This is a genomic window from Roseobacter sp. HKCCA0434 (assembly GCF_032464675.1).
Classification (GTDB): Bacteria; Pseudomonadota; Alphaproteobacteria; order Rhodobacterales; family Rhodobacteraceae; genus Pontivivens.
Window position 1 is genome coordinate 1 of the sequence record NZ_JAWDKL010000005.1, and the last position, 53,319, is coordinate 53,319.

The 53,319-nt window shown below is 68.1% G+C and carries 59 protein-coding genes, 1 tRNA gene and 2 pseudogenes (1 of these 62 only partly in view); 31 read left to right on the forward strand and 31 right to left on the reverse strand.

The features are described from left to right. The 9 genes from RX333_RS04650 to folD all read left to right on the forward strand — a co-directional run. The coding region (locus tag RX333_RS04650; protein ID WP_316013756.1) for a hypothetical protein at positions 1 to 195 on the forward strand (195 nt) is incomplete at its 5' end. Positions 196 to 270: 75 nt separating this feature from the next. Then, complete coding sequence (gene ftsH, locus RX333_RS04655; RefSeq protein ID WP_316013757.1) at positions 271 to 2,193, forward strand: ATP-dependent zinc metalloprotease FtsH; 1,923 nt, start codon at positions 271 to 273, stop codon at positions 2,191 to 2,193. Positions 2,194 to 2,198: 5 nt separating this feature from the next. Then, positions 2,199 to 2,981 (forward strand): methyltransferase domain-containing protein, encoded by a 783-nt coding sequence (locus RX333_RS04660; RefSeq protein WP_316013758.1) that lies wholly within the window; start codon positions 2,199 to 2,201, stop codon positions 2,979 to 2,981. A 55-nt stretch (positions 2,982 to 3,036) separates the two neighbouring features. Beyond that, positions 3,037 to 3,660, forward strand: coding sequence for a hypothetical protein (locus tag RX333_RS04665; protein ID WP_316013759.1), 624 nt, complete (start codon positions 3,037 to 3,039; stop codon positions 3,658 to 3,660). Further along, positions 3,660 to 4,247: an MOSC domain-containing protein gene (locus RX333_RS04670; RefSeq protein WP_316013760.1), complete on the forward strand. Its 588-nt coding sequence runs from the start codon at positions 3,660 to 3,662 to the stop codon at positions 4,245 to 4,247. Before RX333_RS04665 ends, RX333_RS04670 begins: the two co-directional genes overlap by 1 nt. A 148-nt stretch (positions 4,248 to 4,395) precedes the next feature. After that, positions 4,396 to 6,072 carry a formate--tetrahydrofolate ligase gene (locus RX333_RS04675; protein ID WP_316013761.1) on the forward strand — a complete coding sequence of 559 codons (1,677 nt, stop codon included), beginning with the start codon at positions 4,396 to 4,398 and terminating at the stop codon, positions 6,070 to 6,072. A 287-nt stretch (positions 6,073 to 6,359) separates the two neighbouring features. Beyond that, the gene (locus RX333_RS04680) at positions 6,360 to 6,653 is read left to right on the forward strand and encodes a chorismate mutase (protein ID WP_316013762.1); all 294 of its coding nucleotides are present in this window, start codon (positions 6,360 to 6,362) and stop codon (positions 6,651 to 6,653) included. 11 nt (positions 6,654 to 6,664) lie between these two features. Then, on the forward strand, positions 6,665 to 7,561 hold the full coding sequence (locus tag RX333_RS04685) for a bifunctional 5,10-methylenetetrahydrofolate dehydrogenase/5,10-methenyltetrahydrofolate cyclohydrolase (RefSeq protein WP_316013763.1): 897 nt from the start codon (positions 6,665 to 6,667) through the stop codon (positions 7,559 to 7,561). Between the two features lie 17 nt (positions 7,562 to 7,578). Then, positions 7,579 to 8,469 carry a bifunctional methylenetetrahydrofolate dehydrogenase/methenyltetrahydrofolate cyclohydrolase FolD gene (gene folD / locus RX333_RS04690; RefSeq protein ID WP_316013764.1) on the forward strand — a complete coding sequence of 297 codons (891 nt, stop codon included), beginning with the start codon at positions 7,579 to 7,581 and terminating at the stop codon, positions 8,467 to 8,469. Here the strand turns inward: folD and RX333_RS04695 are convergent. The 5 genes from RX333_RS04695 to RX333_RS04715 all read right to left on the reverse strand — a co-directional run bounded on the left by RX333_RS04695 (position 8,466) and on the right by RX333_RS04715 (position 12,396). Next, the gene (locus RX333_RS04695; RefSeq protein ID WP_316013765.1) at positions 8,466 to 9,023 is read right to left on the reverse strand and encodes a GNAT family N-acetyltransferase; all 558 of its coding nucleotides are present in this window, start codon (positions 9,021 to 9,023) and stop codon (positions 8,466 to 8,468) included. The two genes, folD and RX333_RS04695, sit on opposite strands and share 4 nt — an antisense overlap. After that, on the reverse strand, positions 9,020 to 9,688 hold the full coding sequence (pdeM, locus tag RX333_RS04700) for a ligase-associated DNA damage response endonuclease PdeM (RefSeq protein WP_316013766.1): 669 nt from the start codon (positions 9,686 to 9,688) through the stop codon (positions 9,020 to 9,022). The genes RX333_RS04695 and pdeM overlap by 4 nt, the downstream gene beginning before the upstream one ends. Before the next feature lie 40 nt (positions 9,689 to 9,728). After that, a complete protein-coding gene (locus RX333_RS04705; RefSeq protein ID WP_316013767.1) occupies positions 9,729 to 10,571 on the reverse strand; it encodes an NlpC/P60 family protein in 843 nt (280 codons plus the stop codon). Next, positions 10,568 to 11,950, reverse strand: a complete 1,383-nt coding sequence (locus RX333_RS04710) for a leucyl aminopeptidase family protein (RefSeq protein ID WP_316013768.1) — start codon at positions 11,948 to 11,950, stop codon at positions 10,568 to 10,570. Before RX333_RS04710 ends, RX333_RS04705 begins: the two co-directional genes overlap by 4 nt. Before the next feature lie 74 nt (positions 11,951 to 12,024). Continuing rightward, positions 12,025 to 12,396: a hypothetical protein gene (locus RX333_RS04715; protein WP_316013769.1), complete on the reverse strand. Its 372-nt coding sequence runs from the start codon at positions 12,394 to 12,396 to the stop codon at positions 12,025 to 12,027. Between the two features lie 163 nt (positions 12,397 to 12,559). On the opposite strand from RX333_RS04715, the gene RX333_RS04720 reads away from it, so the two are divergent. After that, positions 12,560 to 13,210, forward strand: coding sequence for a carbonic anhydrase (locus RX333_RS04720; RefSeq protein ID WP_316013770.1), 651 nt, complete (start codon positions 12,560 to 12,562; stop codon positions 13,208 to 13,210). A gap of 125 nt (positions 13,211 to 13,335) precedes the next feature. On the opposite strand, the gene RX333_RS04725 is transcribed toward RX333_RS04720, so the two are convergent. The 4 genes from RX333_RS04725 to RX333_RS04740 form a co-directional block, all read right to left on the reverse strand. Continuing rightward, positions 13,336 to 14,214, reverse strand: a complete 879-nt coding sequence (locus RX333_RS04725; protein ID WP_316013771.1) for a hypothetical protein — start codon at positions 14,212 to 14,214, stop codon at positions 13,336 to 13,338. 74 nt (positions 14,215 to 14,288) lie between these two features. Beyond that, the gene (locus tag RX333_RS04730; protein ID WP_316013772.1) at positions 14,289 to 14,759 is read right to left on the reverse strand and encodes a hypothetical protein; all 471 of its coding nucleotides are present in this window, start codon (positions 14,757 to 14,759) and stop codon (positions 14,289 to 14,291) included. A 194-nt stretch (positions 14,760 to 14,953) separates the two neighbouring features. Further along, the gene (locus RX333_RS04735; RefSeq protein ID WP_316013773.1) at positions 14,954 to 15,976 is read right to left on the reverse strand and encodes an aspartate-semialdehyde dehydrogenase; all 1,023 of its coding nucleotides are present in this window, start codon (positions 15,974 to 15,976) and stop codon (positions 14,954 to 14,956) included. A gap of 68 nt (positions 15,977 to 16,044) precedes the next feature. Then, complete coding sequence (locus RX333_RS04740; protein ID WP_316013774.1) at positions 16,045 to 16,629, reverse strand: GNAT family N-acetyltransferase; 585 nt, start codon at positions 16,627 to 16,629, stop codon at positions 16,045 to 16,047. Positions 16,630 to 16,856: 227 nt separating this feature from the next. On the opposite strand from RX333_RS04740, the gene RX333_RS04745 reads away from it, so the two are divergent. Next, the gene (locus RX333_RS04745; RefSeq protein WP_316013775.1) at positions 16,857 to 17,207 is read left to right on the forward strand and encodes a hypothetical protein; all 351 of its coding nucleotides are present in this window, start codon (positions 16,857 to 16,859) and stop codon (positions 17,205 to 17,207) included. A 267-nt stretch (positions 17,208 to 17,474) separates the two neighbouring features. Here RX333_RS04745 and RX333_RS04750 read toward each other — a convergent pair. From RX333_RS04750 to RX333_RS04765, 4 genes are all read right to left on the reverse strand, one after another. Beyond that, a tRNA-Pro gene (locus RX333_RS04750) sits at positions 17,475 to 17,551 on the reverse strand. 20 nt (positions 17,552 to 17,571) lie between these two features. Beyond that, a complete protein-coding gene (locus RX333_RS04755; RefSeq protein ID WP_316013776.1) occupies positions 17,572 to 18,555 on the reverse strand; it encodes a DMT family transporter in 984 nt (327 codons plus the stop codon). A 241-nt stretch (positions 18,556 to 18,796) separates the two neighbouring features. After that, on the reverse strand, positions 18,797 to 19,903 hold the full coding sequence (gene leuB, locus RX333_RS04760; RefSeq protein WP_316013777.1) for a 3-isopropylmalate dehydrogenase: 1,107 nt from the start codon (positions 19,901 to 19,903) through the stop codon (positions 18,797 to 18,799). Between the two features lie 78 nt (positions 19,904 to 19,981). Next, entirely contained in the window at positions 19,982 to 20,842 is an 861-nt protein-coding gene (locus RX333_RS04765; protein WP_316013778.1) for a LysR family transcriptional regulator, read from the reverse strand. A 90-nt stretch (positions 20,843 to 20,932) separates the two neighbouring features. Here RX333_RS04765 and RX333_RS17225 point away from each other — a divergent pair, with 90 nt between their 5' ends. Beyond that, positions 20,933 to 21,946: an epimerase gene (locus RX333_RS17225; protein WP_410056047.1), complete on the forward strand. Its 1,014-nt coding sequence runs from the start codon at positions 20,933 to 20,935 to the stop codon at positions 21,944 to 21,946. Here the strand turns inward: RX333_RS17225 and RX333_RS04770 are convergent. The 9 genes and pseudogenes from RX333_RS04770 to polA all read right to left on the reverse strand — a co-directional run. Further along, positions 21,907 to 22,914 (reverse strand): annotated as a pseudogene (locus RX333_RS04770) (endonuclease/exonuclease/phosphatase family protein); the annotation flags it as partial. The gene RX333_RS17225 and the pseudogene RX333_RS04770 sit on opposite strands and share 40 nt — an antisense overlap. Beyond that, on the reverse strand, positions 22,884 to 23,714 hold the full coding sequence (locus RX333_RS04775; RefSeq protein ID WP_316013780.1) for a hypothetical protein: 831 nt from the start codon (positions 23,712 to 23,714) through the stop codon (positions 22,884 to 22,886). The pseudogene RX333_RS04770 and the gene RX333_RS04775, both read right to left, overlap by 31 nt. Before the next feature lie 10 nt (positions 23,715 to 23,724). Beyond that, positions 23,725 to 24,330 (reverse strand): 3-isopropylmalate dehydratase small subunit, encoded by a 606-nt coding sequence (gene leuD / locus RX333_RS04780; protein WP_316013781.1) that lies wholly within the window; start codon positions 24,328 to 24,330, stop codon positions 23,725 to 23,727. Between the two features lie 2 nt (positions 24,331 to 24,332). Next, positions 24,333 to 25,529 carry an ATP-binding protein gene (locus RX333_RS04785; RefSeq protein WP_316013782.1) on the reverse strand — a complete coding sequence of 399 codons (1,197 nt, stop codon included), beginning with the start codon at positions 25,527 to 25,529 and terminating at the stop codon, positions 24,333 to 24,335. A gap of 61 nt (positions 25,530 to 25,590) precedes the next feature. Then, the gene (gene leuC, locus RX333_RS04790; RefSeq protein ID WP_316013783.1) at positions 25,591 to 26,988 is read right to left on the reverse strand and encodes a 3-isopropylmalate dehydratase large subunit; all 1,398 of its coding nucleotides are present in this window, start codon (positions 26,986 to 26,988) and stop codon (positions 25,591 to 25,593) included. Positions 26,989 to 27,208: 220 nt separating this feature from the next. Beyond that, a complete protein-coding gene (locus RX333_RS04795) occupies positions 27,209 to 28,267 on the reverse strand; it encodes a hypothetical protein (protein WP_316013784.1) in 1,059 nt (352 codons plus the stop codon). An 86-nt stretch (positions 28,268 to 28,353) separates the two neighbouring features. Beyond that, the gene (locus tag RX333_RS04800; RefSeq protein ID WP_316013785.1) at positions 28,354 to 29,166 is read right to left on the reverse strand and encodes an alpha/beta hydrolase family esterase; all 813 of its coding nucleotides are present in this window, start codon (positions 29,164 to 29,166) and stop codon (positions 28,354 to 28,356) included. A gap of 69 nt (positions 29,167 to 29,235) precedes the next feature. Continuing rightward, entirely contained in the window at positions 29,236 to 29,646 is a 411-nt protein-coding gene (locus tag RX333_RS04805; protein WP_316013786.1) for a hypothetical protein, read from the reverse strand. Between the two features lie 139 nt (positions 29,647 to 29,785). Beyond that, positions 29,786 to 32,587, reverse strand: a complete 2,802-nt coding sequence (gene polA / locus RX333_RS04810) for a DNA polymerase I (protein WP_316013787.1) — start codon at positions 32,585 to 32,587, stop codon at positions 29,786 to 29,788. Positions 32,588 to 32,792: 205 nt separating this feature from the next. On the opposite strand from polA, the gene RX333_RS04815 reads away from it, so the two are divergent. Then, positions 32,793 to 33,857, forward strand: a complete 1,065-nt coding sequence (locus RX333_RS04815; protein ID WP_316013788.1) for a Hint domain-containing protein — start codon at positions 32,793 to 32,795, stop codon at positions 33,855 to 33,857. A gap of 326 nt (positions 33,858 to 34,183) precedes the next feature. Further along, positions 34,184 to 34,438 carry a hypothetical protein gene (locus tag RX333_RS04820; protein WP_316013789.1) on the forward strand — a complete coding sequence of 85 codons (255 nt, stop codon included), beginning with the start codon at positions 34,184 to 34,186 and terminating at the stop codon, positions 34,436 to 34,438. Between the two features lie 13 nt (positions 34,439 to 34,451). Here RX333_RS04820 and RX333_RS04825 read toward each other — a convergent pair whose 3' ends face one another. The 3 genes from RX333_RS04825 to RX333_RS04835 all read right to left on the reverse strand — a co-directional run bounded on the left by RX333_RS04825 (position 34,452) and on the right by RX333_RS04835 (position 35,890). After that, the gene (locus tag RX333_RS04825; RefSeq protein ID WP_316013790.1) at positions 34,452 to 35,171 is read right to left on the reverse strand and encodes a YafY family protein; all 720 of its coding nucleotides are present in this window, start codon (positions 35,169 to 35,171) and stop codon (positions 34,452 to 34,454) included. Between the two features lie 4 nt (positions 35,172 to 35,175). Further along, positions 35,176 to 35,550 carry a VOC family protein gene (locus tag RX333_RS04830; protein WP_316013791.1) on the reverse strand — a complete coding sequence of 125 codons (375 nt, stop codon included), beginning with the start codon at positions 35,548 to 35,550 and terminating at the stop codon, positions 35,176 to 35,178. Between the two features lie 79 nt (positions 35,551 to 35,629). Continuing rightward, a complete protein-coding gene (locus RX333_RS04835; RefSeq protein WP_316013792.1) occupies positions 35,630 to 35,890 on the reverse strand; it encodes a zinc-finger domain-containing protein in 261 nt (86 codons plus the stop codon). 127 nt (positions 35,891 to 36,017) lie between these two features. On the opposite strand from RX333_RS04835, the gene RX333_RS04840 reads away from it, so the two are divergent. The 3 genes and pseudogenes from RX333_RS04840 (at position 36,018) to RX333_RS04845 (ending at position 37,974) form a co-directional block, all read left to right on the forward strand. After that, entirely contained in the window at positions 36,018 to 36,947 is a 930-nt protein-coding gene (locus RX333_RS04840) for an ABC transporter ATP-binding protein (RefSeq protein WP_316013793.1), read from the forward strand. 40 nt (positions 36,948 to 36,987) lie between these two features. Continuing rightward, positions 36,988 to 37,143, forward strand: a pseudogene (locus tag RX333_RS17230) (HNH endonuclease); the annotation flags it as partial. Between the two features lie 27 nt (positions 37,144 to 37,170). Next, entirely contained in the window at positions 37,171 to 37,974 is an 804-nt protein-coding gene (locus tag RX333_RS04845) for a hypothetical protein (protein ID WP_316013794.1), read from the forward strand. A 3-nt stretch (positions 37,975 to 37,977) separates the two neighbouring features. On the opposite strand, the gene RX333_RS04850 is transcribed toward RX333_RS04845, so the two are convergent. The 3 genes from RX333_RS04850 to hisF are packed head-to-tail and all read right to left on the reverse strand — an operon-like array spanning position 37,978 to position 39,575. Continuing rightward, a complete protein-coding gene (locus RX333_RS04850) occupies positions 37,978 to 38,508 on the reverse strand; it encodes a pseudouridine synthase (protein WP_316013795.1) in 531 nt (176 codons plus the stop codon). Next, positions 38,509 to 38,817, reverse strand: coding sequence for a phosphoribosyl-ATP diphosphatase (locus tag RX333_RS04855; RefSeq protein ID WP_316013796.1), 309 nt, complete (start codon positions 38,815 to 38,817; stop codon positions 38,509 to 38,511). Next, positions 38,814 to 39,575: an imidazole glycerol phosphate synthase subunit HisF gene (gene hisF, locus RX333_RS04860; RefSeq protein ID WP_316013797.1), complete on the reverse strand. Its 762-nt coding sequence runs from the start codon at positions 39,573 to 39,575 to the stop codon at positions 38,814 to 38,816. Before hisF ends, RX333_RS04855 begins: the two co-directional genes overlap by 4 nt. 237 nt (positions 39,576 to 39,812) lie before the next feature. On the opposite strand from hisF, the gene RX333_RS04865 reads away from it, so the two are divergent. Continuing rightward, entirely contained in the window at positions 39,813 to 40,277 is a 465-nt protein-coding gene (locus RX333_RS04865) for a DUF302 domain-containing protein (RefSeq protein WP_316013798.1), read from the forward strand. Positions 40,278 to 40,288: 11 nt separating this feature from the next. Here RX333_RS04865 and hisA read toward each other — a convergent pair whose 3' ends face one another. Continuing rightward, positions 40,289 to 41,011, reverse strand: coding sequence for a 1-(5-phosphoribosyl)-5-[(5-phosphoribosylamino)methylideneamino]imidazole-4-carboxamide isomerase (gene hisA, locus RX333_RS04870; protein WP_316013799.1), 723 nt, complete (start codon positions 41,009 to 41,011; stop codon positions 40,289 to 40,291). Positions 41,012 to 41,156: 145 nt separating this feature from the next. Between hisA and RX333_RS04875 the strand changes: the two genes are divergently transcribed. After that, the gene (locus tag RX333_RS04875; RefSeq protein ID WP_316013800.1) at positions 41,157 to 41,546 is read left to right on the forward strand and encodes a DUF2147 domain-containing protein; all 390 of its coding nucleotides are present in this window, start codon (positions 41,157 to 41,159) and stop codon (positions 41,544 to 41,546) included. 125 nt (positions 41,547 to 41,671) lie between these two features. Here RX333_RS04875 and hisH read toward each other — a convergent pair whose 3' ends face one another. Both hisH and hisB read right to left on the reverse strand, forming a co-directional pair. Further along, entirely contained in the window at positions 41,672 to 42,307 is a 636-nt protein-coding gene (hisH, locus tag RX333_RS04880; protein WP_316013801.1) for an imidazole glycerol phosphate synthase subunit HisH, read from the reverse strand. Continuing rightward, positions 42,304 to 42,891 carry an imidazoleglycerol-phosphate dehydratase HisB gene (gene hisB / locus RX333_RS04885; RefSeq protein ID WP_316013802.1) on the reverse strand — a complete coding sequence of 196 codons (588 nt, stop codon included), beginning with the start codon at positions 42,889 to 42,891 and terminating at the stop codon, positions 42,304 to 42,306. Before hisB ends, hisH begins: the two co-directional genes overlap by 4 nt. 122 nt (positions 42,892 to 43,013) lie before the next feature. Here hisB and RX333_RS04890 point away from each other — a divergent pair, with 122 nt between their 5' ends. The 12 genes from RX333_RS04890 to RX333_RS04945 all read left to right on the forward strand — a co-directional run. Then, the gene (locus tag RX333_RS04890; protein WP_316013803.1) at positions 43,014 to 43,631 is read left to right on the forward strand and encodes a DUF998 domain-containing protein; all 618 of its coding nucleotides are present in this window, start codon (positions 43,014 to 43,016) and stop codon (positions 43,629 to 43,631) included. A gap of 41 nt (positions 43,632 to 43,672) precedes the next feature. Next, positions 43,673 to 44,836, forward strand: a complete 1,164-nt coding sequence (locus tag RX333_RS04895; RefSeq protein WP_316013804.1) for an isovaleryl-CoA dehydrogenase — start codon at positions 43,673 to 43,675, stop codon at positions 44,834 to 44,836. 18 nt (positions 44,837 to 44,854) lie between these two features. Next, on the forward strand, positions 44,855 to 45,247 hold the full coding sequence (locus RX333_RS04900) for a DUF1622 domain-containing protein (RefSeq protein ID WP_316013805.1): 393 nt from the start codon (positions 44,855 to 44,857) through the stop codon (positions 45,245 to 45,247). Beyond that, entirely contained in the window at positions 45,244 to 45,684 is a 441-nt protein-coding gene (locus tag RX333_RS04905; RefSeq protein ID WP_316013806.1) for a hypothetical protein, read from the forward strand. The genes RX333_RS04900 and RX333_RS04905 overlap by 4 nt, the downstream gene beginning before the upstream one ends. Then, a complete protein-coding gene (locus tag RX333_RS04910; protein ID WP_316013807.1) occupies positions 45,671 to 46,186 on the forward strand; it encodes a lysozyme inhibitor LprI family protein in 516 nt (171 codons plus the stop codon). Before RX333_RS04905 ends, RX333_RS04910 begins: the two co-directional genes overlap by 14 nt. Then, entirely contained in the window at positions 46,183 to 47,043 is an 861-nt protein-coding gene (locus RX333_RS04915; protein WP_316013808.1) for an EcsC family protein, read from the forward strand. Before RX333_RS04910 ends, RX333_RS04915 begins: the two co-directional genes overlap by 4 nt. Beyond that, positions 47,040 to 48,647, forward strand: a complete 1,608-nt coding sequence (locus tag RX333_RS04920) for a carboxyl transferase domain-containing protein (RefSeq protein ID WP_316013809.1) — start codon at positions 47,040 to 47,042, stop codon at positions 48,645 to 48,647. The genes RX333_RS04915 and RX333_RS04920 overlap by 4 nt, the downstream gene beginning before the upstream one ends. Beyond that, positions 48,647 to 49,144, forward strand: a complete 498-nt coding sequence (locus tag RX333_RS04925; RefSeq protein WP_316013810.1) for an O-acetyl-ADP-ribose deacetylase — start codon at positions 48,647 to 48,649, stop codon at positions 49,142 to 49,144. The genes RX333_RS04920 and RX333_RS04925 overlap by 1 nt, the downstream gene beginning before the upstream one ends. Before the next feature lie 120 nt (positions 49,145 to 49,264). Beyond that, positions 49,265 to 51,196, forward strand: a complete 1,932-nt coding sequence (locus tag RX333_RS04930; protein ID WP_316013811.1) for an acetyl/propionyl/methylcrotonyl-CoA carboxylase subunit alpha — start codon at positions 49,265 to 49,267, stop codon at positions 51,194 to 51,196. Then, entirely contained in the window at positions 51,189 to 52,043 is an 855-nt protein-coding gene (locus RX333_RS04935; protein WP_316013812.1) for a hydroxymethylglutaryl-CoA lyase, read from the forward strand. Before RX333_RS04930 ends, RX333_RS04935 begins: the two co-directional genes overlap by 8 nt. A 1-nt stretch (position 52,044) precedes the next feature. Next, the gene (locus RX333_RS04940; RefSeq protein WP_316013813.1) at positions 52,045 to 52,797 is read left to right on the forward strand and encodes a hypothetical protein; all 753 of its coding nucleotides are present in this window, start codon (positions 52,045 to 52,047) and stop codon (positions 52,795 to 52,797) included. Beyond that, a protein-coding gene (locus RX333_RS04945) for a crotonase/enoyl-CoA hydratase family protein (protein ID WP_316013814.1) crosses the window boundary here: on the forward strand, positions 52,794 to 53,319 show its 5' portion. The gene runs 263 nt beyond the window's last position; only the first 526 of its 789 coding nucleotides appear in the window; the start codon lies at positions 52,794 to 52,796; the stop codon falls past the right edge of the window. Before RX333_RS04940 ends, RX333_RS04945 begins: the two co-directional genes overlap by 4 nt.

A 53,319-nucleotide genomic window follows, 5' to 3' on the forward strand; every position in this document is an offset into this window, starting at 1 on the left:
GGCGGCCTGACCCTCGCCCCGCTCGGCCCGGAGGGAGCGGCGACGCTCGACCGCCCCGGCCTGCGCGCCGACATCGCCGCGACCCTCCCGGCCTTGCGCGCGGGCGATCAAATCGTCGCAGTTCCGGGCCTGAAACCGCACCGGGACTGCATGTTCCGCCTCATTCCCCTGCGCCCGCCCTCGCGCCTCCATTGAACGGACAGGGCGCGAGCGTTATGTACTGGCGCAACCACGCTTGACGCGCCGACGGGCGCGATACGGGAGTTTCCATTGGGTAACGGCAAGAATCTGGTCTTCTGGGCGATCCTGTTCATCATGGTGATCGCGCTCTTCAACGTGTTCGAGAGCGGCTCGACCGCGTCGCGCAGTTCCGAACAGCCCTATTCCGCCTTCGTCGAGGCGGTGGAGAACGGCCGCGTCAGCGCCGTGAACATCGATGGGGAGCGTGTGACCTACACGCTCAACGACGGGACGACGACCTACCGCACCGTGCGCCCCTATGACGACAGCGAGCTGTTCACCGACCTGCGGGAAAGCGACGTGACCGTCGTGGCCGAGCCGCAGCAGCAGACCGGCTTCCTCGCCGTGATCGGCCCGTTCCTGCCGATCCTCCTGCTGATCGGCGTCTGGATCTTCTTCATGAACCGGATGCAGGGCGGCGGTAAGGGCGGCGCGATGGGCTTTGGCAAGTCCAAGGCGAAGCTGCTGACCGAGAAATCGGGCCGCGTCACCTTCGACGAGGTCGCGGGCATCGACGAGGCCAAGGACGAGCTGGAGGAGATCGTGGAATTCCTGCGCGACCCGCAGAAATTCTCGCGCCTCGGCGGCAAGATCCCGAAGGGCGCGCTCTTGGTCGGCCCTCCGGGCACCGGCAAGACGCTGCTCGCGCGCGCCATCGCGGGCGAGGCGGGCGTGCCCTTCTTCACCATCTCCGGCTCCGACTTCGTCGAGATGTTCGTCGGCGTGGGTGCATCCCGCGTGCGCGACATGTTCGAGCAGGCCAAGAAGAACGCGCCCTGCATCGTCTTCATCGACGAGATCGACGCCGTGGGCCGTCACCGTGGCGCCGGTTATGGCGGCGGCAATGACGAGCGGGAGCAGACGCTCAACCAGTTGCTGGTCGAGATGGACGGGTTCGAGGCCAACGAGGGCGTCATCCTGATCGCCGCGACCAACCGCCCCGACGTGCTCGACCCCGCGCTGCTGCGCCCCGGTCGCTTCGACCGGCAGGTGCAGGTCCCCAATCCCGACATCAAGGGCCGCCAGCGCATCCTCGAAGTGCACGCCCGCAAGGTGCCGCTCGGTCCCGACGTGGACCTGCGCGTGATCGCGCGCGGCACGCCCGGTTTCTCGGGCGCGGACCTCGCCAACCTCGTGAACGAAAGCGCGCTGATGGCGGCCCGCACGGGCAAGCGCTTCGTGACGATGGAGGATTTCGAGAACGCCAAGGACAAGGTGATGATGGGGGCGGAGCGCCGCTCGATGGTCATGACCGACGACGAGAAGAAGCTGACCGCCTATCACGAGGCAGGCCACGCCATCGTCGGCCTGAACGTCCCCCAGCACGATCCGATCCACAAGGCGACGATCATCCCGCGCGGCCGCGCGCTGGGTCTCGTCCTCAGCCTGCCGGAGCGGGACCAGCTGTCCGTCAGCTTCACGAAGTACACATCCATGATCGCGATGGCGATGGGCGGGCGCGTGGCCGAGGAGATCATCTTCGGCAAGGAGAACATCACCTCCGGCGCGTCCTCCGACATCAAGCAGGCGACCAAGATCGCCCGCGCGATGGTCACGCAGTTCGGCTTCTCCGAAGAGCTGGGCTATGTCGATTACGCCAACGAGCAGAACAGCTATCTGGGCAACTATGGCGGCGGCACCAACCATTCCGGTGACACCCAGAAGATGATCGACGACAAGGTCAAGCAGATCGTCGACGAGGGCTACGAGACGGCGCGCCGCATCCTCACCGAAAAGGCGGTGGAGCTGGAGCGTCTAGCCCAGGGCCTGCTGGAATACGAGACGCTGACCGGCGTGGAGATCACCCGCGTCATCAACGGGGAGCCGCCGCGCCGTGGCTCCGACGATGGCGAGGAAGGGCAGGGCGGCACGCCGTCGGTCACGGCGATCCCCAAGGTCAACAAGCCGCGCGGCGGCGATAGCGCGGGCGATCCCGAACCGCAGCCCTCCTGACCGCGGTGACGACAGCGACACGAGACTGGGATGCCGGGAGCTATGACAGCTTCCGGCATCTTCGTTTGCGGCCCGCCCGCGACCTGCTGGCACAGGTCCGCCGCGATCTGCCCGACGGGCCGGTCATGGATCTCGGCTGCGGCACGGGGGCGGCGGCTGGCCTGCTGCGGCAGGCGTTCGGCGCGCGGGCGCTGGTCGGGCTCGACGCCTCCGCCGCGATGCTCGAACAGGTTCCAGCGGGCGCCTATGACGACCTGGAACATGGCGATATCCTCGACTGGCGCCCCGCCACGCCACCCGCGCTGATCTTCTCGAACGCCGTGCTGCACTGGCTGCCGGATCATGCCGCACTCTTCGCGCATCTGGCCGGGCTGCTGGCCCCCGGTGGCTGCCTCGCCATCCAGATGCCCCGCCAGCTCGGCAACCCGTCGCACGACCTGATCTACCGCACCGCGCATGCACTCTTCCCGGATCGCTTCGACGGAAAGGTTCCCGTGCAGGTCGCCCCGCCCGCCGACACGTTCGACATGCTCGCCCCGCTTGGCACCGCGACGGTGTGGGAGACTCAATACCTCCAGCACCTGCCCGCGCCGGAGGACGGCCACCCCGTCCGCGCCTTCACGCAGTCCACCGCCGCGCGGCCCGTCCTGACGCGATTGGACGATGCCGAGACCGCGCGCTTCCTCAAGGCATACGATGCCGCGCTCGACGCCGCCTATCCGCGCCGCGCCGATGGGTCGGCGCTGATGCCCTTCCGCCGCCAGTTCGCCGTTCTCGACAGACCCTAGCGGCGGGCGCGCGCCTCCCTTAGACAGGACCGGCACGCGACCCGGAGCCAAGCACATGCCTCAGACCCCCTTCGCCCGTCCGGCCTTCGTCATGGCCTCGACCCTGTCGCTGGCTCTGATCTTCGCCCTGCTCGACGAGCTCTACGGCGCGACCCCGGGCATCCTGCACGAGGGCGGCGGGGTCGAACTCGCCTCCGCCACTCTCTATTTCGTCGGCGTCGCGCTTCGTTTGCACTTGCGCGGCCTCGCCGACTGGCAGGTGCCGGTGGCGATGCTGTTCATGGGGCTGCGCGAGCTCGATTTCGACAAGGCGTTCACATCCGAGGGCGTGTTCCAGCTGCGCCTCTATTCCGGCGACAACCCGATCTGGGAAAAGGCGATCGGTCTGGTGGTGGTGATCGTGCTGCTGGTCGCGCTCTACCGCCTCGCCCGCTACCAGCTTCCCGCCTGGGTGCGCGGCGTGCTGTCGCTGCGCCTCTGGGCCTGGACCTTCGGCATCGCCGGCTTCCTCGGGGTCGTCTCCAAGACCTTCGACGGCCTCGCGCGCAAACTGGAGCCGCTGGGCATCGAGATCAGCGAGGCCCTGTCGCGCGGCACCTCTCGCACCGAGGAGGCGCTGGAGCTGTGGCTCGCCATCCTGATCGTCCAGGTCGTCGTCCTCGCGGCGCGGAGGGACTGATGCCCGTTCTGCAAGCCACCGAGATCACGGGCCGCGTCACCTGGCTGGGCCGCGTCGCCCACCGCCCCACCGACATGCGCGCGGAGGCCGTGACCCGCGTGGACGCCACCTTCGCGGGCATCGAGGGCGAATACCATTCCGGCCTGATCCGCGAGAGCTGCTCGCGCGTGAAGACGCAGTACCCCGTCGGCACGCCCATCCGCAACGTGCGCCAGATCTCCATCCTGTCGGCGGAGGAGCTGGCCGCCACTGCCGCCGCGCTCGACCTCGACAGCCTCGCCCCCGAACTGGTCGGCGCGAATATCGTGCTCGAAGGCATCCCCGACTTCACGCTCATCCCGCCCTCCTCGCGCCTGATCTTCGCGCAAGGCGCGAGCCTCGTCGTGGACATGGAGAACGCCCCCTGCCAGTGGCCCGCGCGGGAGATCGAAGCCGCGCATCCCGGCCACGGCAAGGGCTACAAGCCGGCGGCGAAGCACCGGCGCGGCGTCACCGCCTGGGTCGAGGCGGAGGGGATGATCGCGCTTGGCGACACCGTTCGCCTCCACGTGCCGCCCCGGCGGCTCTACCCGCATCTGCCCGGCTGAGGTCTCTCCGTTTCCGATCGGCGACACGCCGTCTGCCGCAACGTCGCCAAGGCGCGCGAAATCGTCGCAATTCCGCGCCCGCCCGGCTTGCGCGTCGGCTTGAGTGCGCTCATCAGTCACGCGACCCCAAGCACCCCGAGGTTCCCCAATGGCCCACAAGACCGACATCGAGATCGCCCGCGAGGCGACCAAGCGTCCCATCCAGGAAATCGGCGAGAAGCTCGGCATTGCATGGGAACACCTGCTGCCCTTCGGCCACGACAAGGCGAAGATCTCCGAGGACTTCATCGCCAGCCTCAAGGACCGCGAGGACGGCAAGCTGATCCTCGTCACCGCGATCAACCCCACCCCAGCGGGCGAGGGCAAGACGACCACCACCGTGGGCCTGGGCGACGGGCTCAACGCCATCGGCAAGAAGGCCGCGGTCTGCATCCGCGAGGCGTCCCTCGGCCCCTGCTTCGGCATGAAGGGCGGGGCCGCGGGCGGCGGCTACGCGCAGGTCGTCCCGATGGAGGAGATGAACCTCCACTTCACCGGCGACTTCCACGCGATTACCTCCGCGCACAACCTGCTCAGCGCGATGATCGACAACCACATCTACTGGGGCAACGAGCTGGAGATCGATCAGCGCCGCGTCGTCTGGCGGCGGGTGATGGACATGAACGACCGCGCGCTGCGCGACGTCGTGACCTCGCTCGGCGGTGTCGCCAACGGCTTCCCCCGTCAGGCGGGCTTCGACATCACCGTCGCGTCCGAGGTCATGGCGATCCTGTGCCTCGCCACCGATCTCGCCGACCTTCAGCGCCGCCTCGGTGACATCATCGTCGCCTACAAGCGCGACAAGACCCCGATCTACTGCCGCGACATCAAGGCCGACGGCGCGATGACGGTGCTGCTCCAGCAGGCGATGCAGCCCAACCTCGTGCAGACGCTGGAGAACAACCCCGCCTTCGTCCATGGCGGCCCCTTCGCCAACATCGCGCATGGCTGCAACTCGGTCGTCGCCACCACCACGGCCCTGAAACTCGCCGACTACGTCGTGACCGAGGCCGGGTTCGGCGCCGATCTGGGCGCCGAGAAGTTCATGAACATCAAGTGCCGCAAGGCGGGCCTCGCCCCCTCCTGCGTCGTGGTCGTCGCGACCGTGCGCGCGATGAAGATGAACGGCGGCGTCGTCAAGGCCGATCTGGGCTCCGAAAACGTGGACGCGGTCCGCAACGGCTGCCCGAACCTCGGCCGCCATATCGAGAACGTGAAGAGCTTCGGCGTGCCCGTCGTCGTCGCCATCAACCACTTCGTCTCCGACACCGATGCGGAGGTGCAGGCGGTGAAGGATTACGTCGCGACGCAAGGCTCCGAGGCGATCCTGTGCAAGCACTGGGCCGACGGCTCCGCCGGGATCACCGACCTCGCCACCCGCGTGGCCGAGATCGCGGATGCCGACATGGCGAACTTCGCGCCGCTCTACCACGACGAGATGCCGCTCTTCGAGAAGATCGAGACGATCGCCAAGCGCATCTACCGCGCCGACGAGGTGCTGGCCGACAAGAAGGTCCGCGACCAGCTGCGCGAGTGGGAGAAGGCAGGCTTCGGCAACCTGCCGGTCTGCATGGCGAAGACGCAGTATTCCTTCTCGACCGACCCGAACCTGCGCGGCGCGCCGACCGGCCATTCCGTGCCGGTTCGGGAGGTGCGCCTCAGTGCAGGCGCAGGCTTCATCGTCGCCATCTGCGGCGAGATCATGACCATGCCCGGCCTGCCCCGCGTGCCGAGCGCCGAGGCCATCATGCTCAACGACGAAGGGCAGATCGAGGGGCTGTTCTGAGCGAGCGGAACGCACCCAGTCGCAGGCAGGCGCTCGGGACGGTCTATGCCTTCCTGCTCGGCGCCTGCCTCGCGGCTGTCGCGCTGCCCTACATGGTGGCAGCGACGCTTTGGCTGCTGTCGCAGCGCGACACGCAGTCTATCCGCTTGCTCTGGCGCGAAACGGTGCCGAGGTGGCGCGACTACATGGCGCGCTATCTGCCCCATCACGCAAGGGGTAGAGGTTGCCATGACTGAGGCGAAGCATATGAAGGGCGGACTGGCCACACCGCGAAGGAGACGCCACCCATGACCCGCCCCGCCGACTGCGCCGACATGGCAGACCTGCGCGCCGCCATCGACGCGCTCGATGCCGATCTGGTGACGCTCCTGACCCGGCGCGCCGCCTTCATCGACCGGGCGGCGGAGCTGAAGTCGCGAAACCGACTGCCCGCCCGCATCGACGACCGCGTGGAACAGGTGGTCGGCAATGTCCGCAAGCTGGCCGCGGCGCAGGGGCTGGACCCGGATCTGGTCGAGCGTCTGTGGCGGGAAATGATCGACTGGTCGATCGCGCGAGAGGAAACGGCGCTGCAAGCGTGAGGAGACCCTGAATGAGCCGTGCCGCCCTGATCGATGGCCGCGCCTTCGCGACCGACATGCTCGCCCGCACCCGTGCCGAGGCGACGACGCTCGCGCGGAAGGGCTGGACCCCGCGCCTCGTCTCGATCTGCGTCGGCAACGTCGCGGCCGCCGAGATCTACGTGCGCAACCAGAAACGCAATGCCGAGGCCGCGGGTGTGACGTTCGAGGAGCGCACCTTCGACGAGAGCATCTCGCTCGAACAACTGACCGGCGTGCTGGCCGGGCTCAACGCCGACCCGCGCGTGACCGGCATCATCATCCAGCGTCCATTGCCCGCGCATATTCCGGTCAAGGCGTTGCAAAAGGCCGTGCACCCGCTCAAGGACGTGGAGGGGATGCACCCCGCCTCCATCGGCAATATCGTCTACAACGACCTCGCGCTCGGCCCCTGCACCGCGGTGGCGGCGGTCGAGATCCTGAAATCGCTGCCTCTGGATATCGAAGGGCTGAACGTCACCGTGATCGGCCATTCCGAGATCGTGGGCAAACCCATCGCCTTCCTTCTGATGGGGCTGGGCGCGACGGTGACGGTCTGCCACCACATGACCCGCTCGGTCGCCATGCACAGCCGTGCCGCCGACGCGGTCTTCGTCGCGGTGGGGCGCCCCGGCCTCGTGACCGGCGACATGCTCAAACCTGGTGCGGCCCTGATCGACATCGGCATCAACCGCGTGGACACGCCCGACGGCCCGCGCACCGTGGGCGACGCGGATGCGGACAGCTGCGCCGAGGTCGCCGGCTGGCTGACCCCGGTGCCCGGCGGCGTCGGCCCGGTGACGGTCGCCGTGCTGATGCAGAACGCCGTCACCGCGACCCGCCTGCAAATGGAACACTACGCCGCGGCCTTCCAGGCCGAGGGCGCCTGAGCCCGAGGAGACCCCACATGACCGCCACACTCATCGACGGAAAGGCCTTCGCCGCCAAGGTCCGCGCCAAGGTCGCCGACCATGTCGCCCATCTGAAGGAGGCGCACGGCATCACCCCCGGCCTCGCCGTCGTGCTGGTGGGCGAGGATCCCGCCTCGCAGGTCTACGTGCGCAACAAGGGCAAGCAGACCCTCGAATCGGGGATGGAGAGCTTCGAGCACAAGTTGCCCGCCGACACGTCCGAGGCGGATCTGCTGGCCCTGATCGACCGGCTGAACGCCGATCCGAAGGTGCACGGCATCCTCTGCCAGCTGCCCGTTCCCGACCATATCGACGCGGACAAGGTGTTGGCCGCCATCGCGCCCGAAAAGGACGTGGACGGCTTCCACATCTCCAATGTCGGCCTGCTCGGCACCGGGCAGAAGGCGATGGTGCCCTGCACGCCGCTTGGGTGCCTGATGATGCTGCGCGACCATCTTGGCTCGCTCTCCGGGCTGAACGCCGTGGTCGTGGGGCGCTCCAACATCGTGGGCAAGCCGATGGCCCAGCTCCTGCTGCGCGACAGCGCCACCGTGACCATCGCCCACAGCCGGACCAAGGATATCGAGGAGGTCTGCCGCCGCGCCGACATCCTCGTCGCCGCCGTGGGTCGGCCCGAGATGGTGACGGGCGACTGGATCAAGCCCGGCGCGACCGTGATCGATGTCGGCATCAACCGCGTCCCGAACGGCGAGAAGACCAAACTGGTCGGCGACGTCCATTTCGACAGCGCGAAGGAGGTCGCGGGCACGATCACCCCGGTCCCCGGCGGCGTCGGCCCCATGACCATCGCGTGCTTGCTCGCCAATACCGTCACCGCCTGCTGCCGCATGAACGGATTGGCGGAGCCGGAGGGCCTGACGGCTTAAAGAGACCGGCGCATCAGCGGCCGCTTCTCCGACCGCCGCGCCACTTCCTCGAAGCCGCAGCGGTCGAACACCGTTTTGTAGCCCGTCCAGGCGAAGGCGTTGGTATAGCGCGCACTCAGCGGGTCGATCGGATAGCCCTCGACGATCCGCGCGCCTTCGCTTGCCGCCCAGTCGCAGGCGACGGTCAGCAGCGCCTCCGGCAAGCCCGCGCGCCGCGCCGCCTTGGCAATAAAGAAACAGGTTACGGACCAGACCTCGGCCTCGTCCACCGGCTTGAGGATTCGCGAGCCGTCCATCCGCGGAAACTCCCCCCGCGGCGCGATCGAGATCCAGCCCGACGGCACGCCGTCGCGATAGGCGAGCAGTCCGGTGGGCCGCTCGGCCACCAGCGCCTCCATCGCCTGCCGGTTGGCGTCGCCCTGCATCTGCCGATGCGCCTTGGCCGAATGGCGCCACAACATGCACCAGCAGCCTTCCGCACCGCCCTTGGGTCCCATCAGCGCCTCGAAATCACCCCAGCGATCCGGGGTCAGCGGATGAACCGCGACGCTCACGCCACCAGCGCCAGCGGGATCGCGTGGTGCGGCGCGCGGGTCAGACGCACGCAGGCATCGGGGCCCAGCAGCCCGCGCAGCGCGGGGGCCGAGACGCGCAGCCCACCCGTATAGGCGCCGAAGGCCGGCATGATCAGCCGCGGCGCATCCACTACGAAACAGGGCGAGGTCAGCCGCCGTCCGCGCACGGTCAGGCTCGCCTTGGGGTGGTAATGCCCGGAAATCTCCGGCCCCTCCGCCGCCCCCAGCGCGATATGGCGGAAGGTCACGTCGCCCAGCCGCCAGCTTTCCAGATGCTCGCCGCCGAAGGCCGTCGGCCCCGGATCGTGATTGCCCTCGATCCAGATCCAGCGCCGCCCGGCCATCAGCACCGTCAGCCGCCGCCGCGCCTCGGGGTGCAGACCGTCTGCAGCATCCAGATCGTCGAAACTGTCGCCGAGGCTGACGATGACCTCCGGCCCCAGCCGCTCCACCTCGTCCGACAACCGGTCGAGCGTCTGCACCGTCTCGTAGGGCGGCAGCAGCGCGCCGCCGCGCCGGGCGATCCGCTCCGACTTGCCCAGGTGCAGGTCCGAAACCACCAGCACACGGGCCGAGGCACACCACAGCGCCCCGCTCTCACGCGGCTCGAACTCCAGTCCGGCGAAGGGGAAGGCGACGCTCATCCCGAATACAAAGCAGGAACAAAGCCGCGCGGCAAGTCCCTCAGTCGAGCCGCCGCGCCGTGGTCACCGGCCCGCCGCCCTGCGCCTCGATCCGCGCGCGGGCCTCCACGATCGGCTCGTAGGTCACGGCCATCGCGTGGCCATTGGCGTGCAGCAGCCGGTCCGCATCGGCCATCACTCCGACATGGCCCTTCCAGAACACCAGATCGCCGCGCGCGAAGCCGCCATCGGGGTCGATCTCGGCCCCCATCTCGCCCTCCTGCATGTCGCTGTCACGAGGGCAGTCGCGGCCCACGCCATGCAGCGAGAGTTGCACCAGCGCCGAGCAATCCAGCCCCGACACCGTCTTGCCGCCCCACAGATAGGGCGCGCCCAGAAACGCTTCGGCCAACGCCACCCAGTCCCCGCCCGGACGCTCGGTGCCCAGATGCTGCGCGGGCACCCAGCCGCCCTGCGCGACCTCCAGCCAGCGGCCTTCCGCGCCCACGATCTCCACATCCGCCAAGAACGGCAGCATGTCGAAGGGCCGGGTCTTGAGGTCCGGCTCCGGGTAGCGATGGGTCATCAGCGCGGTCACGACATGGGTGGGCGTGCCCGGCGCATCCAGCACCGCCTGCGGCACCCAGCCGACATAGCCGTCGCGCGCGGCCTGCCCCCAGGCGAGGCCGGTCGCGTCGTCGAGGTCGTAAACCGTGAACCGCTCTCCGTGCAGAAGCTGGCTCGCCAGCCCCGCCTCCGGGTCGCGATGCGCGGTCAGCGGGGCGGAGGCGGTGGCGACCGCCATTTGCCGCCCCTCGACGAAGCGGTCGGCCTCCACCTCTCCCTTCAGATGGGCGGCGGCGAGGTCGCGGCGGGCCGGGACGCGGCGCGGGTCGAAACTCATGTGTAACGCTCCTCGATCACGTGCAGCATGGCGCGGATGCCCTGATGCGCCCCGCCCTTGGGCCGGGCGGGCTTGGCGCTGGGCGTCCAGCCATAAAGGTCGAAATGCGCGAAGCTGCCCGCGTTCTCGACGAAGCGGCGCAGGAACAGCGCCGCGGTGATCGCGCCCGCGAACCCGCCCTTGGGCGCATTGTCGAGATCGGCGATCCCCGGTTCGATCATCTCCTCGTAGGGCTCCCAGAACGGCAGCCGCCACAGCGGATCGGCCTGCGAGACCGCCGCCGCTGTCACTGCGCCCGCCAGTTCCTCGTCATCGGTGAAGAAGGGCGGCACGTCCGGCCCCAGCGCCACGCGCGCGGCCCCGGTCAGCGTCGCCATGCACAGCATCAGGTCGGGGCTTTCCTCGTCGCCGAGCGCCAGCGCGTCGGCCAGCACCAGGCGTCCTTCCGCATCGGTATTGTTGATCTCGACGCTCAGCCCCTTGCGGCTACGCAGGATGTCTCCGGGGCGGAAGGCCCCCGCCCCCACCGCGTTCTCCACCGCCGGGACCAGCAGCCGCAGCCGCACCGGCAGGTCCAGCGCCATGATCATCCGGGCGAGGCCGATCGCGTTGGCCGCCCCGCCCATGTCCTTCTTCATCAGGCCCATCGAGGCTCCGGGCTTGAGGTTCAGCCCGCCGGTGTCGAAGCACACGCCCTTGCCCACGAGCGTCACCATCGGCGCATCCGCGGGCCCCCAGCGCAGGTCGATCAGCCGGGGCGCCTCCGCCGCCGCGCGGCCCACCGTGGCGATCATCGGGAAGCCGTCCTCCAGCTCCGCCCCCGTCGTGACGGCCACCTCCGCGTCGAAGCCCCCGGCCAGATCGCGTACCGCCGCCTCGAGCGCCTCGGGTCCCATGTCGTTGGCGGGCGTGTCGATCAGCGATTGCGTCAGCAGCGCGCCGGACGCGATGGCCTCGACCCGCGCGGCATCCACGCCGTCCGGGCAGACCAGCGCCGGACGTGCGTCCGCAGGCTTCACGTAAGTGTCGAAGCGATAGGTCCCCAGCAACCAGCCGAGCGCCTCCCGGTCCGCATCGAACCCGTCCGGCGCGCTGGCGATCCGGTAGGTCCCCTTCGGCAAGCTCCCCGCTGCTCGTGCCAGATGGAACCGTCCACGTGCCCGCGCGGCCCCCTTGCCCCATCCGACGAGCGCCGATGCCACGCCGTCTGGTCCGGGCACGAGGCAGACCGCACCCAGCGACCCGGTAAAGCCCGCGGCCGCCGCCCAGTCGCGCGCCGGCGCGTCCACGGGCCAGCCCTCGGGGGCACCGCTCACGATGTGAAGGGGGATAGCCTCGCCGTCATCCGTGGCGAAGGCCGGAGTGATATCTGCCGCCATGCGTCGTGACCTCCCGTATCGTCAGAGGCGCACGATAGGCATCCCCTGCCGGAGTGTCACGGGGGGCAGGGCGGTCAGACCCCGTCGCCGCCGATGCGCACGAGGGTGAAGAGCGAATCCTCGCCCAGCCGCACCAGCCGCGCGGCGATGGCCCCGATGGCCGGTCGGTCGTCGAGCGCGATGACCTCGGTCAGATCGGTCGCGACCAGGCTCATGCGGATCAGTCCGATCCGCGTGCAGGCCCCGATCAACCCGCGGGCGAGGTCGCGCGCGTCGTCGAAACGCTCCGCCTTCACGGCGCGCTCCATCTTGGCCAGCTTGTCGGTGATTTCGTAGATCGTCTCCTCGACGAGCTCCTGGCAGCGCCGCGTCCCCACGCGTTGCTCCAGTCGCGCGACCGCCGAGGTATCGACCAGGGCGCGATCCTGCGCCGGCATCTGGATCATCTGACCCACCATCTTACCATTCCCATACTCGTTAACCTGTCGGATACGCCAACGTCTTGCAACGACTAGTCATCCGACCCACCGTCCTACCAACCCTCGGGTCCTTGATTCGTTGCTTTACGAAGCCTAACAGACCCGTAAAATTCGTGACAAAGGACCGCCGATGCACCGCGTGACCCCTCTCCCGAGCTACCTCGTCAAGCGGCTGGAGCGTTGGCGCGCCACCAATTACGCCGAGAATCGCAGCTGGTTCTCGCATCTGGCGGAACATGGCCAGCACCCGCGCACCATGTTCATCTCCTGCTGCGACAGCCGCGTCGATCCCGTGTCGATGTTCGAGGGCGAGCCGGGGGATTTCTTCATCGTGCGCAACGTCGCCAACATCGTGCCGCCCCACGCACCCGATCACGAACATCACGGCACCTCCGCCGCGATCGAGTTCGCGGTGACCGGGCTCGGCGTCAGCCATATCGTCGTGATGGGCCACTCGGGCTGCGGCGGGGTGGCGGCCTGCGACGCGCTGTGTTCGCGCACCGATGGCAAGCCGGGCAAGACCGAGGGCTTCATCGACAACTGGATCCGCATCCTCGCCCCCGCGTGGAAGAACGTGGACGCCACGGCCGACGACGCCACGCGCCTGCGCAGGCTGGAGCAGGAGGGCGTGAAGGTCAGCCTCGCCAACCTGCTGACCTTCCCCTTCGTCGCATCCGCGGTGCAGGAAGGACGCCTCGCCCTGCACGGGCTGTGGACGGATGTTGGCTCGGGCAGCGTCCACGTCTACCAGCCCGGTACGGACGACTACGCGGAACTGTAGGAGGCGGGCAGGGCCGGTAACGCGGCTCGACGCTTCGCGAACCCCGAGAGCGCGTCGGCGCACTTTTCCCGCACCGTCCCGGACCTGCTCCGGGGCCGAGCGGGGATCGCTGCCTTCTCAGCCCCCTAGCGATAGACCTCGCCATCGAAGCGCAGGATCCGCGCCCCCGCATCGCCCCAGGCGATGACGTCGCGCAGGTCCTCGTTGCCGCTCGCCGCGATCTCCAGCGCGCCCTGGCTGACCGTGTCGGCCAGCAGGCGCGGCCCCGCCTCGCCGACCTTCACGATCCAGTGGCGGCAGCCATCCGCGCCGCAATGCCGGTCGCCCTCGCCCGAGATCACCACCTCAGGTACCGTGTCGCCGTCGAGATCGGTCAAGCCAGTCGTCAGCCCATCCGCCCCGCCGATCATCATCGACACCGCGTCGAGCGCGACGACCGCCTCGCCCTCCGGCCCCGCCGCGCCGGGCACGATCCCGACGAAGCCGAATTCGTCCGCCTGCCAGGCGGTCGCCTCGGGCAGCTCGAAGATCTCGCCATAGACCAGCCCGTCCAGCGCCGACTGGTAGCTGCGCCCGTCATATTTGTGCACGACCTCCGGCTCGCCCTCCACCTGCGCGATCAGGTCCGGCAATCCCATCGAGCCGGAGCCCGCGACCCGCAGCGCGCCTTCGCCCGCCAGGATCATCTGCCAGGCGTCCTCCTCCCGCGCGATGGCCCAGACCCCGCAGACGCCGTCGCAGAACGGGCCGGGCTCGGCGAAGACGAACAGCATCGGCTGGCCCATCTCGCAGGTGGCGAACCCGAACGCATCGTCGATCTCCGCCGGTCCCGAAAGCTGGTCGAGTTCCGGCGCGAACACCTCGGCGAAACCGGCCTGCATCTCCGCGCCGAGGGTGGCATGATCCGTCGTCGCGACCACCGCTTCGCCCGGTGCGCAGGCCTGCGCCGCGCCGCTCAAAAGGACGAAGCCCAAGGCCCCGCCCATGATCCATGTCGTCCTCATGCCCGTCCCCCTCGGCGCGATCTTCGTCCTTCCGGGCAAGCTAGCGCAGCGGGGCAGGGCGACCATGCGGACCCTCAGCGCGACCCGATCCGGCGCAGGCACCACACCAGCGCGATGCCGTAGAGCGTGTGCCCCACCAGCGCCACCCAGGCGATCCCGGTGAAGTCGAGGAAGAAGGGCAGCCCCGCGATCGCCGTGATCCCGCCGATGGCAAAGACCCATAGGCCGAAGCCGTAGATCGCCGACGGCACGAACCAGCCGCCCTTGCCCACGAACCGCTCCCAGAGCGGGCGGAAGATAAGCATCCACCCCAGCGGATAGGCGATCAGCCCGACCGGGAGCAGGTGGACGAACTGGCCGTGCTCCCGCGCGTTGGGCAGGCCGAACGTCCCCAGCAGCGAGCGGGCCAGCCCGTCAGGCGACAGGCGCGCATATCCCAGCATCGGACTGATCGCCTGACCCCACAGGTCGAACATCACGGTGGCGAAGGCCCCCGCGATCAGCATCGGTGCGAGCAGGCGGGCGGCGGCGGTGGTCTTGGTCATATCGGTTCCCTTCGAGGCTGTAGCGCCGCTCTGTCGCGGCATCGCGTGACATCTCGAAACCGATCTGGGGAGGGGGGCAGGCGATGTGAACCGAGGACAATGTCACGTCACCGCTAGCAATTGTTTCAAATCTTAACGCAAAACGCCCCGGACCGCGCGGGTCCGGGGCGTCTCGTCAGATTATCGGGCTGGGCTCAGCCCTTCTTAAGCATCCGGCGGCCCAGCAGCTCGGCGATCTGCACCGCATTCAGCGCCGCGCCCTTGCGCAGGTTGTCGCTGACGCACCACAGGTTCAGGCCGTTCTCGATGGTGCCGTCCTGCCGGATCCGGCTGATGAAGGTGGCGAAATCGCCCACGCATTCGACCGGGGTGACGTAGCCGCCGTCCTCGCGCTTGTCGACGACCATGACGCCCGGCGCCTCGCGCAGGATGTCGCGCGCCTCGTCCTCGTCGAGGAACTCCTCGAACTCGATGTTCACCGCCTCGGAATGCCCGACGAAGACCGGCACCCGCACGCAGGTCGCCGTGACCTTGATGGACGGATCGACGATCTTCTTCGTCTCCGCGACCATCTTCCACTCCTCCTTGGTGGAGCCGTCCTCCATGAAGACGTCGATATGCGGGATGACGTTGAAGGCGATCTGCTTGGTGAAGATCTCGGGCTCGCGCTCCTGCCCCGGCACGTACATGCCCTTGGTCTGGAGCCACAGCTCGTCCATCGCGTCCTTGCCCGAGCCGGAGACCGACTGGTAGGTCGACACGACGACGCGCTTGATCTTCGCCCGGTCGTGCAGCGGCTTCAGCGCCACGACCATCTGCGCGGTGGAGCAGTTGGGGTTCGCGATGATGTTCTTCTTCGCGTAGCCCTCGATCGCGTCGGGGTTCACCTCCGGCACGATCAGCGGCACGTCCGCGTCGTAGCGGTAGAGCGAGGAGTTGTCGATCACCACGCATCCCGCCTTGGCGGCGACGGGCGCGTATTTCTTCGTCGCGTCCGACCCGATCGCGAACAGCGCGATGTCCCAGCCTGTGAAGTCGAATGTGTCGAGGTCCTGGGTCTTGAGTGTCTTGTCCCCGAAGGCGCATTCGCTCCCGAGGCTCCGGCGGCTGGCCAGTGCTGCGATCTCGTCCACGGGGAATTCCCGCTCCGCGAGGATGTTGAGCATTTCGCGGCCCACATTGCCCGTGGCACCGACGACGACGACTCGATAACCCATCTCCCTCTTCTCCTGTCAGGGGTGTAAAACACCGCCCCCTTAGACGAGTGCGCCGCGAAAGGAAAGGATCACAGGTCGCGCCGCATCTGCACCGCGCGGCGAAAGCCGAACACATGCCGCAGCGGCCCCAGATCGTGCCGCCCGCTGACGCGGTAGCCTTCGCGTTCGTAGAGCGCGCGCGCCCGGATGTTGCTGTCGATCACGTCGAGCACGACCGCGCGCTTGCCCCGCTTGCCCGCCTCCTGCGCCAGCGCGTCCAGCAGCCGCCGTCCCAATCCGCAGCCCCGCGCCGCCTCGGCCACCGCGATACCGTCGACATAGAGCTTGTCCGACGGCTCCCGGCTTTCCAGCGCCGCCAAGACCGACCCGCGCCACCAGCCGCCGAAGGGCCCGTAATGCCTGGGCAGCTCCCGCGCGAACCCGTCCGTCAGCCCGCCACCTTCGCAGCGGAAGCCTGCCAGCCCCAGCGCCGTCCCGTCGAGCCGCGCGACCAGCGCGAAGTCGGGGTCGAGGCTGGCCGCCAGGAACCGCCGCGCCCGCGCCCCGCGCCCGAGCAGCCGCCCCAGCTTGTCGCCGAACGCCTCCAGGTAGAGCTCCGCCATCACCGCGCGCTCCTCCTCCGCGAAGCCGCGCGTCACCGAGATCCCGCTCATAGTGTCCGATCCGGAAACACTCATCGCCCCCACTCACGCCCGGTTTCGCGCGCTTGTGAGGCGACTGTAACAGAATTACGGGATAGGGTAGGCTCAATCGCAAAGGAGTCCGTCATGATCCGACGTCCCATCAGCATCACCCGCATCCTCGAGCGCGCGCTGTTCGGCCCGTGCCGCGAGGTGCCCCTGTTCCAGCGAATCGGTTGCGCCGCGCACCGGCCCTGCTCTTGCTGAAACACGTCCTAGCCTTCTGCATCCTGGCCGTCCCCGCTCTCGCCGACTCGCCGCGCGTGACGGATGTGCGCGGCCTGCGCGGTGCGGGCGGGTGGAGCTTCTCCGTCACCGTCTCGCATGCCGATGAGGGCTGGGACCACTATGCCGACGGGTGGGAGATCGCCGGCCCGGACGGCACCCAGTTCGGTTTTCGCACGCTGCATCACCCGCATGAAGGGGAGCATTCCTTCACCCGCTCGCTGAGCGGCGTGCGCATTCCCGAGGGCGTGGACGAGGTGCATGTCCGCGCCCGCGACAATGTCCACGGCTGGGGCGCCCCGGTGATCTACCGCCTGCCTCGTTGAGCGACTAAGCCGCGCATCGGCGGGCCGTGGTACGGCGATCCCCGGTTCGTCCATGGCACTTTATGGCAGCCAAGTCCGTGTGCCCATCCACGTCGCGCTTCCATCAACCAAATCGCCGTGCCGGGGGGCGGCCCGGCGATGCGCGGCGGCCTGCGGCCTTGATTCCGCGCACGCCTGCACCGTCCCGGACTTGATCCGGGACCTCGCGAAACGCGTGCGCCACGCGGGAAACCCGCGCCTGATGCCACACCCATCTGACTGTGAAACTGGTCGGGCAGAGAGGATTCGAACCTCCGACCCCCTGCTCCCGAAGCAGGTGCGCTACCAGGCTGCGCCACTGCCCGACCGTGAGCGGTGCTTTGCCCTATTCGCGGTCCGATGACAAGGGGCCATCGCGCCCCGCGCGCCTGCGCAGAATGTCGCCCACCCGGATGCCGAAGGCCGTGTCCCCGCGCAGCGTGCGGCCCGTGGAAACCGGCCGCGCCACCGTGACCGCGCTGTCCTCCTCGCGCATCGCGATGTAGAGCCCGCTGGCGATGATGATCCCCGCCCCCAGCAGCGTCGCCGCCTCCGGCCATTCGTCGAAGAACAGCGCCCCGAACAGCACCGCCCACAGGATCTGGCTGTACTGCATCGGCGCGACGGTCGAGGCGGCGGCCCGTTGGTAGCCCATCAGCACGCCCAGCATCCCGCAAAAGCCCAGCACCGACAGCGCCGCCACCAGCCCCAGATCGCCGATCGGCATGGGGCGGTAGACGAAGGGCATGATCGCGCCCATCACGATCAGGTTGCCCATCATCGGGTAGAGGATCATCACGATGCTCCGCTCCTCCGAGCCGATGCGCCGCATGATGATCGACACGAAGGATCCGGTGATGCCCGAGGTCAGCGCCGCGACATGGCCCCAGCCCAGCTCCGTCGCGCCGGGGCGCAGCACCACCATCACCCCGATCAGCCCCAGCACCACCGCCGCCCAGCGGCGCGGCCCGACCCGCTCGCCCAGCATCGGCACCGACAGCGCCGTGATGATCAGCGGTTGCGAGAACAGGATCGCGTAGACCTGCGTCAGCGGCAGCGTGGTGAAGGCGTAGAACGCGCCGAAGCCGGTGACGATGCCGAGGCCCGTGCGCAGCGCCACCCACCACGGATGATGCGGGCGCAGGTTGTCGCGCGCGCCGTCGCGGATCAGCATCATCATCATGATGGGAAAGCCGAACAGCACCGAGAAGAAGGCGATCTGGAAGATCGCGTAGCCGCCGCCGAGCAGCTTGATCAGCGCGTCATGGCTCGCGAAGGCGGCGAATCCGGCCAGCGCCAGCACGGCGCCCTGTCTGTTCGAACTGAGCATGGAGTCCTCGCGGGGGGTCGATCCCCCCTGCCAGATCACGACCCGCACCGCGCCGCAAGCGCTTCGGACGCCGTCGCCCCATGCGCGATGCGCAAAGGCTAACGCCCCGTTAACCTTTCGGCAGCCCTTCGCTGCGGGGAAGCGACGCGCGGGGCAAACCCGCGCCTTCGCCCGACCCGAAGGGCCTTTCCCCGCGGGGAAATGGTCAGCGACGCTGACGCATCCCCCCGCAGGGAAGAACTCACAGCGACCCGTCGAGTGCTGCGAGGATCGCGTCGCCCATCTCGGAGGTGCTCATCGGCGTGCCGCCCTCAGGCCCCATAAGGTCGCCGGTACGCGCGCCCTCGGCCAGCGCGGTCTCGACCGCCGCCTCCAGCCGCGCGGCCTCGTCGCCCTGATCGAAGCTGTAGCGCAGCGCCATCGCAAAGCTCAGGATACACGCGATCGGGTTGGCCTTGCCCTCGCCCGCGATATCCGGCGCCGAGCCGTGCACCGGCTCGTAGAGCGCCTTGGGCCGCCCGCTCTCCATCGGCGCGCCGAGGCTGGCCGACGGCAGCATCCCCAGGCTGCCCGTCAGCATCGCCGCGGCATCCGACAGCAGGTCGCCGAACAGGTTGTCGGTCACGATCACATCGAACTGCTTGGGCCAGCGCACCAGCTGCATGGCGCCCGCATCCGCGTACATGTGGCTCAGCTCGATGTCCTGATATTCCTCGTCGCGCAGCTTCTGCACCTCCTCGCGCCACAGGATGCCGCTCTCCATCACGTTGGCCTTCTCCATCGAGCAGACCCGCCCGTCGCGACGGCGCGCCAGCTCGAAGGCCGAGCGCGCGACCCGCCGGATCTCGGAGGTGGTGTAGCGCTGGGTGTTGATGCCGACCCGCTCGTTGCCCTCTTCCGAGATGCCGCGCGGCTCCCCGAAATAGATGCCCGAAGTCAGCTCCCGCACGATCATGATGTCGAGCCCGGCAACCACGTCGCGTTTCAGCGAGGAGAAATCCGCCAGCGCGTCGAAGCACTGCGCGGGCCGCAGGTTCGAGAACAGGTCCATCTCCTTGCGCAGGCGCAAGAGGCCCCGCTCCGGCTTCACCGAGAAGTCGAGATCGTCATATTTCGGCCCGCCGACGGCGCCCAGCAGCACCGCGTCCACGCTCTGCGCCTTGGCCATCGTGTCGTCGGTCAGCGGCGTGCCGTGCGCGTCATAGGCAGCACCCCCCACCAGGTCCTCGTAGACATCGAAGGCGAGCGCGCGGTTGGCCGCGAACCAGTCGATGACGCGGCGCACCTCCGCCATGACTTCGGGACCGATCCCGTCACCGGGCAGGATGAGGAGGGAAGGGTTCTGCATGGCGGCTCTCCGTTGGTTGGGCTTGCCGAGGGTGATTGCCAGCACCGGCCCGAAAGTCAAGCCGGACAGGCCCGCAGGCTAGCCAAACGCCGCCGCGAGGTGATCGTAGACCAGCCGGATGCGCGCCGATTGCCGCAGCGCCCGCGCCGCGGTCAGCCATAGCGGCAAGGAGGGCAGGGCGTAGTCCTCCAGCACCCGCATCACGCCCGGATCCGCATCGCCGATCGCGGCCTGCGTCGCACCGATCCCGCCGCCCGCGCGTACCAGCTCCCAGCAGGTCGCGTGATCGTCGCAGCGCAGCGCGAAGGTCTCGCGCGCGACCGCGATGCCGAGCGCCGCCATCCCGTCGATCATCAGGGTCGAGCGGTCGTAGCCCACCCAGTCATGCGCTTCGATCGCATCCGGCCCCGGCATCCCGCGCCGCGCCACGTAGGACCGCGCGGCGTAGAGCGCCAGCGGCAGGTCGGCGAGCTTCTTCGCGATCACGTCGGCCTGCGTCGGGCGGTACATCCGCAGCGCAATGTCGGCCTCGCGAAACAGCAGGTTCTGCGTGCTGTCGGAGGGGACGAGTTCCACCTGCACCTCCGGCGCGACCTCGCGCAGACGCACCAGCACAGGCGGCAGCAGGTGGTGGGCGACCAGCTTGCTCGCCGTGACGCGCACGGTGCCGGCGACGGCCTCCTCCCCGCCCGCGGCCACAAGGTTGAGCCGCCGCTGCGCGTCGCGCATCGCCTGCGCCGGGGGCACCAGCGCCAGCGCCCGCGCGGTCGGCGTCAGCCCCTGCGCGTGCCGGTCGAACAAAGGCGCGCCGACCGCCGCCTCCATCTCCCGCATCTGGCGGCCGAGCGTCGGCTGACTCGACCCCAGCACCCGCGCGGCAGCCGAGAGCGAGCCCTGCTCGACCACGGCGAGGAAGGGAATGACGAGGCGTGGGTCCATGCGAGCATGAATACCCCATCGCCGATTCGGCGCAATTCCCATGCATGCGCGAGGGAGGCACCTTTCACGCATTAGCAAGGGAGACCCGACATGAAGACCGTCCTGATCCTCGGCGCCGGGGGCCGCTTCGGCCGCCACGCTGCCGAAGCCTTCGCCACCGCCGGGTGGAGTGTCCGCCGCCTGATCCGACCGGGCGGCGCGCCCGCGGCGGACGGGATCGTCGCCGATCCGTTCGACGGGGTCGCGCTGACCCGGGCCGCCGCCGGGGCCGACCTGATCGTCAACGCGCTCAACCCCGCCTATCCCGACTGGGCGCGCGACGTGCCGCGCCTGACCTGCGCGGTCATCGCCGCCGCCACTGCGCACGACCTGCCGGTCCTGATCCCCGCCAATGTCTACCCCTACGGCGCGGACATGCCGCCGGTCCTGCGCACCGAGACGCCCCACCGCGCCCGGACCCGCAAGGGCCGCATCCGCATCGCGATGGAGCAGGCCTATCGCGAGGCCGGGGTCCGCACGATCCTTCTGCGGGCGGGCGATTTCCTCGACACGCGCACCTCCGGCAACTGGTTCGAGAGCCATGTCGCGGCGAAACCGGGGACCGTCCGCTATCCCGGCCCGCTCGACATTCCGCACGAATGGGCCTTCCTGCCCGATCTCGCGCGTGCGGCGGTGGCACTGGCCTCGCGGGACGACCTGCCACGCTTCGCGGACATCCCCTTCGCGGGCTACGGCGTCACCGGAGCGGAGCTCGTGGCCGCGCTGGAGCGGGCGACCGGCCAGCCCCAGCGCGTCAAACCCTTCCCGTGGCTGGCGCTGCGCGCAATGGCGCTGGTCTCCCCCCTGATGCGGGAGGTGCTGGAGATGCGCTATCTGTGGCAGGTGCCGCACCGCATCGACCCGGCGGAGACAGCACGATGGCTGCCGGATTTCGAGCCCACGCCGCTCGTCGAGGCGCTGCGGCAAGGTCCTCAGGGCCAATCGACCTCGACCCAGATGAGCCGATGGTCCGAGACCTCCACCAGCTCCGCCCCCTCGGTGCCCGGCGCGGGCCAGAACACCCCGGCATCCAGCACATCGAGCGTCGCGTCGGGCAGCACGTAATCGACCCGCAGGTTGCCCGGCCCGCGTTCGTCGTTCCAGTCGGCGGTGTCGGCGCCGGGCGGGCCCCGGTGCCGGTCGTTGAAGCCGCCTTGCGCGGCCGCCGCTGCCCCGCCTTCGCCGAGTGGCACGGGGTCCTGCAAGCGGGCATGGCCCAGCAGCGCGAGCAGAGGCTCTCGCCGCGCGTCGCCGTCGAACGGGTCGGCGTTCAGGTCGCCCGCGACCACGACCGGCGCATCGGCGTAAGGCGCCGTGCGGCCTGTATCGTCCCGCACCGCCGCCCCGTCGAGGTACCGCACGACCCACGCGATCTCGTCCGCGTTGCGCCGCCCGTTGCGATCCTCCGGCCCGTCGAAGACGGGGGGCGTGGGGTGCAGCGCGATCAGGTGCAGCGGGATGCCTCCGACCTCGATCTCGACGTCCCAATGGCTTTTCGAGGACAGGCGCTGGACCTCGGCGAGAGCGCCGTCATCGATGCTGAGACTGTCTGGCTGCTCGGCCCAGATCGCCTCGCGAAAGGTGCGCGCGCCCGCGATCGGGTGGCGGCTCAGCACCGCCATGCCGTAATGGCCCGGCCAGCGACCCCAACCCTGCGCCTCGTCCGGATCGCCGGTGCCTCCGTCGTCGTCGAGGTCGAGGCCCGTCGGTTCCCCGCTGTTGACCGGGGCCGAGAAGCGATGCGGCATGGGATGGCCCGCCTCCTCCAGCAGGGCCTGGAACGCGGCGAGGCCCCGGCCCGCGCCGTCATGGTCGAACTCGTTGAGAAGGATGATGTCGGGCGCGACCTCGGCGATGATCGCGGCCACGGCGCGCGGCGCCTCGTCCCCCGCTTCGACCTCGCGGATAAGGGCGCCCGCGCGGTCGCGCGACAGGGCCGTGTTGAAGGTCGCGATGCGCAGCGGATCGGCCAGTGCCGCCTCCGCCAGCAGCAGGGCCGCGATCAGTCCGTGCGCGCCTTGTCGATAAGCCATGCGATCTTCAGCATCGCGCTGCCCCTGTTGATGAGGACGACGGGCGTGAAGGCCCAGAACACGCAGCCCCAGACCAGCGATTGATAGTTGCCGAGCGCCTCGGGATCGAACCAGCCCCCACCGCGCGAGGCGATCGAGATGGTCGTGTAGGGCAGGGCCAGCGCCACCAGCACGTTCATCCAGCCCGCGCGCTGCAGCCGCCAGGAGATGTCCTGCCCCACCGACGGGTCGAAGGTCGGCAGGTTGACCCACAGGTTGAAGCTGTCCCGCTCCGCCGGCCAGCGCAGCAGCCAGATATAGGCGGAAAAGAAGACCGCGGAGATCAGCGCGACGGTGAGACTCAACGCCGTCGCCCGCGCGACGAGCGGGTTCAGCCCGCCCGGCCCGCCCGCGATCAGGCCGTCCGCCAGCACCACCGGCGACAGTGGCACGTTCAGCGCGGTGACCAGCCGATCGGTCAGCGCGATCAAGTCGGCGGAGAACGCATCCTCCCCTGCATCCGCGCGGCACAGGAACACCAGCGCCGTCACCAGAACCGCGAAAGTAAGGAAGCGGAAGCGATTGTAGGGCGGGGCGAAGCGGAAATCGATCAGCCCCGGATGCGACGAGGCATACTCGAACATCGTGAACAGCGCGAAGAGCGCGCCGATGATCAGCGAGATCTCTTGCCCGGTGCGGGAGCTTTCGGGCAGGAGGAAGGCGGGCAGCGCCACGAAGACGAGGACGAGGAACGCGCGCGACAGACCCGTGACCAGTCTGGCCAGCATGTAGCCGAAGCCGGGTCGCACGCGCGCTGTCATCCTACCTCCCCTAGAGCCAGGGCGCCTCCTGCGCGTAGCGCGTCTCGAAGGCGTCGATCGACCCCGATTTCTGCATCGTCAGCCCGATATCGTCGAGGCCGTTGAGCAGACAATGCTTGCGGAACGGTTCCACATCGAAGGCGATGGATCCACCGTCCGGCCCCGTGATCGTCTGGTTTTCGAGGTCCACCGTCAAGACCGCATTCGCGCCTCGGCTTGCATCGTCCATCAGTTTATCAACCTCCGATTGCGGAAGCACGATGGGCAGGATGCCGTTCTTGAAGCAGTTGTTGAAGAAGATGTCGGCGAAGCTGGTGGAGATCACGCAGCGAATCCCGAAATCGGCGAGCGCCCAGGGCGCGTGCTCCCGGCTGGACCCGCAGCCGAAATTGTCGCCCGCGACGAGGATCTGCGCGTCGCGATAGGCGGGCTGGTTCAGCACGAAATCGGGGATCTCGTCGCCATTCTCGTCATAGCGCATCTCGTCGAACAGGTTCACGCCCAGCCCCGACCGCTTGATGGTCTTCAGGAACTGCTTGGGGATGATCATGTCGGTGTCGATGTTGACCAGCGGCATGGGCGCCGCGACGCCGGTGAGGGTGGTGAATTTTTCCATTGTCAGGTTTCCTTTGGATCGGCGCCGCGCAGGCGGCGCATGAATTCGGCGAAGAGCGGCACGGAGAAATCCAGATACCCGTGGTCCGGATTGTAGATCATGCCCTTTTTCAGGATATTGGCCCGTGCGGGGCCGAGAGATGATGGTTTCCGGTCCAGTTTGGCCGCGATGTCGGCAATCGCATAGGGACCATCGCCAAGCTCCGACATCGCGGCGACGAATGTGACCTCGCCGCGTGTCAGCCGGTCGAGACGGACGCGGAAGAATCCTTCGTCGAGGGATGCGATGGTCGCGGCGTAGGCATCGCGCACATCGTCGACCGTGATCCTGTCGTCCGATGCGATGTCCCACGCCTTGTCGCCCCATGCCTGGAGGTAGAAGGGGTAGCCGCGCGTCTTCTCGACGATATGCGCCACGGCGCCATCCTCGATCGTCGCGCCTTCTTCCTCCACCGGCTTCACGATCGCCTGCCGCGCGGCGTCCGGCTCCAGTGCGTCTATGCGAGGATAGGTGAACAGCCGTTCGGCATAGCTCTTCGCATCGCCTGCCAGTTTGGCGACCTGAGGAAGTCCGGCCCCGACGAAGAGGATCGGAAGGTCCGATTGCGAAACACGGTGCAGGCCGACGATCAGGGCCGAGAGATCTTCGCGGTTCAGGTACTGCACCTCGTCGATCAGCAGCATCCAGCCTGTCCCCGCGCGCCGCGCCGCCTCGCCGACCGCCTCGAAAAGATCGGGGAGATCGAACTGGAGGTCGCCGCTATCCGCAAGGCCCGGCTCGGGATCGGCGGCACCCTCGATGCCCATCGAGACGCCCTCCACCTCCATCTTGAAGATGGAGGCGAGATTGCGCAGTCCCCGAAGTCCCCTGACCGCCACCTCGCGTGCCGCCTCCCGCGTCGAGAGCGAGCGCAGGACCTTTCTCAATTCGGGAACGAGCAGACGGGCGAGGTCGGCATTCTCCGGGGCCTCGATCCGCGATGTGAGCAAGCCCTCATCCGCCGCGATCCGCTTGATCTCGTTGATGAGGACCGTCTTTCCCGTTCCGCGCAGGCCGAGCATCATCATCGGACGTCCGTAGCGCGTGCGCATCGCGCGCAGGCAGGCCGTCCGTGCTGTGTCGAGCACATCGTCCCGCCCGGCGAGTTCGGGCGGGCGACGTCCCGCGCTGGGAGAAAAGGGGTTTCTAACGGGGTCCATGGCAAAAGATAGCAAATGATAACCAAAGATAGGAATATTCGCTATCTTTGGTTACATTTCCCTACATCTCCCGCACATCCGTCAGCCGACCCGTCAGCGCCGCGGCCGCGGCCATCGCGGGGCTGGCGAGGTGGGTGCGCCCGCCGCGGCCCTGGCGGCCTTCGAAGTTGCGGTTGGAGGTGGAGATGCACCGCTCCTCGGGCTTGAGCTGGTCGGGGTTCATCGCCAGACACATCGAGCAACCGGCCATGCGCCATTCGAAGCCGGCCTCCTTGAAGATGTCGGCGAGGCCCTCTTCCTCCGCCTGGGCGCGCACGAGGCCGGAGCCGGGCACGACCATGGCGCGCAGGCCGTCCTTGATCTTCTTGCCCTTCAGGATCGCGGCGGCGGCGCGCAGATCCTCGATCCGGCCGTTGGTGCAGGAGCCGATGAAGACCGTGTCGATCTCGACCTCCGACAGTTTCTGCCCCGGCTGCAGCCCCATGTAGGACAGCGCGCGGCGCGCGGCCTCGACCTTGCCGCCGGAGAAGCTGGAGGGGTCGGGGACCTCCGCCGTGATCGGCAGCACGTCCTCGGGCGAGGTGCCCCAGGTGACGAGCGGCGCGATATCCTCGCCCGCGATGGTCACGACCTTGTCGAAATGCGCGCCCTCGTCGGTCTTGAGCGTGCGCCAGTAGTTGACCGCGGCCTCCCACTGGGCGCCCTTCGGCGCGTGGGGGCGACCCTTGCAGTACTCGAAGGTCTTTTCGTCGGGTGCGATCAGACCGGCGCGCGCGCCGCCCTCGATCGCCATGTTGCAGACCGTCATGCGGCCTTCCATCGACAGCTCCTCGATGGCCTGGCCGCAATATTCGATGACATAGCCGGTGCCGCCCGCGGTGCCGGTGGCGCCAATCACGGCCATGGTGATGTCCTTGGCGGTGACGCCGGGGCGCAAGCTGCCCGTGATCTCCACCTTCATGTTCTTGGACTTCTTCTGGATCAGCGTCTGGGTGGCGAGCACATGCTCGACCTCCGAGGTGCCGATGCCGTGGGCGAGTGCGCCAAACGCGCCGTGGGTGGCGGTGTGGCTGTCGCCGCAGACCACGGTCATGCCGGGCAGGGTCCAGCCCTGCTCCGGTCCGACGATGTGCACGATGCCCTGCCGCACGTCCGAGACGGGATAGTAGTGGATCCCGAATTCCTTGGCATTGGTGTCGAGCGCCTCGACCTGGATGCGGCTTTCGGGGTTCTCGATGCCGTTCGCGCGGTCGGTCGTCGTGGGCACGTTGTGGTCGGGCACGGCGATGGTCTTCTCGGGTGCGCGCACCTGCCGACCGGCCATGCGCAGGCCCTCAAAGGCCTGCGGGCTCGTCACCTCATGGACGAGGTGGCGGTCGATATAGAGCAGGCAGGTGCCGTCATCATCTTCGTGGACGACATGCGCGTCCCAGATCTTGTCGTAGAGCGTCTTTGCCATTGGGGCATCCTCACGGGATCATGTGTAAAGGGGGCGGTCGAACGGAAACGGCCGGTCCGCGTGCGGGACCGGCGCGGGGCTCAAAGCTGTGCTTCGAGCGACTTGGCATCGCCGAAGAACCGCCACGGCAGGCGCGCGTGGTCGTCCAGAACGATGGTGCTGTATCCGTTGGCCGTCATGGCGCGGACCATACGCCCCGGCGCGCGCCGGGGCAAGGTCGTCACTGGATGGCGGAGGCCGCGCGGATATCCTCGCGCACGCATTGCGACAGGGTGTAGGAGGCGGCGAGCCCCCCGTCCCCGATCGAGCCCATCCACCGGCGCAGCTGGCCGACGGCGCGATCGGAACCCGCGAAATCCTCCTGCGGGATCAGACGCTCCAGCGGGGTGTCGTGCAGGCGGATATTGTCCATGCCGCCGACCTGCGCGATCACCTGCATGGCGCAGAAGCCGGGCTCTTCGGGGCAGGTCTGCTCGCAATAGGCGGCGACCGTGGCGAGGTTCTCGTCCGCTGCCACCTGGCTCGCCATGACCTCCGCCGCGGCGGGCAGGTTGCCCGATTCGATCAGCTCCGCCGGGAAGCCGCGCTGGGCGATGGAATATTCGCGCAGCTGCTCGTTGGGCCGCAGATGCGGCGCCAGCACGGGGGCGACCAGCGAGATCATCATCATCCCGCCCGAACGTCCGCTGGCGGGCGTCTGGCCGAGCCATTCCCAGGTCGCCGTGGAGGGCGGATTGCCGAAATAGGCCCGCATCCACAGCACGAAATCGAGCTGTGCCAGCAGCGGGTCGTCCTGTGCCAGCGCGAAGATCTCGTTCCAGCGGCCGCGGTCGAAGATTTCCCACGCGAGGCGCGAGCCCGCCTCCAGCTCACCCGAATCGACCAGCGTGCGCGCCACGTCGAGATCGGCGTCGGGACGGCGCGAGGCGAGCAGGGCCGCCGCGGTCTCGTCACCCTCCTCCTCGCGCACGCGCAGCCAGGAGGTGCCCGAAAGCCCGCCCTCGGCGCGCAGCAGGGCGATCCGCTCCCGCCGGGGCAGGGCGGTCACGAAGTCGGACCCGGCACCGGGCGGCGTCACCGCCTCGATCTGGCCCAGCAGCATCTGCGCGTCGGCATCGCCGTCCTGCGCCATCTGCGACAGCATCGGCAGCGCCTCCGCGTCGTTGTCGGCGAGCCAGAGCGAGATCGCCTCGTCCAGCCCCTGCGCACCCGCCGGCGAGGCCAGCGCCAGCGCCACTGCCACCGTCTTTACGAATCCCGTCACTCGACCCATCGGCATGGCCGCAATCCTCATTTCTGCTGCTTCCCGTGACCGGCCCCCACCGGTGCGCCGTCATGTAGCGCAAAGAGACTGAATGCAAAAGCTTAACCAGACGTGTCCTCGAACCAATCGAGCATGATCGCGCTCCACCCGCGCGGAATGGCATGTCCCCCGTCGTGCAAGGTGAGTGCCAGTTCCCCCGCCGCGCAGTCGCGCCAGAAGGTGAGCGTGAAGGCCCCGCCCGCGCGGGCCTCGGCATCGGCGCAGCCCTGCCCCTCGCGCAAGGTGGCGAGCGCCCTCGACACGTTGCCCTGCCGAACCCCCGCGGCCAGCGTCCGGCCCGCCAGCGGCACGACGCGGTCGGAGGTGCCGTGCGTGTGGTGCAGCCTGACGGCCCCCGCGCACTGCGTCGGCATCGGTCGCCAGAAGGTGCCCGCGACCGGCGCATAGGCCGCGAACGCCCCCGGCGCGTCGCAGGCCGCCCGCCACGTCATCATCGCACCGCCCGAAAATCCGGCCAGCACCATCGCATCGCGCGGCAGGCCGAACCGCGCGGCGGCATCGTCGGCCACCGCCGCCACGAAGCCCACGTCGTCGCGCGGCTCCTCCTCCCCGGCGCGGCTGTTCCACGATCCTCCCGCATCGCCGTCGAAGCGCGGCATCCCCTGCGGAGCGATCACCGCATAGCCGCGCTCGGCCAGCGCCTGCATCAGACCCGCATTCGAGACGACGCCCGCGGCCCGCCCGCCATAGCCGTGCAGGAACACGACGGCTCCGCGCGCGGCGGCATCCGGCAGCGCCGCATGATAGAAACCGCCATCGACGCGGCACGGGTCGTCTGGCCCGCCACACACCTGCGCAGCGAGCGGCGAGGCGAGGCCCAGCAGCAGCCCCAACGTCACCAACGGTTTCGACATGTGTCTCCTTCCCCGGCGTGGCGCGCGGGCGCGGCGGCACCGATCGACCCGGCCCGCGGGGTCGATTCGTCAGGCAGCGCGCTCTGCCCGCATGTTGAACAGGATGCCGCCCGCTTCGCGCCGCCCGAACTCGGCCACGATGGACTGCTCGCAGATTTTCGCCGCGCCCAGCGTGTCGAACCGGAACAGCGAGACGCCGAGGAAGCCGGGCGGCCGGGCCATCACGAAATCCAGCAGTTCGGGAAAGAACCAGGTCAGCCCGATGCGCCCGTCGCGCACATGATCCTTGACCAGATGCGCCCGGATCGGGCCGGGGCTCGACGCGATCCCGCACAGGAAGGGCAGGCCCGCGTCGCGATCCCACAGCAGCCAGCAGGTCGGCGGAAAGGGCAGCTGCATCAGCGCCGCCTCGCACTGGGCGGCATTGAGCACGGCCACCGGCGGTGGCGCGATCAGTTCTTCGGCAATCTGCACAGTCATGGAACTCTCCTCGCTCGGATCGTCCCCCCCTCGCGAATCACCTTGCCGCATCCCGAATCACTTGTGAAGCGTCCGGTTGCCACCGATCGAGAAAGCAGCCTTCGGATTGGCACAAATACGCGTGAACCGTTGCCGCGCCTCAGTGCGCCTCGGCCCAGTTCGCGCCCGTGCCGCCATCGACCACCAGCGGCACGTCGAGGTCGACCACCGGCCGGTGCGCCGTCTCCATCACCTCCCGCACGGTGCCGATCAGGTCGTCGGCGGCCTCCTTCGGCACCTCGAACAGCAATTCGTCGTGGACCTGCAGCAGCATCCGCCCCGGCAGCTTCGCCGCCTCCATCGCGCCCGGCACCCGGATCATGGCGCGGCGGATGATGTCTGCCGCCGTGCCCTGGATCGGGGCGTTGATCGCCGCGCGATAGGCGAAGCCCGCGCGCGGGCCCGAGGCCGCGATCTCGGGCGTATGGATGCGGCGGCCGAACAGGGTCTCGACCCGCTTGTGCTCCTTGGCGAAAGCCTTGGTATCGTCCATGTAGGCCCGGATGCCGGGGAACCGCTCGAAATAGCGGTCGATGAACGCCTTGGCGTCCTCGCGCGGGATGCGCAGGTTGTTGGCGAGGCCGAAGGCCGAGATCCCGTAGATCACCCCGAAATTGATCGCCTTGGCCTGACGGCGCACCTCCGGCGTCATCTCGTCGAGCGGTACGTCGAACATCTCGCTCGCCGTCATCGCGTGGATGTCGAGCCCGTCGCGGAAGGCCTGCTTCAGCTCGGGGATGTCGGCGATATGGGCGAGGATGCGCAGCTCGATCTGGCTGTAGTCGAGACTGACGAGGACGTTGCCCTCCTCCGCGGTGAACGCCTCGCGGATGCGGCGGCCTTCCTCGGTGCGCACGGGGATGTTCTGCAGGTTCGGATCGGTCGAGGCGAGCCGCCCGGTATTGGCCCCGGCGATGGAATAGGAGGTGTGCACGCGCCCCGTCTCGGGATGGATATGCTCCTGCAGACTGTCGGTATAGGTCGATTTCAGCTTCGAGATCTGCCGCCAGTCGAGCACGCGGGCTGGCAGCTCGTGCCCCTCGGCGGCCAGCGTCTCCAGCACGTCCGCGCCGGTGCCGTAGGCCCCGGTCTTGCCCTTCTTACCGCCTTCGAGGCCCATCTCGTCGAACAGGATCTCGCCCAGCTGCTTGGGGGACCCGACATTGAACTTGCGTCCCGCGAGCCCTTGGATCTCGTCCTCCAGCCCCGCCATCTTCTGCGCGAAGTTGTTGGACATCCGGCTGAGGTGATCGCGGTCCACCTTGATGCCGTGCATCTCCATCCGTGCGAGCACCGGGACCAGCGGGCGCTCCAGCGTTTCGTAGACCGAGGTGACGGAGGCCGCGTGCAGCCGCGGTTTCAGCGTGGACCACAGGCGCAGGGTCACGTCCGCATCCTCGGCGGCATAGGGTGCTGCCTTGTCGATGGCGACCTGATCGAATGTGATCTGCTTCTTGCCGGTGCCGATCAGGTCCTTGATCGGGATCGGCTTGTGGTCGAGATAGCGCTCGCTCAAGCTATCCATGCCATGCCCGTGCAGCCCCGCATGCTGCGCGTAGGAGATCAGCATCGTATCGTCGATCGGGGCGAGCGCGATGTCGTGGCGGGCCAGGATCTTCAGGTCGTACTTGGCGTTCTGCAGGATCTTGAGGATGCTCGCATCCTCCAGCATGGGCTTGAGCATCTCCAGCGCGCGGGCCATGTCCATCTGGCCCTCCGCCCGCTCCGCCCCGCCCAGCAGGTCGCCGGTGCCGTTCACGTGCGCGAGCGGCACGTAGGCCGCGACGCCGGGATCGGTGGCGAGGCTGATGCCCGCCAGCTCGGCACGCATCTCGTCGAGGCCCGTCGTCTCCGTATCGATGGCGACGTAGCCGCGCTCCGCGATCCGGTCGAGCCAGAGCTGCAATCCGGCCTCGTCGCGCACGATCTCGTAGGCCTCTGCGTCGATCGGCGGCATCTCGGGGGCCGCGGGGGCGTCCGAGGGCTCTGGCGTGTCGTCCACCTTCGGCGCCTCGGCCCCCAGCTTCTCGGCCACGCGGTTGGTGATGGTGCGGAACTGCATCTCCGCCAGGAACGGCAGCACCTTTGCCGCATCGAGCGGCTGCACCTCCATCGTGTCGATCCCGACCTCGACCGGAACGGCGCGTTCCAGCGTGACCAGCCGTTTCGAGATGCGCACCTGCTCGGCATGGTCGATCAGGGTCTGGCGGCGCTTGGGCTGTTTGATCTCCTCGGCCCGCTCCAGAAGCGTCTCGACATCGCCGTACTCGTTGATGAGGAGGGCCGCGGTCTTGATCCCGATGCCCGGCGCGCCCGGCACGTTGTCAACGCTGTCGCCCGCCAGCGCCTGCACATCGACCACGCGGTCGGGGCCGACGCCGAACTTCGCCTCGACCTCCTCGGGGCCGATGCGGACGTTCTTCATGCCGTCCATCATCTCGACCCCGCCGCCGACCAGCTGCATCAGGTCCTTGTCCGAGGAGACTATGGTCACGCGCGCACCCGCCGCGCGCGCCTGCTCGGCATAGGTGGCGATCAGGTCGTCGGCCTCCCACCCCTCCTGCTCGATGCAGGCGATGCCAAACGCGCGGGTCGCCTCGCGCGTTAGCGGGATCTGCGGGCGCAGCTCCTCGGGCATGGGCGGGCGGTTGGCCTTGTACTGAGGGTAGATCTCGTTGCGGAACGTGTCGGAGGAATGGTCGAAGATCACCGCCAGATGCGTCGGCGCATCATCACCGCCATTCTCCTCCAGCATCTTGAACAGCATGTTGCAAAACCCCGAAACCGCGCCGACCGGCAGGCCGTCGGACTTCCGCGTCAAGGGCGGCAGCGCGTGGAACGCGCGGAAGATGAAGGCCGACCCGTCGATCAGGTGCAGATGATGTCCCGTGCCGATCGCCATGAGGCCCTCCTGTCGCGCGTGCGGGCGGAAGGTAGACCGGGGGCGGGTAAATGGCGAGAGGCCGCGTGGGTCCGCGACTTTGCCTCGTCGCGGCATGGGGGCAGAAGATGCCGTCCTCCCCCACGATCGGACCGGTTTTCCTGCGCGCGCCGCGATCTGCCGTGCTATATGCGTAAATCAAGATGCATGAAGGTATTGTGACGAGATGGCCGAGTTTACGTTCTACGGGAAGTTCGATGGCTCGTCCGCCAACAACTCCTCGCTGAATATCGACCCTCCCGGCAGTGCCGCGCTGGAGATCACATTCCTGCCCGATCCGACCGCGCCCGATGGCGGGGACGTGTTCCTCGAGGATTTCGGCCTGACCGACACGATCCCGGACCCCGATACGCTGGTCCGGTTCAACGGGGTCGAATACAGCTTCATCGTCGAATTCTCGGGCACGGTCTCGAACACGAACAAGGCGCGCAACAACGGCATCGCCAACGAGGAGTTCACGATCATCACCGTCGATCCCGGCGGCGCGAACGAGACGCGGATCGTGTTCTTCCCCAATTCCGGTTTCACCGAAGCGCAGGTCGCCAATATCAGCAACGGCGCGTTCCGCTCGTTCGGCGAGAATACGAACACGGTCATCGTCTGCTTCGCCGCCGATATGCAGGTGGCGACGGCGGATGGCCCGCGCCGTGTGGATCAGATCAAGGCGGGGGACCGGGTTCGCACCCTGCCGGATGGCGATCTCGCAACCGTACGCTGGCAGGGTGGCTTCACCTCGTCGGCGGCGGAGCAGGCGGTGTTCTTCTCGTCCCGCGCGGTGCGGATCTATCACCGTGCGGACGGGCGGGACCTGATCGTCTCGCGCGCGCACCGCATCGCGCTCAGCCATCCCCGCCTCGACCTGATGTTCGGCAGCCCCACGGTCTTCGTCCCGGCGTGGTGGTTGGCATCGACGCCCTTCGCGGATCACGAGCCGGTGCGCGAACCGGTTCGCTGGGTCCATCTGTTGCTGGACGATCACGCGATCCTCGACGTCAACGGCTTCGCGGCCGAGAGCCTCTTCGTCGGCGATGGCGTCAAGGCCCGCGGCGACACGCGGATGCAGGGGCAGCTGCAGATCGCCTATCCCGGCTTCCGCGATCCCACCTTCGGCGCCGACGCGAAACTGGCTGCACCCGAGATGCGCCGGACGGAGTTCGATCTTCTGGCGCGAAAGACGCCAGAGATCATCGCGGCCGCCCTGCACGGTCTGCAAAAGGTCCACGCGCGATGACCGCTGGCGCAGCACCCCCTGCCGCGCCTTCCGCCCTGCCGGGCGGGGATATTTCGGACGAAGTCGAAGGGCGCGTGCCAGGGGGCGGTCATGCTTGCCTCGTGCATCGTGGCGGACGATAGGGGTCGCATGAGACCACTCGTCCTCCTCGTCGCGCTGCTGGCCCCGGCTCGGGGGCGGCGGAAACTGCGCCCTTCGCCGATGCGGATAGCTGGCTTGCGTGCCGAAAGGCGGCCGGGGGCGCCGGCCCGGCAATCGAGTGCTCATTCGCTCTGCTGGACGGATGCGCCAATCAGACATCGTCCAAGAGCGACTGCGTGGGCAACGTGACACGGTCCCTGCGCGGCGTGATGGGCGTCCGGCTAGACGAGCTGTCGCGCAGGGCAGGGCCCGATCTGGCGGACTCCTCGTTCGCCGCATCCTTGCAGGCATACGCGGATGGCGACCGCGGCATATTCGTCGAGGACTGCGCGCGCGATGCGCAAATCTGCCAGGTCGTACAGGCGGCGATCGCGTTCGACCTCTTCCGCGTGCTGCGTGACGTCGTCGCCGATGCGGAGCGAGGGAAGACGGCGCGGTAACGCCGGCGGCCGCTCACGATGGCGCGCAGGTCAGCCCCTCGTCGGGGCGCTCGCCATTCGGCGCGTGCAGTTCGTAGAAGCGAACCAGCGAGGTCTCCGCGCTCGGGGTGAAGCGAGGCCCCTCGACCGCCCCGGCGATGCGGTCCACGCGGAACATGCGGAAGTCGTCGCGCAGCTCGCACCAGCCCACCAGCGTCCAGACCCGACCCCAGAACATCAGGCCCAGCGGCCGCACGGTGCGCTCGGTCTCCCGCTCCTGCGCGTCACGGTAGGTCAGCGACAGCAGGATGCAGCCGTCGCAGGCGGCTTGCAGCCGGTCGAGCATGTCGCGCGCGCGGGTCGCCAGCGGGCCGACGGACGCGGCCTGGATCGGAACCGCGCCCAGCTCCGCGCTGCGGGTCTCGGGCAGGACGGTCGCGATCTTGGACAGCGCCGTCTCGGCGGAGGCGGCGAGGCCGCTGCCGCCGAACGCCCGCACCATGCGGATGCCCGCGACGAGCGCGTGCAACTCGTCGCGGGTGAACATCAGGGGCGGCAGGTCGTAGCCGTCGCGCATCAGGTAGCCCAGGCCCGCCTCGCCCTCCACCGGCACGCCAGATCCCATCAGGTCGGCGATGTCGCGATAGATCGTGCGCTCGGACACCTCCATCCGCTCCGCCAGGTCGCGCGCGGTGACGAGCCGCCCCGCGCGCAGGTGCTGGACGATGCGAAAGAGCCTGTCCGCGCGCCGCATCGGGTCAGTCGCCCCTGAACTCGAACAGTCCGATCGAGTTGCCGTCCGGATCGGTGGCATAGACGAAGCGGCCCGAGGGCAGGGCGATCGGCTCACCCACGATGGCACCGCCCGCGGCGCGGCAGCGGTCCGCCGTCGCCTCCAGGCTGTCGGGCACGGGGATGTGGATGGTATGGCCATGCGTGCCGGGCGTGCCCGCGTAGAGGTTCCCGCCGACGCCGTCCTCGCCCTGGCTCGGCAGCATGACGATGTCGTTCCACTCCATCGGCGTGACCGAGAGGTCGAAATCGAAGACCTGCGCGTAGAAGGCCATCCCGGCCTTCAGGTCCCGAACCGGGATCTCGAACCAGACGGCGGCGTGTTTCGGTTGATGCGGCATCGGCGTGTCCTTTCCTGACATCGTTGCGATGCCGACGGTCATGACACACCCCTCCTGACAGCCTTGTGTCAGGAGCGTTTCAGTGCCCCTCGCCCTGGCGGTGCGGCTCGGCCCAGCCGATGGTCTTCTCCGGCGCCTCGGCCTCCTCGGCCGTGTCGGGATCGGCAGGGGAGCCCTTGAGGATGAACCGCTTGTCGCAATAGCCGCAGTCGACATAGCCGGTCTCGGGCGCGATCGAGTACCACACGCGCGGGTGGCCCAGCCCGCCGACGCCGCCATCGCAGGCGATGCGGGTCTTGGTGACGAACTCGGTCTCGGGGGCGGGGGCGGGTGAGGACATGCGGGCACTTCCAGACGGGTGGGGTGGTGTTTCGGGCGGTCCAACCTACATGGGGGGACGCCCCGCTCATCATAGCGATCCGCCCCCGCCCGGCAAGGGCGGGGCCACATTTGCGAAAGGCCCCGACATGGACAACGCGATCGAGCTGACCGGATTGAGGAAGGTCTATCGCGGCCAGAACGGCGGGGAGGAGAAGGTCGCGCTCGAAGGGCTGGACCTCGGCATCCCCGCGGGCTCCATCTTCGGTCTGCTGGGCCCGAACGGCGCGGGCAAGTCCACGACGATCAACATCATGGCCGGTCTGGTGAACAAGACCGCCGGAAAGGTCCGTATCTGGGGCTTTGACCAGGACGAGAACCCGCGCATGTCGCGCGCCTCGATCGGCGTGGTCCCGCAGGAGCTGAACATCGACCCGTTCTTCACCCCGCGCGCGGCGCTGGAGGTGCAGGCCGGGCTCTACGGAGTGCCCGCGCGCGACCGGCGCACGGACGCGATCCTCGACAAGGTCGGGCTGCTCGACAAGGCGGAGGCCTATGCCCGCACGCTCTCGGGCGGGATGCGCCGTCGCCTGCTGGTCGCCAAGGCGCTGGTCCACGCGCCGCAAGTGCTGGTGCTCGACGAACCGACGGCAGGTGTCGATATCGAGCTGCGGCAGATGCTGTGGGACTACGTGCGGGAGCTGAACGAGGCCGGGACGACCATTATCCTGACCACCCATTACCTGGAGGAAGCCGAGGCGATGTGCGATCGCATCGGCATCATCAGCCAGGGCAACCTCGTGGCCTGCGACGAGACCTCGGCACTCCTGTCCCGGCTCGACGCGAAATCGCTGGTCGTGACGCCCGAGGGCGACGTGACGGCCCTGCCGCCCCTGCCGCAAGGCGTCGAGGGCACGCTGCGCGACGACGGCGCGCTGGTGCTGACCTACCGCAAGTCGGCCCATTCCGCGATGCAACTCCTCGACCACCTGCGCGGCGAGGGCCTCGCCATCCGCGACATGGCGACGGAGGAGCCGCATCTGGAGGACGTGTTCCGTGAGATCACGAAGGCGGCGTGAGGTGGGTTATATGCATCGCAGCGACCGATGCATCTATTGCATGAACCCATTTCGAGGCGGCGCCAATCGCGATGGGCAATTCGTAGAGAGATCGAGGGAGCACATCGTTCCTTACGCGCTGGGTGGTCCTAATGTCTTGAGTACGAACGATGTCTGTCGGGAGTGCAATTCGAAACTTGGGTCATCAGTGGACTCGGCATTTATAAATTCTGAGCCGATAATCATGATAAGGCATCATCTCAAATTGCCAGGTCATTCCGGTAAAATCCCTGCGCTGAAGTTCCCTTTGTCGAAAGACGAACACGGCGAAGCGCTCTCTGTGACTATCGAAGCAGATGGGACGATATGTCGGAACGTGAGTGAGCGTGTCCGAAAGATTGAGCTAGAGGACGGCACGCAGATCGATGAAATTCGCGGTACGCGTGACCAAGTGGAGCAAGTTCTGCGAACGCGGATACGAAGGGGAACCATTAAGCTGCCTAGTAACTTCGACCTGGATGAAATGGACGAATTGATCGCAGGCTTAGTGAGTCAGTCTTCCGTTCATACCTCACGCGCCGTGGAAAGTACCTTTACGGTCAATCTCGCTGACCATTTTCGGGCCTTCATCAAGATCGCGTTCAACTTTGCCCATATTATGTTTGGGCCGGATTGGACCTTTAGCGAACGTGCGGACCCGCTGCGGCGTGCAGTTTTGGATGAGATGAATTTTAAGCAACTCTCTCCTTTCGTGATGAAGCCGCGCCCCGATCTGCGCAAGGCATTGATAGGGCGCGATATGCACTTGGAAACGGCGCATATCCTCGGGGTCTTGCCCACGCCGCAAGGTGCCAGCGTGCTGATATCGCTATTAGGTGTCGACATGCTTCTAGTTGCGATCCAAATTTCCCCTCCACCCGATTTCGTAGTGACTGCGCTAATTAACGAGCGTCCAGCGCTTATTGCGGTCACGCCGGACGCGACTGAATTGAGCGGCATGGGATTTGAGGAATTGATGTCGCGTTTGTCTGCGTTCACAAAGGACTGACTCTCACGCCTCCCTCCACACCCCCGGCGCCAGCCCCTCCACCGACCACTCGCCGATGCGCCAGCGTACCAGCCTCAGCGTCGGCAGCCCGACATGGGCCGTCATGCGGCGGACCTGCCGGTTACGGCCCTCGCGGATCGTCAGCTCCAGCCAGTGATCGGGCACGGTCTTGCGGAACCGCACAGGCGGGGTGCGGGGCCAGAGGTCGGGCGGCTCGATCACGCGGACCTGCGTTGGTTTCGTCATCCCGTCCTTCAGCTCCACCCCCGCCCGCAGCGCGTCGAGCGCCGCCTCGTCGCGCGCGCCTTCCACCTGCACCAGGTAGGTCTTGGCCATCTTGTGCTTCGGATCGGCGATGCGCGCCTGCAACCGCCCGTCATCGGTCAGCAGCATCAGCCCCTCGCTGTCGCGGTCGAGCCGCCCTGCGGGGTAGACGCCCTTCACGTCGATGAACTCCGCCAATGTCCGCCGCCCCGACCCGTCATCCGAGAACTGGCTCAGCACTTCGTAAGGCTTGTTGAAGAGGATCAGCACTCAGCGCGCCGCCTTCTCCGCGATGCCGGAGGTCCCCTCGCGCCGCTCCAGCTCCGCCAGCACGTCGTCCCAGGCGATCCCGCGCGCGGTCAGCATGACCATGAGGTGATAGAGCACGTCCGCCGCCTCGTAGGTCAGCTTCTCCCCGTCACCCTTCGCCGCCTCGATGATCGCCTCGATGGCCTCCTCGCCGAACTTCTCGGCACATTTCTCGGGCCCCTTGGCGAGCATGGCCGCGGTATGGGAACTTGCCGGGTCGGCCCCCGCACGCGCGGCGATCGTGGCCGCCAGCCGGTCGAGCACGCTCATGCCGCCCTCACGGGGATGCCGGCCGCGGCCATATGCGCCTTCGCCTCGCCGATGGTGAACGTCCCGAAATGGAAGATCGAGGCGGCCAGCACCGCGCTCGCCCCGCCTTCGGTCACGCCCTCCACCAGGTGATCGAGCGTCCCGACCCCGCCCGAGGCCACGACCGGCACGTCCACCGCGTCCGAGATCGCGCGCGTCAGCGGCAGGTTGTAACCCGCCTTCGTTCCGTCCCGGTCCATCGAGGTCAGGAGGATCTCCCCCGCCCCGCGCGCGGCCATGTCCGTCGCGAACGCCACCGCGTCGATGCCGGTGGGCTTCGTGCCGCCGTGGGTGAAGATCTCCCACCGCCCCGGCTCCACGGTCTTCGCGTCCACCGCCACCACGATGCACTGCGCGCCGAACTTCTCCGCCGCCTCGTTCACCACCTGGGGGTTCGCCACGGCGGCGGAGTTGAAGCTGACCTTGTCCGCGCCCGCCAGCAACAGCGCGCGCACATCCGCGACCGTGCGCACGCCGCCGCCTACGGTCAGCGGCATGAAGCACCGCTCCGCCGTGCGGCTGACCACGTCGAACATGGTGCCGCGGTTTTCCAGCGTCGCCGCGATGTCGAGGAAGCACAGCTCGTCCGCACCCGCCGCATCATAGGCGATCGCGGCCTCCACCGGGTCGCCCGCGTCGATCAGGTCGACGAAGTTCACGCCCTTCACGACCCGGCCGTCCTTGACGTCGAGACATGGGATAATTCTGGTCTTGAGCACGAGCGCCTCCGTCCTAACCTCCTGTTAATAGGTCACTGCGAAGGTGGGGGCCAAGGGGGAAACGGACATGATGCTCACCATGCTCAACGCGTTCGCCGTGCTGGCGGCACTGGCGCTGCTGGCGACGGCCGCCTTCGCCTGAGGGCGGATCGCGGGCTGCCGAACGCGCGCGCGCTTTCCGGCGCGCGGGCTTGCGCCATATTGCCTGGGACAATCCAGTTTCGGGAGGATCGACTCATGCTCAAGGCCATCGCATTCGCCGCCGCGACACTCGCGGGCACCGCCCTTCTGGCCGAGGGGCACACCAACCCCGACATGGTCACGGTCGAAAGCGCGCATTCCGTGATCGACACGCTCGACCGGATGGAAGCCGCGATCGAGGAGAACGGCGCCCGCGTCTTCGCCCGTGTCGACCATTCGCGCGGCGCCCGCTCCGTCTCGATGGACCTGCCGCCGACCGAGCTTCTGATCTTCGGCAACCCGCAGCTGGGCACCCCCGCGATGCAGGCCTCGCGCACGATGGGCCTCGACCTGCCGCTGCGCGCCCTCGCGTGGGAGCATGAGGACGGCACCGTCTATGTCACCTATCCCAAGGCCGAGGCGCTGGCCGCGACGCACGGTGTCGATCCCGAATCGGAGATGATGCAGCGCATCGCGACCGCGCTCGAAAACCTCGTGGGCGGGGCGACGGCGGCGGACTGATCCGCCGCGCCTCACCCCTTCAGCAGCGCGACCGCCTCCCCGAGGTCGATCCGCCCGTCATAGAGCGCGCGGCCCGAGATCACGCCGTCGAGCGGCGCACCGGTATCCTTCAACGCCCGCAGATCGTCGAGCGAGGAGACCCCGCCGCTCGCGATCACCGGGATCGTCACCGCGCGCGCCAGATCGGCGGTCGCGGCGACGTTCGGCCCCTGCATCGCGCCGTCGCGGTCGATATCGGTATAGATGATCGCGGCGACGCCCGCGTCCTCGAACTGGCGGGCGAGGTCGGTCGCGGTCACGTCCGTCGTCTCCGCCCAGCCCTCGACCGCGACCATGCCGTCGCGCGCGTCGATGCCGACCGCGACCTGTCCGGGAAAGGCGCGCGCCGCCGCGCGCACCAGATCGGGATCGCGCACCGCCACGGTGCCCAGGATCACGCGGGCGAGGCCACGCTCCAGCCACCGCTCGATGGTGGCCATGTCGCGGATGCCGCCGCCCAGCTGCGCAGGCACCTGAGTCTCCTTCAGGATCGCCTCGACCGCGTCGCCGTTGACCGGAGCGCCCGCGAAGGCTCCGTTCAGATCGACGAGATGCAGCCATTCGCAGCCCGCCTCGACGAACTGGCGCGCCTGCGCGGCGGGGTCCTCGCCGAACACCGTCGCCTTGTCCATCTCCCCCTTGTAGAGCCGCACGCAGGCTCCGTCCTTCAGGTCGATTGCGGGGTAGAAGATCATGGCCAGCCTCCTGTCGTGGTCGCGCCCGCTCCTAGCCGCGCGGGACGCCGAATGCAAAGGTCATGTCCCGCTACGTCGTAATTGACCGAGGGGCGCGGACGCTATCTTTCTTGAGACAAGAACAACCTCGGGAGGACCGAAACCAATGAAATTCGCTCTTATCGCGGCGCTCGCCCTCGCCCCACTCTCCGCCGTCGCACAGGACGTCACCGGCAACTGGCGGTCGCAGCCGGGCGAGACCGGCGCCTATGTCACCGTTCAGATGGGCCCCTGCTCCAACGACGCGAACCAGCGTTGCGGCCAGATTACCGGCGTGTTCGAGGGCGACGGCTCCCCCGGCAATCAGGAGATCGTGGGCCGTCCGATCATCTGGGGCATGCAGCCGGCCGGCGCGGGCTCCTGGGACAACGGCACCATCTGGGCGCCGGATCAGGACAAGACCTACTCGTCCAAGATGGACCTCAGCGGCAACAATCTCAGCGTCTCGGGCTGCGTCCTGTTCATCTGCCGGTCGCAGACTTGGACCCGCATCTGATCGCTTCGGATTCGTGAAAATATCCCCGCCGGAGGCGTCCGGCGGGGCAATACCTGAGCCATTTACTCGCCATACGCATTCCATACGGGGTGCATACGCATCGCAGACACGCGTTTTCGCGGGTTTCAGGGCGCCCAGTTCAGGAAATTGCCGATCAGGCGCAGCCCGGTCTTCTGGCTCTTCTCCGGGTGGAACTGCGTGCCGATGACATTGCCTTTGGCGATGGCGGCCGTCACATCGCCTCCGTACTCGACATGTGCCAGCCGATCTTCCGGTTCCGCGGGCAGCATGTGGAACGAGTGCACGAAATAGGCGTGATCGCCGCTGTCGATCCCCTCCAGAACCGTATGCGCCCGGTCGATCACCAGCTCGTTCCAGCCCATATGCGGCACCTTCAGCGTCGGGTCCGAGGGCTGCATCTGCACCACCTCACCGGGCACGAGGCCGAGGCCGGGCGTATCCCCGAACTCGCGGCCCACGGTCGCAAGCAGTTGCATTCCCACGCAAATTCCCAGGAACGGCACGCCCGCGCCGACGCGATCGGCCAGCGCCTCCTCCATGCCATCCACGGCCTCCAGCCCCCTGCGGCAATCCGCGAACGCGCCCACACCCGGCAGCACGATCCGCTCCGCCCGCCGCACCGCATCGGGATCGGAGGTCACGAGGATCTCCGGCCCCCCGACTTCCCGCCGCATCCGCTCGAAGCTCTTCTGGACCGAGTGCAGATTCCCGCTCTCGTAATCGATGATCGCGCAGCTCACAGCATCCCCTTCGTCGACGGAATCGCATCGGACTTGCGCGGATCGGTCTCCAGCGCATCGCGCAGGGCGCGGGCAACGGCCTTGAAGGCGGCCTCGGCGACGTGGTGCGCGTTGATCCCGTCCAGCGCCTCGACATGCAGGGTGATCCCGCCATGTGTCGAGAATCCTTGAAAGAATTCGCGCACCAGCTCGGTGTCGAACGTCTTGATCTGCGGCGCGGTGAAGGCGACCTTCCAGACCAGGTAGGGACGTCCCGACAGGTCCAGCGCCGCCCGCACCAGCGCGTCGTCCATCGGCAGGAGGCAGGAGCCGTAGCGCACGATCCCCCGCTTGTCGCCCATCGCCTGTGTCAAAGCCTGGCCGAGCGCGATGCCCACATCTTCCACCGTGTGGTGGTCGTCGATATGCAGATCGCCCTCGCAGGTCACGCTCATGTCGATCAGCGCATGGCGGGCCAGCTGGTCGAGCATGTGGTCGAAGAAGCCGACCCCCGTGCGATTGTCGTATCGCCCGGTCCCATCGAGGTCGATCTCGACGCGGATGTCGGTTTCGGCGGTCTTGCGGGTGATGGTGGCCTTGCGCATCGTGCTCTCCCCCTCGCGGTCGCGCCGGTTATAGAGCGGGGCCCTGTGCAAGGAAAGTGGCGCCGTCGGGAACGGAAGGCGGTCGCGACAGGTTGGCTTTCGACAAACTCGGGGACCATCTCTTGGAACAACGCACCGACGACCGGCTGACGAGGCTTTGCGCGGTTTTGACCTGGCTGGGGATTGTCGCGTTGATGGTCGGCAACGTCGTCGGATCGATCCTCGTGCCCGGGCATGACTGGATCGCGGACACGATCAGCGATCTGGCGGCCGGACGGTGGGAGATCGTGCAGGATGTGGCGCTCTACGGTTACGCCGCCGGGATCATGGCCTTGGCCCTGGCTGCCGCCCATATCCATCGTGGCGAGCATGGGTGGCTGATCGGGACGTTTTCCCTCTCCGTCCTCGCGGCGATCGTCGTCGTGATCGGGGCGCGCAACGAATATGGCGACCGCGACAGCGATGGTGTCGTCATTCACCTCTATCTCGTCATCGCGCTGGGCCTGCTGTTCAGCGTCACGATGGTTGCGATGGCCGAGGGGCTGGAGAGGCTGAAGCCCGGCCTGAAGGTCGCAAGCTACGTCTGCGCGGGGCTGTGGGCCGTCGGCTCGATCATCTTCTTCCTGATGCCCGATGGGTGGGACGGCCTGTGGGAGCGCGGGATCGGTGTCATCACGATGGTCTGGCTGGGATTGGCCGCCTGGGCGGTGCGAGGGTCCGAAGGCTTGCCAGAGAAATGAACATGTGTTCATATAACTGAAAACCGGTCTGGGAGGACGTCATGTTCAACGCATCCATGAACTTCGCGCTGGGCGAGGATATCGAGGCCCTGCGCGACATGGTGCATCGCTGGGCGCAGGACCGCGTCGCGCCGATGGCGGCGGAGATCGACCGGAAGAACGAATTTCCCGAGGAGCTGTGGCAGGAGATGGGAGAGCTCGGCCTGCTCGGCATCACCGTGCCGGAGGAGGACGGCGGCGCGGGCATGGGTTATCTCGCCCATTGCGTCGCGGTGGAGGAGATCGCGCGCGCCAGCGCCAGCGTCAGCCTCAGCTACGGCGCGCATTCCAACCTCTGCGTGAACCAGATCGCGCTGAACGGCAATGCGGAGCAGAAGGCGAAATACCTGCCGAAGCTGATCTCGGGCGAGCATGTCGGCAGCCTCGCCATGTCCGAGGCCGGGGCCGGGTCGGACGTCGTGTCGATGAGCCTGAAGGCGGAAAAGCGCAACGACCGCTTCGTGCTGAACGGCAACAAGTACTGGATCACCAACTCGCCGCAGGCCTCGACGCTAGTGGTATATGCGAAGACCGATCCGGAGGCGGGGGCCAAGGGCATCACCGCCTTCCTGATCGAGCGGGACATGACGGGCTTCTCGGTCGGGCCGCATTTCGACAAGCTGGGGATGCGCGGCTCGGATACGGCGGAGCTGATCTTCGAGGATGTCGAGGTGCCCTACGAGAACATCTTGGGCGAGGAGGGCAAGGGCGCCCGCGTGCTGATGTCCGGCCTCGACTACGAGCGGGTGGTGCTGTCGGGCATCGGCGTGGGGCTGATGCACGCGATCCTCGACCACGTGATGCCCTACATGCACGAGCGCAAGCAGTTCGGGCAGCGCATCGGCGACTTCCAGCTGATGCAGGGCAAGATCGCTGATCTCTATACCGCGATGAACACGGCGCGGGCCTATCTCTATGCAGTGGCCGCAGCCTGCGACCGGGGGCAGGTGACGCGTCAGGATGCGGCGGCCTGCGTTCTCTACTGTTCGGAACAGGCGATGTTGCAGGCGATCCAGGGCGTGCAGGCGTTGGGCGGCGCCGGCTTCCTCAACGACTCTCCGCTGGCGCGGATCATGCGCGATGCCAAGCTGATGGAGATCGGCGCGGGCACCTCCGAGATCCGTCGGATGTTGTGCGGGCGCGAGCTGATGAAGGCGACGGCGTAAGGCATGGCGATGGAGGACATGACCGAACAGGACGCCGGCGTCCTCCATGCCCACCTGCACTGGCTTGTGGAGGCGCTGGAATGGTCCGCCGCGCTGATCGACATCCTGTCCATCGGGCTGATGCTGATCGGTGCGACCCGCTTCGTGCTGGGGTTCGTTCGCGCGGAATTGGCACGGGTCGAGGCCGTGCGCGTGCAGGGCATCAACCACGAGCGGCAGGAGCTGGGGCGCTACATCCTCGCCGGGCTCGAACTGCTGATCGTCTCGGACATCATCCACACGGCGCTGAGCCTCAAGCTGGAGGACCTGTTGTTCCTCGGCCTGCTGGTCGTGATCCGTTCCGCCATTAGCTTCTTCCTCGACAGGGAAATTCGCGAGCTGCGGATGGAAGCGACGGAGGTGAAGGAATGAGACTGCTCACGACCGGCCTGATGGCCACGATGCTGATCGCGGCGCCCGCCGCCGCGCAGGACGAGATCGCGCAGGAGGACGGGCTAGTCCTGTCCGAATGCCTCGCCACCGAGGAGGAGCGCGACAGCTGCGTCGGTCTGATCGAGCAGGCCTGCAAGGTCGCCGAGGGCGAGCGCTGCGCGCGGCGCGAGGCCGAAGCCTGGCAGGTTCTGATCGAGCAGCGCTATGTCAGCCTGCAGCAGATCGCCTCGTCCGACCGGGACCTCGCCGAAGGGGCTGTCGCGATCGCGGAAGGCCAATCCGACTGGGCACGCGAGACGGCCGAGAGCTGCGAGGGCGAGGGGCCTTTGTGCCTGCGCGATGCGGCGGTGGAGCAACTCGCGACGCTCGACGCAGCCCTGGCCGAAGCGGCGGAGACGGACGATGCCGCTGAGTAATCGCCCCTTGCGAAGGGGACTTCTGGTCACGGCGATCGTCTGCGGTGGGGCTGCCCCGGCGCAGGACCTGACCTATCCCGACGGATTCGTGGCGGACTGCCTGACGGATGCGGGCACGGATCGCGATGCCCAGCGGTCGTGTATCGGCGAGGCGTCCTCGCGCTGCATGCGCGATACGCCGGGCGGCCATTCGACGGTCGCGATGGGCGGCTGCACCGACCGGGAGCTGTCGGAGTGGGACCAGCTGCTCAACTCCGAATATTCTCGGCTGGTCGACGCGGCCGAGCGAAGGGACGCGGGGCGGAACGACGGAGCCACGCCGCTGGAGGACGCGCTGCGGGCAATGCAGCGCGAGTGGATCGCTTTCCGCGACGCACGCTGCGCCTTCGAGGCGGTGCAATGGGACGGCGGCACAGGGCAGGGACCGGCGGCGCTCGCATGCCTGATGGATGAAACGGCCGAGCAGGCGCTCGACCTCAAGGCGGTGGAGTTGGTGCGATGAGCGAACTTGTGACCTCGACCGGAGAGACCGTGCCGGATCAGCCCGAACGCGGCATCGGTGCGGAGCGGCTGCGCGCGATCATAGCCGAGCAATCGGCATATCGCGCGGAGAAACCCGCGATCCTGCCGCGCTTCGCCCGGTCGGTGACGCGGCCCGCCGGTTGGCTCGCCTCCCGCCTGATCCCGGTCGAGGCGATCGAGCTGGTGCTGACCGGCGCCAACATGGCCGCGAACCTGACCCTGCGCCGTGCGCTGGTGGACCACGATTTCTCGGATCTCGCGGCCTGCGACGAGGCGGCGGATGTCGCGCGCCGCTGGGCTATCGGCTACGGCATGACCTCGGGCGGTGCCGCGGGGGCCGCGGGCGGCATCGGACTGGTCGTGGACGTGCCGACCTCGATCACGCTCGCCATGCGCACGGCACGGGCGGTCGGCCTCGCCTACGGCTTCGGCGAGAGCGGTGAGGCGGAGCGGGCCTTCGTGCTCAACGTGCTGTCGCTGGCGGGGGCCAACGATCGGGAGCAGAAGGAGCGCGCACTGCGCTTCGTCGACCGGATCAACTCGCCCGAGGCGATCCAGGATGGCGATTACAAGGCGATCGCGCAGATGGGCGGGCCGGGCACGGCCAGCGTCGCGGCGATCCGCAAGGTGGCCGAGCAGTTGGGCGTCAATCTCGGCCAGCGCAAGGCAGGGCAACTCGTGCCGCTCTTCGGTGCCGTGATCGGGGCGACGGTGAACGCGGCGTTCCTCAGCGACGTCGCTCTGGCCGCGAAATACGCCTATCGCGAACGCTGGCTCTCGACCCGCGGCTATGCGGAGACGGCGGAGAGCGACGGATTGGAAGGGAGCACGGTTTGAGCCGACTGACGACACAGGCGATCCCCGGCAGCGAGGCGTTCGAGGCCAATCGCGCGGCCCATGCCGCCGCCGCCGCCGAGATCGCCGAGGCCGCGCGTGCCGCCGCCGCGGGTGGAGGCGAGAGGGCACGGGAGCGGCACGTGAGCCGCGGAAAGATGCTGCCGCGCGAGCGCATCGCCAACCTGCTCGACCCCGGCTCACAGTTTCTGGAGGTTGGCGCGACGGCCGCGCATGGCATGTATGACGGCGCGGCCCCCTGCGCGGGGGTGATCGCCGGGATCGGGCAGATCGCCGGGCGTCAGTGCATGATCCTCAGCAACGATGCGACGGTGAAGGGCGGCACCTACTACCCGATGACCGTCAAGAAGCACCTGCGCGCGCAGGAGATCGCGGAGCAGAACCGTCTGCCCTGCCTCTACCTCGTCGACTCGGGCGGCGCGAATCTGCCGAACCAGGACGAGGTGTTCCCCGATCGCGATCATTTCGGGCGCATCTTCTTCAACCAGGCCAACATGAGCGCGGCGGGCATCCCGCAGATCGCCGTCGTCATGGGCTCGTGCACCGCCGGCGGGGCCTATGTGCCCGCCATGTCGGACGTGACCATCATCGTGAAGGAGCAGGGGACGATCTTTCTTGCCGGACCGCCCTTGGTGAAGGCCGCGACGGGCGAGGTGGTGAGTGCCGAGGACCTGGGCGGAGGCGACGTGCACACCCGGCTGTCGGGCGTGGCCGACTACCTCGCCGAGGATGACGCTCACGCTCTGGCGCTGGCGCGCGAGGCAGTGGCGAATCTCAATATGATGCCCCCCGTCACCGTCGAGTGGGCCGAACCCGAGCCGCCCGCGCTCGACCCGGCGGGGATCACCGGTGTCGTGCCCGCGAGCCTGACCACGCCCTACGACATCCGCGAGGTGATCGCGCGCATCGTCGACGGCTCCCGCTTCGACGAGTTCAAGGCGCGGTTCGGCAATACGCTGGTTTGCGGCTTCGCGCATATCGAAGGCTGCCCGGTCGGGATCATCGCCAACAACGGTGTGCTGTTTTCCGAGGCCGCACAGAAGGGCGCGCATTTCGTGGAGCTGTGCAGCCAGCGGAAGATTCCGCTGATCTTTCTGCAGAACATCACCGGCTTCATGGTCGGCCGGAAATACGAGAACGAGGGGATCGCCCGCCACGGGGCCAAGCTGGTGACGGCTGTGGCGACGACCAGGGTGCCGAAGATCACCGTACTGGTCGGCGGCTCTTTCGGGGCCGGGAACTACGGCATGGCGGGTCGGGGCTTTTCCCCGCGCTTCCTGTGGACCTGGCCCAATTCGCGGATCTCCGTGATGGGGGGTGAGCAGGCCTCCGGCGTTCTCGCCACCGTGCGCCGCGAGGGGATCGAGCGAAAGGGCGGGGATTGGTCGGAGGAGGAGGAACAGGCCTTCCGTCAGCCGATCCGCGACCAGTTCGAGGAGCAGTCGCACCCGCTCTATGCCTCCGCCCGGTTGTGGGACGACGGCGTGATCCCGCCGGAAAAGACCCGCGACGTGCTGGCGCTGAGCTTGCGGGCCTGTCTGAACGCCCCGATCGAGGAGACGCGCTTCGGCGTGTTTCGGATGTGATGATTGAAATGGTCCGCGCGGATATCACTACGCTCGACGTCGACGCGATCGTAAATGCCGCCAATAGCAGTCTTCTGGGTGGAGGTGGCGTAGACGGTGCAATCCATCGTGCCGCGGGTCCCGGGCTTTTGGAGGAATGTCGCGGACTCGGCGGCTGTGAACCGGGCGCCGCAAAAATCACCGGCGGTCACAATCTACGTGCCAAACATGTCATTCATACCGTCGGACCGATCTGGCGGGGCGGCGATGCGGGCGAGAAAGAAGTTTTGGCGAGGTGCTATGAAAGCAGCCTGGCGCTTGCCGAAGTGTCGGGATGTAAAAGCATCGCTTTGCCGGCAATCTCGACAGGTGCTTATGCATTTCCATCCGATATCGCAGCAAGGATCGCGGTATCGACGATAATCGCCGCAGGGGTGGACCTTGAGGTGAAGCTCGTCGCGGTAGAGCGTAAGACGGCTCGTCAAATCGAACTGGCGCTGGAGGAATCTGCGGAATGACAGCCATGGCGATCTTCCGCCCGGTAGAATGCTGGGCGGCCCCCGAACGCTGCGTCGCACCGATGATACGCTCGTCTCGGGCAGGGCGGACGTTCAACTCCTGTTGCAAGCGGTGCCGACATGTTCACTAAGATCCTCATCGCCAACCGGGGCGAGATCGCCTGCCGGGTCATCGAGACCTGTCGTCGGATGGGCGTACGCACCGTCGCCGTCCATTCGGACGCGGATGCGCACTCCAAGCACGTCGCGATGGCCGACGAGGCCGTGCGGCTCGGCCCGCCGCCGGTCTCCGAAAGCTACCTCAAGGGCGACGCGATCATCGCCGCCGCGCGCGAGACGGGCGCGCAGGCGATCCATCCCGGCTATGGCTTCCTCAGCGAGAACCCCGATTTCGTCGAGGCGGTGGAGGCGGCGGGGCTTACCTTCATCGGGCCGAGCGCGAAGGCGATCCGGGCGATGGGCCTCAAGGACGCCGCCAAGAAGCTGATGGAGGAGGCGGGCGTCCCCGTCGTCCCCGGCTATCACGGGGAGGAGCAGGACCCGGATTTCCTCGCCGCCGAGGCGGAGAAGATCGGCTATCCCGTGCTCATCAAGGCGCGCGCGGGCGGCGGCGGCAAGGGGATGCGCAAGGTCGACGATCCAGCGCAGTTCCGCGCGGCGCTGGAAGGCGCGCAGCGGGAGGGGCAGGCGAGCTTCGGCGACCCGGCGGTCCTGATCGAGAAATGGATCACCACGCCCCGGCATATCGAGATGCAGGTCTTCGGCGACGGCACGACGGCCATCCACCTCTACGAGCGCGACTGCTCTTTGCAGCGCCGCCACCAAAAGGTGATCGAGGAGGCACCCGCCCCCGGCATGACCGAGGAGGTACGCGCCGCGATGGGGGCGGCCGCGGTACGCGCGGCGGAGGCGATCGGCTATTCCGGCGCGGGCACGGTAGAATTCATCGTGGACGGCTCGGACGGACTGCGGCCCGATGGCTTCTGGTTCATGGAGATGAATACCCGCCTCCAGGTCGAGCATCCGGTGACGGAGGCGATCACGGGTCTCGACCTCGTGGAATGGCAATTGCGGGTGGCGAGCGGCGAGCCCCTGCCTATGGTGCAGGAGGAGGTTCCGCTCAACGGTCATGCCTTCGAGGCGCGGCTCTATGCCGAGGATGCGGCCAACGACTTCCTGCCCGCGACCGGCACGCTCAGCGCGCTGCACTTCCCCGACGGGGTGCGCGCCGATAGCGGGGTCCGGGCGGGCGACGAGATCACGCCGTTCTACGACCCGATGATCGCGAAGATCGTGACGCACGGACCCACGCGGGCCGTGGCGCTCGGCGCGTTGCGTGATGCGCTGGAGCGGACGGTGGTGGCCGGGTCGGTGACGAACCTGCCCTTCCTCGCGGCGCTGACGCGGCATGACGGCTTCGCGGCGGGAGAGGTCGATACCGGCCTGATCGCCCGCGATGCGGAGGCGCTGACCTCGGTACCCGAGCCCACGCCGGAAATGATCGCGACGGCGGCGGTGGCGCTCGCCTGTCTCGACACGATGCCGCCGCGGGCCGGTTTCCACCTGTGGACTCCGCTGGTGCAGACGCTGGCGATGGACGGCTACGAGGCGCGGATCACAGTGCTCGGCCAAGGCGCGGTCGATGTGGAGGTCGCGGGCGTGACCGTCGCGATGCGCGACTTGCGCCGCGACGGCTTCGAGGTCGCCAGCTCCGCGGGTAGGTTCCTCGTCGCGGTGGATGGGGATATGGCCACGCTCTTCTCCGCTGCCGTGCCGCACCGGTTCCTGCGCCACGATCCGCTGCGGGCGGGCGAGGAAGGGGCTGGGGGCGACGTGCTGGTCGCGCCGATGCCCGGTCTCGTCAAGGCCGTGCATGTCGAGGCGGGCGCCGAGGTCGAGAAGGGCGCGGCCCTTATCGTCATGGAAGCGATGAAGATGGAACACACTTTGACCGCCCCGCGCGACGGCACCGTCGCGGAACTGGCCGCCGCGGTCGGACGGCAGGTCGGCGACGGCGACATCCTGCTGCGACTGGAGCCCGAGGATGGCTGAGCGTGTCCGCCTGTTCGAGGTCGGCCCGCGCGACGGGCTGCAGAACGAGAAGCGCCTGATCCCTGCGGCGGACAAGGTCAAGCTGGTCGACATGCTGTCGGCCACGGGTCTGAAGCATATCGAGGTGACGAGCTTCGTCAGCCCCAAATGGGTGCCGCAGATGGCCGATGCGGCCGAGGTGATGGCGGGCATCCATCGCCACGGCGCAATCCGCTACGCCGTGCTGACCCCGAACATGCGCGGGCTCGAGGGCGCGCGGGCGGCGCAGGCGGATGAGGTGGCGGTCTTCGTCTCGGCTTCCGAAGGGTTCAGCAAGGCCAATATCAACGCCACGCGGGCCGAGAGCCTCGACCGGATCCGGCCCGTCGTGGCGGCCGCACGGGAGGCGGGCTTGCCGGTGCGCGGCTATGTTTCTTGCGTCACCGACTGCCCGTTCGACGGCCCGGTCGCGCCGCACGATACGGCGCTGATGGCGCGCGCGCTGGCGGAGATGGGGGTCTACGAGGTCAGCCTCGGCGATACGATCGGAAAGGGAACGCCGCGTTCGGTCGCCTACATGCTGGACGCCGTGCTGGAGGCGGTGCCCGCGGACAGGCTGGCAGGCCACTTCCATGACACGGACGGGCAGGCACTCGCCAATATCGACGCGAGCCTGGCCAAGGGCGTGCGGGTCTTCGACGCTGCGGTCGGGGGCCTCGGCGGCTGTCCCTACGCACCGGGGGCATCGGGAAATGTGGCAAGCGAGGCGGTCGTGGCCCATCTTGCCGCGCAGGGGTTCGAGACGGGCGTGGACGCGGACGCGCTGGCCCGAGCGGGGAACTTTGCGCGCAGTTTGAGGGAGAGTTGAGATGGTGCGTTTGCTGATGATGGTCATGCTGTGGGCGGGGATCGCCCAGGCACAGGCGCAGGACGACCCGATCGAGCGCTGGCTGGCGGGGGAGGAACTGCCCGCCCTGCGCGAGATCGCGGCGCAGGCCGAGCTCGGCGACAGTTGGGCGCGGCTGTTCCTCGGCGTGGTGGAGCACATGTCCGAGCTTCACGGCGAGGACACGCTCGCACTGGATCGTGAGGAGCGGATCGCCCTCTGGCGCCAGCCAATCGGCGTGTCGGGCACGTCCTGGCTGGGCGCCAGCGACGACCCGTTGGTGCCGCTGCTGCTCGACCTCGACACGGTCGATACCCAGCCCGACACGGTGATGCGGTTCTGGGACATGGGAGAAATCCGCCTGGCGCGCGAGGCCCTGCGCGCGCAGGCGAAGCGAGAGAAGTTCGATCTGGTCGCGCGCAGCGTCGAACTGGTGCCGGACCTCCTGCCCTCGATCGCGGGGCGGGCACCCATGGCTCCTCCGGTGCCGGAGCTCGACCTGATGGACGATCCCGATGCGGCTATCCTGCGGGCGCGCTGCGGATCCGACTGTGCACCAGCCTGTCTGGACGCGCTCTACGAGGCGATCGGAGGTCATGCGGGCTTGATGCAGCTTGGCACACCGCTCGCCGCCCTGATCCCCGAGGCCCAATGGCGATCGAGCGTCCGCGCACGGATGAGTGTCGACGGTCTGATCCGGCAGCGCGACGCCGACTTGCCGGACTGCGCCGCATGAGCTGGGAGACGCTGAACCTCTCCACCGACGATCGCGGTGTCGCAACGCTGATGCTGGACCGGGCGGAAAAGCACAACGCCATGTCCGCCGCGATGATCGGCGAGTTGTCGGAGGCGGCGCACCAGCTTGGCGCGGATGAGGATGTGCGCGCGGTTGTCCTGACCGGGGCGGGCGAGAGCTTCTGCGCCGGCGGCGATCTGGGTTGGATGCGCGCGCAGTTCGATGCCGATCGCGCAGACCGCATCGCGGAGGCGGGTCGGCTGGCGGCGATGCTGGGTGCGCTCAACACGATGCCCAAGCCCTTGATCGGCCGGATCAACGGGCAGGCCTTCGGCGGCGGTGTCGGCCTGATGGCGGTCTGCGACGTGGCCGTTGCGGCGGATCACGCGATGTTCGGGCTGACCGAGACCCGGCTGGGTCTGATCCCTGCGACGATCTCGCCCTACGTCCTGGCCAGGATGGGCGAGGGCAAGGCGCGCCGAGTCTTCATGTCGGCCCGCCGGTTCGATGCGGCCGAAGCCG

Excerpts from the sequence above, each read along its gene's own strand:
- RX333_RS04665 (WP_316013759.1), top strand. The coding sequence starts at position 3,037 with ATGCCTCAGACCCCCTTCGCCCGTCCGGCCTTCGTCATGGCCTCGACC.
- RX333_RS04670 (WP_316013760.1), top strand. The coding sequence starts at position 3,660 with ATGCCCGTTCTGCAAGCCACCGAGATCACGGGCCGCGTCACCTGGCTG.
- RX333_RS04675 (WP_316013761.1), top strand. The coding sequence starts at position 4,396 with ATGGCCCACAAGACCGACATCGAGATCGCCCGCGAGGCGACCAAGCGT.
- RX333_RS04680 (WP_316013762.1), top strand. The coding sequence starts at position 6,360 with ATGACCCGCCCCGCCGACTGCGCCGACATGGCAGACCTGCGCGCCGCC.
- RX333_RS04685 (WP_316013763.1), top strand. The coding sequence starts at position 6,665 with ATGAGCCGTGCCGCCCTGATCGATGGCCGCGCCTTCGCGACCGACATG.
- folD (WP_316013764.1), top strand. The coding sequence starts at position 7,579 with ATGACCGCCACACTCATCGACGGAAAGGCCTTCGCCGCCAAGGTCCGC.
- pdeM (WP_316013766.1), bottom strand. The coding sequence starts at position 9,688 with ATGAGCGTCGCCTTCCCCTTCGCCGGACTGGAGTTCGAGCCGCGTGAG.
- RX333_RS04705 (WP_316013767.1), bottom strand. The coding sequence starts at position 10,571 with ATGAGTTTCGACCCGCGCCGCGTCCCGGCCCGCCGCGACCTCGCCGCC.
- RX333_RS04710 (WP_316013768.1), bottom strand. The coding sequence starts at position 11,950 with ATGGCGGCAGATATCACTCCGGCCTTCGCCACGGATGACGGCGAGGCT.
- RX333_RS04715 (WP_316013769.1), bottom strand. The coding sequence starts at position 12,396 with ATGATCCAGATGCCGGCGCAGGATCGCGCCCTGGTCGATACCTCGGCG.
- RX333_RS04720 (WP_316013770.1), top strand. The coding sequence starts at position 12,560 with ATGCACCGCGTGACCCCTCTCCCGAGCTACCTCGTCAAGCGGCTGGAG.
- RX333_RS04725 (WP_316013771.1), bottom strand. The coding sequence starts at position 14,214 with ATGAGGACGACATGGATCATGGGCGGGGCCTTGGGCTTCGTCCTTTTG.
- RX333_RS04730 (WP_316013772.1), bottom strand. The coding sequence starts at position 14,759 with ATGACCAAGACCACCGCCGCCGCCCGCCTGCTCGCACCGATGCTGATC.
- RX333_RS04735 (WP_316013773.1), bottom strand. The coding sequence starts at position 15,976 with ATGGGTTATCGAGTCGTCGTCGTCGGTGCCACGGGCAATGTGGGCCGC.
- RX333_RS04740 (WP_316013774.1), bottom strand. The coding sequence starts at position 16,629 with ATGAGCGGGATCTCGGTGACGCGCGGCTTCGCGGAGGAGGAGCGCGCG.
- RX333_RS04755 (WP_316013776.1), bottom strand. The coding sequence starts at position 18,555 with ATGCTCAGTTCGAACAGACAGGGCGCCGTGCTGGCGCTGGCCGGATTC.
- leuB (WP_316013777.1), bottom strand. The coding sequence starts at position 19,903 with ATGCAGAACCCTTCCCTCCTCATCCTGCCCGGTGACGGGATCGGTCCC.
- RX333_RS04765 (WP_316013778.1), bottom strand. The coding sequence starts at position 20,842 with ATGGACCCACGCCTCGTCATTCCCTTCCTCGCCGTGGTCGAGCAGGGC.
- RX333_RS17225 (WP_410056047.1), top strand. The coding sequence starts at position 20,933 with ATGAAGACCGTCCTGATCCTCGGCGCCGGGGGCCGCTTCGGCCGCCAC.
- RX333_RS04775 (WP_316013780.1), bottom strand. The coding sequence starts at position 23,714 with ATGACAGCGCGCGTGCGACCCGGCTTCGGCTACATGCTGGCCAGACTG.
- leuD (WP_316013781.1), bottom strand. The coding sequence starts at position 24,330 with ATGGAAAAATTCACCACCCTCACCGGCGTCGCGGCGCCCATGCCGCTG.
- RX333_RS04785 (WP_316013782.1), bottom strand. The coding sequence starts at position 25,529 with ATGGACCCCGTTAGAAACCCCTTTTCTCCCAGCGCGGGACGTCGCCCG.
- leuC (WP_316013783.1), bottom strand. The coding sequence starts at position 26,988 with ATGGCAAAGACGCTCTACGACAAGATCTGGGACGCGCATGTCGTCCAC.
- RX333_RS04795 (WP_316013784.1), bottom strand. The coding sequence starts at position 28,267 with ATGCCGATGGGTCGAGTGACGGGATTCGTAAAGACGGTGGCAGTGGCG.
- RX333_RS04800 (WP_316013785.1), bottom strand. The coding sequence starts at position 29,166 with ATGTCGAAACCGTTGGTGACGTTGGGGCTGCTGCTGGGCCTCGCCTCG.
- RX333_RS04805 (WP_316013786.1), bottom strand. The coding sequence starts at position 29,646 with ATGACTGTGCAGATTGCCGAAGAACTGATCGCGCCACCGCCGGTGGCC.
- polA (WP_316013787.1), bottom strand. The coding sequence starts at position 32,587 with ATGGCGATCGGCACGGGACATCATCTGCACCTGATCGACGGGTCGGCC.
- RX333_RS04815 (WP_316013788.1), top strand. The coding sequence starts at position 32,793 with ATGGCCGAGTTTACGTTCTACGGGAAGTTCGATGGCTCGTCCGCCAAC.
- RX333_RS04825 (WP_316013790.1), bottom strand. The coding sequence starts at position 35,171 with ATGCGGCGCGCGGACAGGCTCTTTCGCATCGTCCAGCACCTGCGCGCG.
- RX333_RS04830 (WP_316013791.1), bottom strand. The coding sequence starts at position 35,550 with ATGCCGCATCAACCGAAACACGCCGCCGTCTGGTTCGAGATCCCGGTT.
- RX333_RS04835 (WP_316013792.1), bottom strand. The coding sequence starts at position 35,890 with ATGTCCTCACCCGCCCCCGCCCCCGAGACCGAGTTCGTCACCAAGACC.
- RX333_RS04840 (WP_316013793.1), top strand. The coding sequence starts at position 36,018 with ATGGACAACGCGATCGAGCTGACCGGATTGAGGAAGGTCTATCGCGGC.
- RX333_RS04845 (WP_316013794.1), top strand. The coding sequence starts at position 37,171 with ATGATAAGGCATCATCTCAAATTGCCAGGTCATTCCGGTAAAATCCCT.
- RX333_RS04855 (WP_316013796.1), bottom strand. The coding sequence starts at position 38,817 with ATGAGCGTGCTCGACCGGCTGGCGGCCACGATCGCCGCGCGTGCGGGG.
- RX333_RS04865 (WP_316013798.1), top strand. The coding sequence starts at position 39,813 with ATGCTCAAGGCCATCGCATTCGCCGCCGCGACACTCGCGGGCACCGCC.
- hisA (WP_316013799.1), bottom strand. The coding sequence starts at position 41,011 with ATGATCTTCTACCCCGCAATCGACCTGAAGGACGGAGCCTGCGTGCGG.
- RX333_RS04875 (WP_316013800.1), top strand. The coding sequence starts at position 41,157 with ATGAAATTCGCTCTTATCGCGGCGCTCGCCCTCGCCCCACTCTCCGCC.
- hisB (WP_316013802.1), bottom strand. The coding sequence starts at position 42,891 with ATGCGCAAGGCCACCATCACCCGCAAGACCGCCGAAACCGACATCCGC.
- RX333_RS04895 (WP_316013804.1), top strand. The coding sequence starts at position 43,673 with ATGTTCAACGCATCCATGAACTTCGCGCTGGGCGAGGATATCGAGGCC.
- RX333_RS04900 (WP_316013805.1), top strand. The coding sequence starts at position 44,855 with ATGACCGAACAGGACGCCGGCGTCCTCCATGCCCACCTGCACTGGCTT.
- RX333_RS04905 (WP_316013806.1), top strand. The coding sequence starts at position 45,244 with ATGAGACTGCTCACGACCGGCCTGATGGCCACGATGCTGATCGCGGCG.
- RX333_RS04910 (WP_316013807.1), top strand. The coding sequence starts at position 45,671 with ATGCCGCTGAGTAATCGCCCCTTGCGAAGGGGACTTCTGGTCACGGCG.
- RX333_RS04915 (WP_316013808.1), top strand. The coding sequence starts at position 46,183 with ATGAGCGAACTTGTGACCTCGACCGGAGAGACCGTGCCGGATCAGCCC.
- RX333_RS04925 (WP_316013810.1), top strand. The coding sequence starts at position 48,647 with ATGATTGAAATGGTCCGCGCGGATATCACTACGCTCGACGTCGACGCG.
- RX333_RS04930 (WP_316013811.1), top strand. The coding sequence starts at position 49,265 with ATGTTCACTAAGATCCTCATCGCCAACCGGGGCGAGATCGCCTGCCGG.
- RX333_RS04935 (WP_316013812.1), top strand. The coding sequence starts at position 51,189 with ATGGCTGAGCGTGTCCGCCTGTTCGAGGTCGGCCCGCGCGACGGGCTG.
- RX333_RS04940 (WP_316013813.1), top strand. The coding sequence starts at position 52,045 with ATGGTGCGTTTGCTGATGATGGTCATGCTGTGGGCGGGGATCGCCCAG.